A 57,671-nucleotide genomic window follows, 5' to 3' on the forward strand; every position below is an offset into this window, starting at 1 on the left:
CAAATGAATCATACATAAAAGGATGGATTCTTAAGTGGATTCATATAAAATAATTCCATACAAGCTATTGACTTTGTTTCGTTTTTTGATATTATGCTGATTATAGGTTATAAAAGATATTATTGCTTATTAACACCAATAACTTTCTTAAAAATGAAAGATACGAGAATAAAAAAGATTAAAAATGCAGTAGGTCTTTTGTTTATCGTTTCATTCAATTAAAATATGTTTATGCTTATCCTTGCTATAGATACTGCCTCGATTTATTGTGCTGTTGCGCTCATTCGCCATAAGTCTGTTATTGCTCGTATCAATGAGCGCATAAACAAAGGGCATGCTGAAAAACTTATTGGGCAGATTACACAAATAATGACACAAGCCAATATGGCACTTAATCAAATTGAGCGGATTGCCGTTAATGTGGGACCTGGATCATTTACTGGTGTACGTATTGGTGTTGCAACAGCGCGAGCTTTGGCATTAGCACTTGAAATACCAGCTGTTGGAGTGAGTGCGCTTGAAGCGTTAGCAGCACAAGCAACAACAAGTAAAAATAGTGCGACTGCATCAACCATTGCTGTTGTCATTGAAGCAGGTAAAGATATGTTCTACCATCAAAATTTCCATCAAGATCTCACACCTTTGGGAGCACCAGGATTAAAAACAATTGAAAATATCCTCGAAAATTTGCCAAAAAAAATCCGACTGACGGGCCCAGCGACTGATGGCATCGCACAGCATATTAAAAACCACAAAATAAACAAAAAAATTGTCCTAGAAAAAATCCCCTGCGAAGCAGCCGATATTGTAAACTATGCTTATCTTGCTGCAAACAAACAACCTCAAAATTCTCCTCGCCCACTCTATCTACGCAATGCTGATGCAAAACAACAAACTGATTTTGCTTTACCACGAAAAAAATAATGTCCGCATTCTCATTAACAAAAAAGAATTTTGGGATTGCTCCGCTACAAGTTAATGATAGTGCTCCTCTTCATCAAATTCATCAATATTGTTTTACCCCTGCTTGGGAAAAACGAGATTTTGACAATTTCTTAACAGATCATTCTATCTTTGGGTACAAAACTTTTCTCATTGATCGCTCTGACCAAATTTTAGGCTTTTGCCTATGCCGGCTCATCCTTGATGAAGCAGAAATCATAACAGTTGCTGTCCATCCTCATTATCGTCAACAAGGAATTGGTACTTTTCTTATTGATCAGACAGTTCGCTATCTTCACGACAAGCGCGCTATAAAATTATTCTTGGAAGTAGAAGCAACAAACCTTTCTGCTTTAAATCTTTATCGACGATTTGACTTTCAAAAAATTTCTGAACGTCTTTCCTACTATCCATCAAAAAATGGTCGCGGTGATGCAATTATTATGCAAAAAACTTTTAAGCAAATAGATTGAGATTTGTGTAAAAAACATCTAGATATGCGCTATGAATAAAGTAACCTCTAAAAATACGCCTACTATTGCGCCTAAAAAAGTTTTTATCAAAACCTACGGGTGTCAAATGAATGTTTATGATAGCCAACGGATGATTGATAGTCTCAGTTCACAAGGCTATGTAACAGCACAAACTCCCAATGATGCCGATCTTATTCTTGTTAATACCTGTCATATTCGTGAAAAAGCAGCAGAAAAACTTTATTCTGATCTCGGCCGTTTACGCGTTATGCGTCAAGAACGCACACCTGACAACCCCCTGATGGTTGGTGTAACGGGTTGCGTTGCACAAGCTGAAGGAAGTGAAATCTTGCGTCGTTCTCCAACAGTGGATCTTGTTATTGGTCCGCAAATGTATCATCGCTTACCAGAATTGTTAGAAAAAGCCAAACAAGGAAAAAAAATTATCGCAACAGACTATGCGGTTGAAGATAAATTTTCTTATTTGCCGCCTCATAATAAACGCGCAGTAAAAAAACGGGGCGTTAGCGCATTTTTAACAATACAGGAAGGATGTGATAAATTTTGCACTTTTTGTGTTGTACCTTATACACGGGGTGCTGAAATATCGCGGTCTGTCGAACAAATTACCGAGGAAGCCCGCCAACTCATTGAAGCTGGTGTTAAAGAAATTACGCTCCTTGGACAAAATGTTAATGGTTGGCATGGACAAAGCACTGATGGTAAATCTTGGCGTCTTGGCGATCTCCTTTATCATCTTGCAAAACTCGATGGTTTAAAGCGTTTGCGCTACACAACCAGCCACCCGCGTGATATGGATGATAGCCTTATTGCCGCACATCGAGATCTCGATATGTTGATGCCTTACCTTCATTTGCCTGTTCAATCAGGTTCAGATCGCATCTTAAAAGCCATGAATCGCCAACACAAAAGCTCTCATTATCTTCATCTTATCGAAAAAATTCGAGCTGCACGGCCAGATATTGCCTTTTCAGGCGATTTTATTGTAGGATTTCCAGGAGAAACAAATGAGGACTTTGAAGAAACCATTAAACTTATTCAACACGTACAGTATAGCTCTGCTTATTCTTTTAAATATTCCCCCCGTCCTGGAACAGTGGGAGCTACAATGAAAAATCATGTTGATGAATCTATAAAAGATGCCCGGCTTCAACATTTACAAGTCCTTCTCCTTGAACAACAAAAGGCTTTTTTGCGTTCTAAAATTGGTCAAAAAACTAACGTTCTTATCGAAAAACCTGGACGTCACTCAGGACAGATGGTAGGACGTTCTCCTTGGCTTTTACCTGTTGTCATAGATACAGAAGCTTCTGTGGGTACTGTAATAGAAATTCATATTAAAAATATAAGCTCAAATAGTTTTGTGGGTGAAGCAACAAATAGGCAAATATGACTCTAAAATCTTGTTTGCAATAAATATTTTTGAAAATTCTTTTATTTTAAAAGAAAATGATTACATCTAAAGCGTGCACTTTTATGAAAAAGTTTGCCTTTAATATAGAGTTTACTCAAAAAGATGCATGATATTTATGGAGAATAAGCTGAAAATTTTAACCGAAAAAAGAAAGCGCATTAAAGAAAAAGTAAATATTGCTTCTGAAAAGACTGATACCTTGAAACAAGCAAGCGTTTCAGATACGAGTCAGGTTGTTTTGATTTTTGAAAACAATAAATATGCAAAAGCAGTTTTTGGTAAATTTGACGAAAATCTTGCTTATATCGAGAAAAAACTTGAGCTTAGTATTCATCCGCGTGGTAATGAAGTCTTAATCCATGGAAATATTTCCGTTATAAAATGTGCCCAATATGTGTTGCAGCAACTTTATGAACGTGCAAAAACCCATCAAGAGCTCACTTTATCAGATATAAAAGGAGCGATTGCTATGGTAGGCATCCCCAAAAAGCAGAAAAAAGACACAATAACACACAAATCTGCAACGAAAAGTACGCCAGCACGGTTGAGTATTCATAAAAAAATAATTCATGCACGGACTCCAACACAAGATGCTTACATACGCGCTATGGAGCACACTGAACTTGTGTTTGGTGTAGGACCAGCAGGTACAGGCAAAACGTATCTTGCTGTTGCTCATGCTGCAATGCTTCTAGAACGTGGTATCATTGAACGAATTATTCTCTCGCGGCCTGCTGTGGAAGCTGGAGAACATCTTGGTTTTCTTCCCGGTGATCTCAAAGAAAAAGTCGACCCATATTTACGACCACTTTATGATGCACTGTATGATATGATGCCTGCTGAAAAAATAGAACGCATTTTAGCTTCTAATGTCATAGAAATTGCTCCTCTCGCTTTTATGCGCGGCCGAACACTTGCCCATGCCGCTATTATTCTTGATGAAGCACAAAATACTACACCCATGCAAATGAAGATGTTCCTTACACGTTTGGGTGAAGGAACTCGTATGATTGTTACCGGGGATGTGAGCCAAATTGATTTACCTACAGGGCAAAAATCAGGTCTCATTGAAGCAATCCGTATTCTTTCAAATGTAGAAAATATTGCAATCGTGCGTTTTGATGAAAAAGATGTTGTACGCCACCCGCTTGTTACTGCTATCGTTCAAGCTTATGATCGTGATTCTGAAATGCACAATAAAAAAATCATTCGTGTGCGACACATTAAAAAATGAATTTGATTCGTCATGATTATTATTGATATAATGATTAAAAGCGCAGGGTGGAATGATGAGGAAATGCTTTATAATATCGCCGAAAAAGCGTTAACGACAACAATGCATCACGTTTCATTGGAAAATGTTGTAAGCGAAATTAGCCTGCTTTTTACGGATGATGAGCATATGGCACAAATCAATGCACAATGGCGCAATAAAAACAAATCCACCAATGTGTTATCCTTTCCTGCTTTTCTCCTTAAAGCTGGAAATCCTCCTGGTCCCATAATGGGTGATATTATTATTGCACGAGAAACTGTTGTTCTCGAAGCAAAAAAAGAAGGAAAAACATTTCAAGAACATTTAACGCATATGATTGTTCATGGTATATTGCATCTACTTGGTTATAACCATGAAACCGATGATGAAGCATATCAAATGGAAAAACTCGAAAGGGAAATTCTTCAAAAGCTTTCCATAAGAGATCCGTACGCTGAATTGTCCATAAATGATAAAATTTAACTTTTAAAATTAATATTACAAACATACCATTTAAAAAACTCTCATTCCTCTATTATAATAAAGAAAGTTTAGAAGATTTCAAAATCATGGCAAACAAAACAAATGCACAAAATAGTAATCAAACATCTTCTAATCATGAAAAGAATTCTTCTCAACAGACAAATCATACAGACAAATATTCCCTGTTGAATTATTTGTTTTCATTCTTACGTGGCCGTAATTGTGTATCTACGTCACTGCGCGATGATCTTACCGTTGCACTCACAACTGACAATGAAAAAAACACCGCCATTTTCTCACCTGAAGAACGTACTATGCTGCATAATATTTTACACTTACGTGAAACACGCGTAGATGATGTTATGATACCCCGTTCTGAAATCAAAGCATTGGAAATAAACACCTCAATTGGAGAAGCACTTAAATATTTTGCAAAAATTGGTCATTCTCGCATACCAGTTTACGCCGAAACTTTAGATGACCCACGCGGTATGATCCATATCCGCGATATACTTAACTATGTGACTTATTTCATTATCAACCCAACAAAAACTGGACAGAAATCTGACTTGCTTCAATTAAACCATACAGACTTATATACTCCAATCGGTGAATTGGATCTGATCCGAACAGTTCTCTTTGTTCCCAATTCTATGCTTGCAAGCAAATTATTAACACGGATGCAAACTACACGAACACAAATGGCTTTAGTTATTGATGAACATGGAGGAACAGATGGTCTTGTTTCAATGGAGGATATTGTTGAATTAGTCGTTGGTGATATCGAAGATGAACATGATAATGTCGACAATGCTATCGTACGCGAACCCAATAATAAGTGGCTTGTTGATGCAAGAACTGAACTAGAAGATGTAGAAAAAGCTCTTGGGCCTGATTTTATTGTAGGAGAATATGGTGATGATATTGATACTATTGGTGGTTTGATTGTCTCCATTCTTGATCGCATTCCTGCAAAAGGTGAAATTGTCGAAGCTGTACCTGGTTATAGATTTCATATTTTAGAAGCTGACAAACGCCGAATTAAGCGCTTGCGCATTTTTCGCACTCCAGAAAATAAGAATTTTGAAAACAATGCCATTCTTGAAGAATAACCAACCGCTTTTAAACAATTTTATTATTTTTTTGTTCTCTGTTACTGGATGGCAGCGGCAAACATTGATATTTCTATGTGGTGCTCTTACTTCCTTGGCACTTCCACCCTTTTATTTGACACCTTTTTGCTTTTTAACTTTTCCCATCTTTATTGTTTTACTTGATTCAATACAAGCCACTCAAAACAATAAAAAAAAATTTTTTACCTACGCTTTAAGTTGCGGAACCTTCGGTTTTAGTTATTTTATTTGTGGTCTTTGGTGGTTATGCAATGCTTTGTTGATAGATCTAGATTCTTTTGGTTGGGCGATACCACTAGCTATTTTAGTTCCTCCCCTCTACCTTTCTCTTTATTGGTTTTTCTCTGGTTACATTGTCGGTTTATTATGGACAAAAGGAATCGCACGCTTTTTTGTTTTAGCCTTTGCATTAGGATTAGCAGAGTTGTTGCGTGCATTCTTATTCACAGGATTTCCATGGAATGCTCTTGGCTATACAGCTATGCCAACCCCAATGTTTATGCAATCTGATGCAATCGTAGGACTTTACGGAATGAATATTCTTGCTGTTTTAGTCTACAGTTTGCCAGCCGTTTTATTAACGGGTGAAAAAAAGAAAGGAGCACTTGCTCTTTGCTTATCGCTTATATTAATTCACGGTGGTTTTGGATTTTATCGCCTTCATACTATAAAAAAACCAGCTGAAGATCAGAAAAATACTTATTGGGTGCGAATTGTTCAACCTTCTATCCAACAAAATATAAAATTGCGCAATAATACGCGAGAAACCATGTTGAAAGTGCATATGGATCTGAGTGCAACACCAACAACTGGTAAAAATCCCGAGCCTGATTTTATCGTATGGCCTGAAGCATCTGTTCCTTATCTTCTCTATAATAACTCATCTATCACAATGCACATTTCCTCTCTTTTAAAACCTAAACAATGGGCTATTATCGGAGCAATCCGTGCTAATGATGATCTACCTCATTCCCAAACACAATATTTTAATACAATTGCAACTATTAACGCTCAAGGTAATATTTTAAATACTTCCGATAAACTTCATTTGGTCCCTTTTGGTGAATATCTTCCCTATCAGAATTTATTGAAAAAAATTGGATTGCATACCCTCGCTGATAATATTGGTGGATATAGTGCTGCGCATGTGCGCAAAACTGTCACAATGCCAAACGGATTTTCTTATCTTCCCTTGATTTGTTATGAAGCAATATTTCCCCATGAAATGATTTTTAAAGGTTCTCCACCTCAAGCAATCATTAATGTTACAAATGATGCATGGTTTGGTGCAACACCGGGACCCTATCAGCATCTTCAGCAAGCACAACTTCGTGCCGTTGAACTGGGAATCCCCCTCATACGGGCAGCCAATAATGGAATATCAGCTGTTATTGATTCTTATGGACGAATCGTTGTAGCTCTTCAACAAAACGTTGTGGGTATTATTGATTCACCAATTCCACCACCTGTTAACCCCATAGGAAACGATGAATACAGAACTTTCTCTACTTTTATCTTATTCATCCTTATGTTATTATGCCGTGTTGGTTTTGGTTCTACAAAATAGCTTAAATGATTCAAGTGCCCCTTGTATGGTATTATATTGCATATACCAGTAATATTGGGAAAAAATATTACATATTATTTTAATTATATGATAAACCAGCTTCGCATAAATCTGATGTTGGTTTAGAAGAAGAGTGCTGGAAATTAAAGAGTTGTATTATGATCGAAACTAGAAAAAAACCTGACCCTATAGATATCTATGTTGGAACTCGTATCCGTTTACGTCGTAACATTTTAGGACTTACCCAAGAAAAATTAGGTGAAAAATTAGGGATTACTTTTCAGCAAATCCAAAAATATGAAAAAGGAACAAACCGTATTGGAGCCAGTCGTCTTCAAGCGATTGCAGAAATTATGGATGTCCCGGTTTCTTACTTTTTTGATAAAGGTATTACCTCGCAACAGATAGAAGGTTTTGCTGAAAATGATCACAATTTTATGGATTTTTGTTCTAGTAGCGAAGGAATCCAGCTCATGCGCGCTTTTACAAATATATCTGATGCTAAAGTGCGGCGAAAAATCATTGACTTAGCAAAAGCACTTTCTGAGGAAGATTTGACAAATAAGCTATAAAATTAAAATTATATTTTTTCTTTCTTATTCATATAAATTCGCATTGATGGTTTGCCATAGTGTTGGCAAATTGGGGTAATTTTAGTAGGCAATTAATTAATCGTTGGTTTTCTTTTTTGAAGGAGTTCCCATGCCGCATCAAGATTATCTTTTTACGAGCGAATCGGTGTCGGAAGGGCATCCTGATAAAATTTGTGATCGTATTTCCGATGAAATCGTTGATATGATTTATAAAGAAGCTCAAAAAACTGGTACTGATCCGTGGTTAGTTCGTGTTGCTTGTGAAACTCTTGTCAGTGCAAACCATGTTGTTATCGCCGGTGAAGTACGTGTTCCTGATACACTATTAAAAAAAGATAAAAATAAAAAATTTATCTATGATGAGACTGGCGTTCCACTCATTAATCCTACGCGTTTTCGTACAACAGCACGTCGTGCTATTCGTGCCATTGGTTATGAACAAGCAGGCTTCCATTGGAAAACTGTTAAAATTGATGTTCTACTGCGCCCTCAATCAACTGACATTGCAAGAGGTGTTGATAATGCTACAGATCGGCATGGTGAAGAAGGAGCAGGCGATCAAGGTATCATGTTTGGATATGCCTGCCGTGAAACACCTGATCTCATGCCTGCGCCAATTTATTATGCGCATAAGATTCTCAAACTTCTTTCTGCAGCCCGTCATAAAGGAGAAGGAGAAACTGGGAAATTAGGACCAGATGCTAAAAGCCAAATAACCATACGTTATAAAAATGGAAAACCTATAGAAGTAACATCCATCGTTCTTTCAACCCAACACCTCGATGAAAGTTGGGATTCCAATAAGGTACGGACAGTGGTTGAGCCTTACATTCGTCAAGCTTTACATGATATTCCCATTTCTGCTCAATGCAGTTGGTATATCAACCCAACAGGAAAATTCGTTCTTGGTGGTCCTCAAAGCGATGCAGGATTAACGGGACGCAAAATTATCGTGGACACTTACGGAGGTGCAGCACCTCACGGAGGCGGTGCTTTTTCAGGAAAAGATACAACAAAAGTTGATCGTTCCGCTGCATATGCAGCACGCTATCTAGCTAAGAACATTGTGGCTGCTCATTTAGCAGAGCGATGCACTATTCAACTCTCTTATGCAATTGGTATTGCACAACCTTTATCTATTTATCTTAATCTTCATGGAACAGGAAAAGTTGATGAAAAGGTTATTGAAGTAGCCATTCGCAAAATAATGGATCTTTCACCTACTGGAATTCGAAAACATCTTGACCTTAATAAACCTATTTACACCAAAACATCTGCTTACGGTCATTTTGGGCGAAAACCAAGACACGATGGTTCATTTTCATGGGAAAAAACCGATCTCGTGAAAACACTTCAAACAATGATTTGACTGCATGATTAAACATAATACATGGAAAAATGAAGCTTTTTTTGGACGCAGACAAGGAAAACAGCTACGAAGCAGTCAGCTTGCGCGTATAAAAACGCTTCTTCCACATTTTAGTATTGATTTAAATGTCCCTCCCCCCTCAAACCTTATATCCTTATTTTCAAGTAATGTAAAAGAAATTCGACTTGAAATCGGCTTTGGTGGAGGTGAACATTTGCTCCATGAAATGGAACATTTTCCACAAACTGGTTTTATCGGTATTGAGCCTTTTATTAATGGCATGGCAAAAATATTATTATCCCTTGAACACCATAAACACCATCAAAATCATCTTCGCCTCTATAATGATGATGCTACACACCTCCTTGATTGGCTCCCTGATAACTCGCTTGATGGAATAGATCTCTTTTATCCTGATCCTTGGCCGAAAAAAAAACACTGGAAACGACGTTTCATCAACATAAAAAATCTTAACCGTTTTGCTCGCGTTCTTAAAATAGGGAAAAATTTTCGCTTTGCGAGCGATATAGACAGTTATATAAACTGGACCTTATACCATTGTGCACAGCATGATCACTTTGAGTGGGAAGCAGAAAAACCTCAAGACTGGAAAAACCCTTACCCCCTATGGAAAGGAACTCGTTATGAAGCAAAAGCTTTACGCGAAGGACGAACACCTGCCTATCTTACTTTTATTAAGAAATAAATGAGCAAGTGTTTTTCTCATAAACAACTTGAAAAATTTTGAATTTAAGAGTATCAATCACTAAATTCTTGATCTTATGATGAAGGGTGGGCCGTTTGACCCGCTCTTTTTTAATATCATAAAACTGATGAGTACAACTTGGATAAAAGGTATGAACGAAGCTGCAAAAATAAGCAATCTTGATGAACCTCGCTTGTTTGAAGAAGATGGTATCGAAGCGCGGATTGCTGCCCTCATCATACCACTGCTTCCCCCTTTAGGTTTTCGTTTAGTTCGTGTGAAACTTCTTGCGCAAAATGGTTTAACACTTCAAATTATGGTTGAACGCGCTGATGGTTCTATGACTGTAGAAGATTGTGAAACTGTTAGTTGGACCATTTCCCCTCTCCTTGATGTGCAAAATGTTATTGAACGCAAATATCATTTAGAAATCTCCTCCCCTGGAATTGATCGTCCATTGGTAAGAAAATCTGATTTTTTTCATTGGCAAGGGCATCTTGCAAAAATTGAAACCAACATAGCAATTGATGGGCGCCGAAGATTTCGTGGAACACTTACAAATATCACGCAAGATGGATTTATTTTAAGCACAGATAAGGCTGTTTATGGAAAAGCCATGTATACCTCTATTTCTTTTTGTGATATCGTAAATGCGCATTTAGTGCTTACTGATGAGCTTATTCGCGATACATTGAAAAAAAATAAAGATTTAAGTCAACAATTCATTCCCGAAGATAATTCTAACAACCTAAGACAAACAGTCAATTTCAAAAATAATAATCCCACTGAGAAATATCCATTGTGTGGCACAAAGAAGGAGAAATTTGATGGCTACAAGCGCTAACAGGCTTGAGATTCTGCAAATTGCAGATGCTGTTGCACGTGAAAAGTCAATCGACCGTGAAATTGTTATTTCTGCAATGGCTGATGCTATTCAGAAAGCGGCACGTTCTCGTTATGGTCAAGAAACCAATATCCGTGCTGAAATTAATTCCAAAACAGGTGAAATTAAATTACAACGCTTGCTTAAAATCGTTGATGTCGTTGAAGACTATACAACGGAAATTGCTTTGTCCGATGCACTCAAGCATCAAGCAGAAGCAAAAATTGGTGATTTTTTTCCTGATCTTTTACCTCCTATGGATTTTGGACGTATCGCAGCGCAATCTGCTAAACAGGTTATTGTACAAAAAGTACGTGATGCAGAGCGGGATCAACAATATGAAGAATTTAAAAATAAAGTTGGTGAAATTATCTCTGGTACAGTAAAGCGTGTAGAATATGGTAATGTTATCGTTGATCTAGGGCGTGGTGAAGCTATTGTGCGCCGTGATGAATTAATTCCCCGTGAATCTTTCCGCTATGGGGATCGTATTCGTGCTTTTGTCAATGATGTGCATCGTGAAACACGCGGACCACAAATTTTTCTTTCACGCACACATCCCCAATTTATGGTAAAACTTTTTACGATGGAGGTGCCAGAAATCTATGATGGTATTATAGAAATCAAATCTGTTGCCCGTGATCCAGGTTCACGGGCTAAAATCGCAGTTGTTTCACGTGATGGCTCCATTGATCCTGTTGGGGCATGTGTTGGAATGCGAGGAAGCCGTGTACAAGCTGTTGTTGCAGAATTACAAGGCGAGAAGATTGATATTATTCCCTGGTCTCCTGATGCTGCAACATTTGTCGTTAATGCACTGCAACCTGCTGAAGTTTCTAAAATTATTCTTGATGAAGATGCTGAACGTATTGAAGTTATTGTGCCAGATGATCAACTTAGCCTTGCTATTGGACGACGTGGACAAAATGTTCGTTTAGCTTCACAACTAACAGGATGGAATATCGATATTTTAACAGAAAAAGAGGAATCTGAAAATCGTCAAAAAGAATTTACTGAACGCAGTAAATTGTTTATGGAATCTTTAGAGGTTGACGAAATGATCGGACAGGTTATGGCATCAGAGGGTTTTTCTTCTATTGAAGAAATCGCTTATATTGATCTTGAAGAAATCGCTTCTATTGACGGTTTTGACCAGGAAACTGCTGCTGAAATTCAAAGTCGTGCCCGTGAATATCTTGATCATCAAGAAAAAGAACTCGATGAAAAACGCAAAAAGCTTGGAGTTTCTGACGAATTGCGAACACTTCCCGGAATGACAAATGCTATGTTGGTTGCTGTTGGTGAAGATGGTGTAAAAACAATAGAAGATTTTGCTGGCTATTCCGTCGATGATTTGGCTGGCTGGAAAGAACGTAAAGAAGGTCACACACAGAATTTTTCTGGTATTCTGACCCCTTTTGATATTACACGCGCTGATGCAGAAGCTATGGTTTTAGCCGCACGTGTTCAGGCAGGCTGGATAGACCAAGCTGATCTTGTTACAAAAAATCCTGTAAACGATGAAAAAGCAGATGATTTGAACGTGGATGCCCTTTAAATGAATGAACGGACTTGCATTGTAACCAGAAAAAATGCTTCAGTACAAACGCTGATCCGTTTTGTCATTGGTCCCAATAACCAAATCGTTCCTGATCTTAAAGCTAATTTACCAGGGCGGGGCGTTTGGATTTCTGCCCATCACGCTGTTATTGAGAAAGCAGTCAAACAGAAAGCTTTTCATAAAAATTTTAAAACAGATGTAAAGGTTTCACCCAATCTTGTGCGTATTATCGATACGCTTTTACTAAAAGCCGCTCTTTCAAGCCTTGCCATGGCACGAAAGGCGGGAGCGATTGTTACAGGAGCAACAAGGATTGATGCCGCTATCCGCTCTGGTCAAGTTATACTTGTACTTCATGCCAAAGAAACAACAGAAGGTGGAAAACGAAAAATTGCACAGGCCATCCATACAATACAACAACAAACAAACCGCACTATAAAAACCATATCTTTATTTACAAGTGATGAAATGCGAGTGGCTTTTGGCTCTAATCCTGTAATGCACGTAGCTTTATTAGATACAAAGGCTGCTGAAGGATTTCTCAAAACGATACATAAATTAATCACCTATCGTGATGACAAACATAGTAAGCCTGGTGAGATGACGGCACAAGCCGTGAAGGAAGTACAATGAGTGAAAATAACAACGACAAAACAACAGTCAAGAGGACACTAACCCTAAAGCGGTCTGTATTGGAGACGAGCACGGTCAAACAAAATTTTAGCCATGGCCGTACGAAGGCTGTCGTTGTCGAAACCAAACGGCGTAAAATTACGCGACCTGATGAAAAAACTGAAACCCTACAGCCTGTTACAAAGCCGCATGTGGCTTCCCAGCGCTCTAAACCACGTTTTGAGGAAAAAAGACCTCAAGAATCTGTGGCCAAAAGTAATCTTTCATCAGCTGAAATGGAAGCAAGACTTCGTGCATTAGAAGAAGCACATATCCAAGAAAGAATAATGCGAGAACAAGCTGAAAAAGAGGCAAGGCGTGCTAAAGAACGTGAAGGAATTTTACAGCAAGAAATTAAAGAAAAAGAAGTACATCACCAACAAGAAGAAAAAAAACCACCGATCCAAACTCTATCTATTTCTCCTCTCATCCAACAGACAGATATTCCTATTGCACCTAAAAACACAACTGTAATTGAAAAACGCAAAATAGATGAAAATCAAGAGGAGGAACGGCATAACCGGCGTACTAATCCTGCTAAATCAGAAATACGTGCACCCAAAATTGTCAAAGGAGCTGATGAACGACGCCGTGGAAAACTGACTCTTAATAGTGCACTGGACGAAGAAGGAAGCGCACGTGGACGATCAATGGCTGCAATGCGGCGCAGACAAGAAAAGTTTAAGCGTGCACAAAATCAAGAACCACGAGAAAAAATTTCTCGCGAAGTTGTTCTTCCTGAAACGATTACCATTCAAGAGCTCGCACAACGTATGACTGAGCGTTCAGTTGATGTAATTAAATTTTTGATGAAACAGGGACAAATGGTAAAACCTGGTGATATTATTGATGCGGATGTTGCCGAACTCATCGCTGTAGAATTTGGCCATACTGTTAAACGTGTTTTAGAATCTGACGTAGAAGAAGGTATCTTTAATATAATAGATAATCCTCAAAACATGCAGCAGCGTCCCCCTGTTGTAACCATTATGGGTCATGTTGACCACGGAAAAACTTCTTTGCTGGATGCTATTCGCAAAGCAAATGTTGTTTCTGGCGAAGCAGGAGGTATTACACAACATATTGGTGCCTATCAAGTAGAACAAAACGGTCAAAAAATTACCTTTATTGATACACCGGGGCATGCTGCATTTACAGCTATGCGTGCTCGTGGCGCTCGTGTTACCGATATTGCTGTTCTCGTTGTAGCCGCTGATGATAGTGTTATGCCTCAAACGATTGAATCAATCAATCATGCGAAAGCTGCTGGTGTACCTCTTATTGTTGCGATTAACAAAATTGATAAACCAACTGCGAATGCACAAAAAATTCGTACAGAACTCTTACAACATGAAGTATTTGTCGAAACTATGGGCGGAGAAACTTTGGACGTTGAAGTTTCTGCTAAAACTGGTCAAAATCTCGATAAACTTCTCGAAGCTATTCTTCTTCAAGCTGAAATGCTTGATCTGAAAGCAGATCCTCAACGGACTGCAGAAGGTGTTGTCATTGAAGCAAAATTAGATCGTGGACGTGGATCTGTTGCAACAGTTCTTGTCCAAAAAGGTACATTACATCCTTCTGATATTATAGTTGCTGGAAATGAATGGGGTCGTGTGCGTGCTTTGATTGACGACCATGGTCGCCATGTCAAAGAAGCTGTTCCCTCTACACCGATTGAAATTTTAGGCATGCAAAGAACACCACAAGCTGGAGACCGTTTTGCTGTTGTTACACACGAAGCAAAAGCACGCGAAATTTCTGAATATCGTCAACGATTAGCACGTGATAAAGCTGTTGCTCGACAAACTGGTTCGCGGGGTTCTCTTGAACAAATGATGACAAAATTGCAAACGACTGGTGTTAAGGAGTTTTCTCTTATTATAAAAGGGGATGTGCAGGGATCAATTGAAGCAATCGCTTCAGCATTGGAGAAGCTAGGAAATGATGAGGTTCGTGCACGTATTGTACATTCAGGTGCTGGAGGAATTACCGAAAGTGATATTTCTCTTGCGGAAGCTTCTAACTCAGCTGTAATTGGTTTTAATGTTCGAGCCAATAAGCAGGCGCGTGATTTTGCTAAAACACAAGGCATTGAAATTCGTTATTATAACATCATTTATGATCTTGTTGACGATATCAAAGCTGCCATGTCTGGATTACTCTCACCAGAACAGCGTGAAACTTTTCTTGGTAACGCTGAAATTTTAGAAGTCTTTAACATTACAAAAATCGGAAAAGTTGCAGGATGTCGTGTTACAGAAGGAAAAATAGAGCGAGGAGCGGGTGTTCGTCTTATCCGCGATAATATCGTTATTCACGAAGGAAAGCTGAAAACACTCAAACGCTTTAAGGATGAAATCAATGAAGTGCAAAATGGTCAAGAATGTGGAATAGCTTTTGAAAATTATGAAGATATGCGCGCAGGAGATATCATTGAGACTTTCCGTATCGAACATATTAACCGTACATTATAAAATAATCCAATAACTTTATTTTGTTGTGAAATGAAAAAAGTTTTTGGATTTTATAAACAATGGCCCTTTTTTCCTTATCTAAATGATCAAAAAAGAGAAATTGTAGCAAGGATAAAGCTTTTATGAAAAACGCAGGGTCGTCACAACGACAACTTAGAGTAGCAGAGCAAGTACGTCATGCAATAGCGTATATGCTACAGCGTGGTATTTTGCTGGACGATATCTTGAAGAATATTGTCATTTCTGTCTCTGAAGTACGCATGTCACCAGATTTAAAAATTGCTACTTGCTTTGTATCACCTCTCAACACCCTTAAAAATGCTTCCCGTACAGATGTCGTTGATATTCTCAATAAACATAGTCGTTTTCTCCGTGGAGAAATCAGTCATACGTTGCGACAAATGAAATATATACCAGAACTGCGTTTTCGGCTTGATAATAGTTTTGATAATTTTTCAAAAATTGATGCCCTACTTCGCTCGCCTGAAGTTGCGCGCGATTTGCACCATAGCGATAAAGATGAGGGTTAAAGATATGATACGGCAACGCAAAAAAAAGGGACGACCTGTTTCAGGCTGGGTCATATTTGATAAACCAAAAGGAATGAAATCAACAGAAGCTGTCTCACAAATCAAATGGCTCTTTCATGCACAAAAAGCAGGACATGCAGGTACGCTTGATCCTCTTGCTTCTGGTCTCTTACCCATTGCATTGGGCGAAGCAACCAAAACTGTCCCTTACGTGATGCAAGGCAAAAAAACTTACCGTTTTCATATTGCTTGGGGACAAGAGCGCTCAACAGATGATCTAGAAGGAGAAATAACCAAAACATCTCTCAAACGTCCGACACAAGAAAAAATACTTGCTCTTCTTCCTCAATATACAGGTACTATTTTGCAAACACCTCCACAATTTTCAGCAATCAAAATTGCCGGAAATCGTGCCTATGATCTAGCGCGTGAAGGGGAAATTGTTGAAATTCCGACCCGTGAAGTGGAAATAGAGACTTTCAAGTTAATAGAAACTCCTACCGAAGAGCGTTCTGTCTTTGAAATAACCTGCGGAAAAGGAACCTATGTGCGCTCTTTAGCACGCGATATGGGACGTGATCTAGGTTGCTATGGCCATATTGCTGACTTAAGACGTATTGCTGTAGCACCTTTTGATGAAGAAGACCTCATTACATTGGACAAACTCAAAGCGTCCAGCCCGATACATAAAAGCACTACAGATGAAAATAATAGTTCTTTTGAAAAAAACTTTACAACACTCGATGAGCTCTTAATTGAAACGAGCGTTGCATTGGATTGCCTCTCCCATTATACTCTTAATAAAACTCAAGCACTGAAAGTTATGAAGGGACATTCTATCTCCTTATATCAGCCCAAAGTACCTCTTGATGAAGATGAGATTTGTGTTCTCTATAAGGAACAACTTCTTGCTATCGGTACCATCGACAAAGGTCTATTTAAACCAAAGCGAATTTTCACAATCTAATTGATTCTTTCACATAGTCACCTTTTGCAGAAAAATATTTTTCTCTATCAACTAAGAAAAATGTATTGTTTTTTCATTGTCTGCATTAACCTTATTCATATCAACACTTATCAAAACTTACAACTACCACCATCATACATTTTTCCTGCTCCTAATGCCACAATAAACCTTGTATTTGAAAAAGTTCATAAGAAATATTTTAAAACTCTTTTTTAATCGTTTTTACTCACACGTTAGCCCCCGTTTGTAACGGGTAAGAGAGTGATTTGAACTGATTCAATCAAAACAGATTTGAAAGTAAAAAAGTTTAAGATTTTCAATCCTATTACTCAACATAAAAATGAAAAAATAATATAAATCGATGTATTAAATATTAATATGCCAGAAATTTTTGTACTTGTACTTATGCGAACAAATTGATCAAAAACAATATTAACATATTCAATATTTTATAAAAAACTGTTTTGCTTCTAAGGAAACCAGTCAGAGGAAACTTTTAAAAGCATCTCATTAGATTTGGGTATTGTTTGCCGTGCAATTACGCGGTGCACTCTTATACCGTTAGAAGCGCAATTTAAATAACGCAGACGCTGATTGACTTCTGCATCCGCTTTTGTACGACGATGATTATGACGTAAATAATCTATCCATGTTGACATATGATAAACCTCTTCCAATATTCAGATTTTTCAAGATCTCGTAAAAGAACCCATTGATGTGCACCATCACGTAACCCAATATGGCGTCAATGCACCATCACTTTGAGAAACTCTTCAAAATCATTGTCATGGATTTGGCAATCGATCATTATCATGATCGGTCCACTTCTTGCTTTTAGGTCGAATAATAATTCTGGCGCTCTAAAATGATCAAGAGGATCTAAATCTATCTGAGCAACTTCTTAAATTCTAAACTTTACCCCCGCAAGAGCACTAAAAATCAAGAATAAAGAACAAACGTTCAAAGCAATTGTTGGAGAATAACCATCAGCCAAAGCTCCCCAGATCGCACTTCCAATCGCCATCCCTCCATACGATGCCGTTTGATAAAGTGCTAAAGAACGTGCAACAACCCAACGCGGTGTAGAAAGCTGTACAGATATATTAAACAACGATAACGCTAAAACCCAACACAAACCTGCAGGAAATAAAGCAATATGGCTTACAATCAATGAACGGCTTATTCCCAATACAAAGCAAGAAAAGGCAAAACCAATAAATGCACTTACAATAACTGTTTCAAAATGAAAATGATGCCGTACAAATGCATTAATAATACCTGCTGTCATGGCTCCTAACCCAAAACAACCAAGCAATGTCCCATAAAGAAGGGCACTGCCTCCAAGAACTTTATGCGTAACAATTGGCAAAAGTGCTAAAATCGAAATCGCACCTATACCAAAAAGGAACGCTCGAACCATAATACTCAAGAGATTAGGTGTCATCGCAACATAACGCAAACCATCCGAGACAGCCCCTAACAGTCTTTCTCGTGGCAACGGATTACTTTCATCATTCGACTTCCAAAAAAATAATGCACCAATAAGAGGAATATAGCTTATAGCATTAAACAAAAAAGCAGCAGATACCCCCAAAGTTGCAATAATAGCACCACCAATAGCAGGGCCAACACTCCGCATCAAATTAAAGCCAACACTACTCAAACTAACAGCAGCAGGAATATTTTCCCTGCTCACAATATCGCCTATCGTTGCTTGCCAAGAAGGATTATAAAAAGCTATACCACATCCAATCAAAAATGTAAAATATAATAAAAGCAAAGGTGTTAGAAATTCCATATAAGCCAAAATAGTTAAACTCATAGATATAGCCATCATCATAATTTGCGCACATAACATAATTTGACGCCGATTAAAATTATCAGCTAATGCCCCTGCCATAAAAGAAAACATAACAAGTGGTAATGTTATCGCACTTTGAACAAGCCCAACCATGGAATGCGAAGAACTAATCAACGCCATTAACCAGCCTGCTCCAACAGCCTGTATCATCCCTCCTAAATTAAAAATAAGAGTAGATGACCATAAATTTCGAAATACCGAATTGCGAAAAAGTTCTAATATTGAAATGCTTTGCATCTTTTTTCTCCAGATCGGTATTTATCATTTTTTTACCATATATACTCAACAATTTTTGTATCAAAAGGATGCAATTCTTTAAAAACTTCTCATAAAACCCTATTTAAATCAATATCTCAAAACAAAGGCTCTTAATTTAAAGAAAGACTTCAAAATGCTGTACAAGGACTAGTATTTTAACCTTCTTTCTTATATAAGAACAAGAATGGGTAAGAGTCTTCGACTCTTCTTGCTTCTCACAGACCCTTGCTGAACGACATCTCGGCTATGGGTGGCTTTAGGTTTCTTTGTTTTTTGAAAGGATAATACGATGTCGATTACTGCTGAACGTAAACAAGCTCTTGTTGCAGAATACGCAAATAAAGTTGGTGATACAGGATCACCAGAAGTACAAATTGCTGTACTTTCTGAACGTATTTCTAATTTAACAAACCACTTTAAATCGCACAAAAAGGATAATCATTCTCGTCGTGGTCTTTTGAAGATGGTATCTCAACGCCGGCGTCTTCTTGATTATCTTAAAGGAGTTGACCAAAATCGTTATCAGACACTTATTAAAAAGCTAGGTTTGCGTCGCTAAAAAATGGGGGTGGTATAAAAAACACCCATTTTTTTAACGTATTACTTTTCGTTAAAAAATTTAAAAACTAGTAAGTTATTACGGAATAGAATTGCTCACCATTTCGCATTTAATGTGATTTATTTTTTCTTCTCGTAACAAAGATAGAAGTGACGGGTTGTTCGCCCCAGAGCTTGAGAATATGTTATATACAACCAGAATATGAGCAATCAAAAATTAAACACTGGTCATTAAGGATAAAAAATGTTCAAAACGCACAAGATAGAAATTGAATGGGCCGGACGTCCGCTCACTCTTGAAACAGGGAAAATAGCGCGTCAAGCTGATGGTGCAGTGGTTGCTACTTATGGAGAAACTGTTGTCTTAGCGACTGTTGTATCAGCCAAAAATCCAAAACCAGATCAGGACTTTTTTCCACTCACTGTTAATTATCAAGAAAAATCCTATGCTGTTGGTAGAATACCTGGGGGGTACTTAAAACGTGAAAGTAGGCCAAATGAAAATGAGATTTTAGTCTCACGTTTGATTGATCGTCCGATTCGTCCTCTTTTCGTTGAGGGTTATAAAAATGATACACAAATCATTGTTTCCGTTATACAGCATGATCTCGAGAATAATCCTGATATCCTTGCGATGATTGCATCCTCTGCCGCGTTGACTCTATCAGGTGTTCCTTTCATGGGGCCTATAGCTGGTGCCCGCGTTGGCTATTGTAACGGACAATATGTTCTCAATCCTCATATTGATGAAATGCCTGAATCAAAACTTGATCTTGTTGTTGCCGGAACAGAAAGTGCTGTATTGATGGTTGAATCAGAAGCACAAGAATTACCGGAAAATATTATGTTAGGTGCCGTGATATTTGGGCACAAAAGCCTTCAACCTGTCCTTGATGCCATTATCAAGCTTGCTGAAGTTGCTGCAAAAGATCCCCGTGATTTTGTCCCTGAAGATCTTTCCGACCTTGAAAAATCAATACAGGAAATGGCAGAACAGGATATACGAAAGGCTTATACAATTACTGATAAGCAAGAACGTTATACCGCAATCGATGCACTAAAAACAGAAATCATCAATAAATTTACGCTCGAAACAGAAGAAGACTGTAAATTCAGTGCAGATCAAATTGCAACTGTATTTAAACAGTTGCAAGCAAAAATTGTTCGCGGGAACATTCTTGATACAGAAAAACGTATTGATGGACGCAGTCTTTCTACTGTGCGTCCTATCCAATCAGAAGTAAGTATTTTACCCCGTACACATGGATCAGCACTCTTTACCCGCGGAGAAACACAAGCTATTGTCGTTACAACATTAGGAACTGGCGAAGATGAACAATATATTGATTCCTTAACGGGCATGTATAAGGAAACATTTCTCCTCCATTACAATTTTCCACCATTTTCAGTAGGCGAGACAGGGCGCCTTAGTTCTCCTGGTCGTCGTGAAATTGGGCATGGGAAATTGGCATGGAGAGCAATTCGCCCCATGTTGCCAACTAAAGAGTCTTTTCCTTATACCATTCGTACCGTCTCAGAAATTACTGAATCCAATGGATCTTCTTCTATGGCAACAGTTTGTGGAACATCACTAGCTCTCATGGATGCTGGTGTTCCTCTAGTACGCCCCGTTGCAGGGATTGCTATGGGCTTGATTAAAGAAGGAGAACGCTTTGCCGTTCTATCTGATATCTTAGGGGACGAAGATCATCTTGGAGATATGGATTTTAAAGTCGCAGGAACAGAAAATGGGATTACTGCTTTGCAAATGGATATCAAAATTGATGGTATTACCGAAGAGATTATGAGAATCGCTCTTGAACAAGCCAGAGGTGGTCGAATCCATATCCTTAACGAAATGGCGAAATCTTTAACCAGAGCACGTGCTAAACTTAGTGAATTTTCTCCTCGAATTGAAATTATGAATATTTCTGTTGATAAAATTCGTGAGGTTATCGGCTCTGGTGGTAAAATTATTCGGGAAATCGTAGAACAAACTGGTGCGAAAGTTAATATTGAAGATGATGGTACCATTAAAATTGCTTCTGCTGATGCTAAGGCTATTGAAGCAGCAAAACGTTGGATTCATTCTATTGTCGATGAGCCTGAAGTTGGTGCTATCTACCAGGGAACAGTTGTAAAAACTGCAGAATTTGGTGCATTTATAAATTTCTTTGGTTCTCGTGATGGGCTTGTTCATATCTCTCAACTTGCATCAGAACGTATCACCAAAACGACCGATATTGTTAAAGAAGGTGATAGAGTTTGGGTTAAATTAATAGGGTTTGATGAACGTGGAAAAGTTCGCTTATCCATGAAAGTTGTTGATCAAAAAACCGGTGAGGAAATCACCGATGATAAATCAATAAAAGAAGAAAAATGCGTAGATGAAAAAAAACAATCTGAAAATAAGCGCCGACGTAAGAAAAAAGAAGTGTAGTTTTTTCTTCTTATTGTAATCATGAAATGCCATCCCCAAATAGAGTGGCATTTTTTGAAAGAGCTGTATGTGTTATCGTTTTTACCTTTTGAAAATCATGAACTCCCGTATCCAGATCCAAACCAATGTTGGCTAAGTTTTGGGTTGACAAAAATCCCCACTCCAGAATGGATACAAAATTTAAAAATTATTACACCTTGGCGACCGGATTTTTTAAAATTTTCCGATACTCAATTTCACTGTTCTCCTCAAATAGATAAAAATTTTATTTATGATGGTGCATTTCTACATTTAAGTAAATATCGTGGTTTTAACCAAAATTGTTTTCTTGATTTATTAGAATGCGTTAAACCCTGTGGTTGGATTGTGATTAGTGGAAATAAAATGGTTGGTGCTGCCTCAATGATGAAATGGATCAAAACAATTGTTCCCATCACCAATAAACTGTCTAAAAATCATGGTCTCGTATTTTGGCTGAAAGTTCCTCCACAAATCGGAAAACAGGATATTGCACAATTGCGCTCACCACCGCTCACTTTTGATAAATTTCAAACTACTTCTGGTATGTTCTCACATGGCCGTATTGATCCAGGATCTGCTGCACTTGCTTCTTATATACCCAAAGTTATTTCTGGAAAAACAGCTGATTTTGGTGCTGGATGGGGCTTTCTTTCTCACGTTGCACTTGAAAATAATGTAAAACTTACATCTCTTGACCTCTATGAAGCAGACTACAATGCTTTGAGAGCAGCAAAACAGCACCTTCAGCATATAACTGCTCCTTTTCCAATCCATTTTTATTGGCATGACCTTGTCCATGAGCCTGTCACAAAGCTGTATGATACAATCATTTCAAATCCACCGTTTCACACACAACAGACGACAGATATTTCATTAGGAAAACATTTTATTATAAATGCTGCAAAATGCTTGAAACCAAGGGGCAGTCTGCTCTTTGTTGCGAACAGCCACCTTCCTTATGAAACATTATTAAAAAATATTTTCCACACAGTGTTGATACATGAACAAACTCATGGTTTTAAAATTATCGAAGCCCGCAGATAAATAAAACAAGCGATCTATCTAAAGAATAAACCGTGAAAGATCGATATCAGCAGCAAGCTCGCCAATAGATTTTCTCACATAAGCAGCATCAATTTTAAACGATGTTCCAGCTTTATCTGGTGCTGTAAAAGAAATTTCATCTAAAACGCGCTCCATCACCGTTTGCAAACGACGTGCCCCTATATTTTCAATCCTTGCATTTAAATCTACAGCAATATCTGCTAAAGCATCAATTGCATCGTCTGTAATTTCCAAATGAACCTCTTCCGTTGCCATAAGAGCAATATATTGTTTAATCAAACTAGCTTCTGGCTCTGTTAGAATGCGTCGAAGATCTTCCCTTGTTAAAGGGTTGAGCTCCACGCGGATGGGCAAACGGCCTTGAAGTTCTGGTAATAAATCAGATGGTTTGGAAACATGAAACGCTCCTGAGGCAATAAAAAGGATATGATCTGTTTTGATTTGCCCATATTTTGTAGAAATTGTTGTTCCTTCAACCAAAGGCAAAAGATCACGTTGGACGCCCTCACGCGAAACAGCAGCACTTACGCCACCATCCCGGGTAGCAATTTTATCAATCTCGTCGATAAAAACAATACCGTCATTTTCAGCAACACGAAGCGCTTCTTGAATGATTTGTTCCTGATCAAGGAGTTTTTCAGATTCATCATCGATAAGCGGTTTAAAAGCATCTCTTACTGTCGTTTTACGGACTTTCGTACGACTTCCCATTTTGCCTAAAATATCTGATAAATTCATAATACCCATTTGTGCCCCAGGCATACCAGGAATATCAAAGGTTGAAGCACTATTGCTAGTATTATCGGCTACTTCAATTTCAATCTCTTTCTCATCCAATTCACTTTCACGCAATTTTTTACGAAAACTATCGCGGGTAGCAGGACTTGCTGTTTTACCAACAAGGGCGTCTAAAACGCGCTCTTCAGCATTCAAGTGAGCTTTTTCTTTTATTTCATCGCGTTTTTTCTCACGCACAAGAGAAATAGCAATTTCAACAAGGTCTCGAATAATTTGCTCAACATCACGGCCCACATAACCAACTTCAGTAAATTTAGTCGCTTCTACTTTCACGAAAGGTGCTCCAGAAAGTTTTGCTAATCGACGTGCGATACCTGTTTTACCAACACCTGTAGGCCCTATCATTAAAATATTTTTTGGCATAACTTCTTCACGCATCGGCTCATCAAGTTGTTGTCTACGCCACCGATTGCGTAATGCAATAGCTACAGAACGTTTGGCATCATTTTGGCCAATAATAAAACGATCAAGTTCAGAAACAGTCTCACGAGGGGAAAATACAACACACATTTAAATAGCTTTCTCTAAAGAAAATAATTCTGCATCCAATGTTTCAATCGTAAAATGATCATTGGTGTAAACACAAATTTTAGCGGCAATAGCCATAGCTTTACGGGCAATAGTTTCTGCATCCAAATCCAGGTCCATGAGTGCTCGCGCTGCTGAAAGAGCAAAATTTCCTCCAGAGCCAATTGCCATAACCCCATCTTCTGGTTCCAAGACATCACCAAGCCCTGTTAAAGCCAAAGTTGCTTTTTTATCAGCTACAAGCATCATTGCATCAAGACGGCGCAAATAGCGATCTGTTCGCCAATCTTTTGCAAGTTCTACACATGCACGCATAAGCTGATCAGGATATTGCTCAAGCTTTGTTTCCAGCCTTTCTAGTAATGTGAAAGCATCTGCCGTAGCACCTGCAAAACCAGCAATAACTACTCCGCTTTTTCCAAGTCGACGGACTTTACGTGCATTGCCTTTCATAATCGTCTGTCCAAGAGAAACCTGACCATCCCCAGCCATCACGACTTTGCCACCTTTTCGTACCGTAATAATCGTTGTACCATACATTATGTCTGGCTTATGTTCTATCATAAGGAGACTCCTTAATATTAACTTTTCTTTTTAACATTTTCTTTTCATATAATGTAAAACTCAATTACTACTGTCCTATTTAAGAACATATACAGCAAAACACAATGATTCAGCATAACTCAATTTGTTAAAATTGAAAAAATGATATCATTGTTGTCAATATAAATTACTGCTAAATAGCTTTATATAAACAGTTTGACCCTTTTAGAGGAAAATTATGAAAAAAATCGCCATAGGAACCTTAGGTGGAACAATTGCAATGACCGCTGATAATTTTGGTCATATGCATCCAACTTTAACCTCGGATAACCTTATAAAAAGTGTTCCTGATTTAAATAATATTGCTGATATACAGGCACAAACATTATGGCAAATACCAAGTGGATCTTTATCTTTTAAAATTCTTTTTGAAGCAATCGTGTGGGCAAAAAAACAAATAAACGCTGGCGCAGAAGGCGTTGTTTTAACGCAAGGTACTGATACTCTGGAAGAAACAGCTTTTTTTCTTTCTCTTTACTGGAAGGAAACTGAACCACTCATTATAACCGGTGCTATGCGTCTACCTTGTGAAGCGGGTGCCGATGGACCAGCTAATCTTTTAGCAGCAATTCGTGTCGCAACATCCCCACAAAGTCGTAACAGAGGCGTTCTCGTTGTCATCAATGATACGATTCATTCACCTTATTGGCTTTATAAAAGCCATACCGTCAAAGTCGAAACATTCCAATCAGGTCTTGTAGGTATTTTAGGAACTATTTTAGAAGGAAAAATCATTTATTTTAATGATCAAAAATTTTTCGCGACAACGTTTGATCTTCCCCAAAACCACGACCATCAAATTGCTCTCCTCTCTTCCTCGTTATCATCTGATACACAACTAATGAAATTCTGCCTTGAAAGTGGGTATTATGCTGGGCTTGTTATAGCTGGTTTTGGTGCAGGACACTGTAATTTTCAAGAAGCAGATCTTGTAAAACAATATGCACAAAAAATACCAATCATTATTGCCAGTCGCTGTTGTAATGGCTCAACAACTCGTATAACTTATGGCTATAAAGGCTCAGAAACCGATATGATTGCTTCTGGTGCTATGATGTCTGGTTATTTATCAGCTGTAAAAGCGCGTCTGCTTTTATGGGCTTTTCTGGCACAAGGCTACTCACTGAAACAAATCCGTGCACACTGGAACAACTGGACGATAAGCTAATAAAAAATGATCTATTATCTTAAAGAAAAGAGCATGCAAAACAAAATTTACTTGAACACAAAGCAGTTTACCTGTCCGTTTTTAATCAATTGCTGCAGCAAAAAAATTCTCGTCTAATACACATGATTGATACGACTATACAAAAAATTAATCAGGAAAAAAATCTGGTCAAATCCATTTCTGACCGATGTTCACCCTATCGTATCTTTACCGCACAACAGTGGTCACAATTTCGTGCAGACACACCTCTCACTTTAACTTTTGATGAAATTAAACGTTTACGCTCCATTGATGATCCTATCGATCTTGAAGAAGTTCAACGCATTTATCTTTCTTTATCGCGCCTGTTATCATGCCATGTTGAAGCGGTACAAGAACTTTTTCAAAAACGTCAACAATTTCTCCATCAAGAAGAGACTACGAAAACACCCTTTATTATTGGAATTGCCGGCTCTGTAGCAGTAGGAAAATCAACTACCGCTCGCATTCTTCAAGAACTGTTGAAACGTTGGACCTCTAATCTTAAAGTTGATCTGATCACCACGGATGGTTTTCTCTATCCTAACGCGATCTTAAAGCAAAAAAATCGTATGAATCGTAAGGGATTCCCTGATTCCTATGACATTAAAAAATTGCTGTGCTTTCTTTCAGCTATAAAAGCAGGTAGCAGGAATGTCCGTGCCCCACTTTACTCACATATGACCTATGATGTTTTAGAAAACCAGACAATTTCCATTGACCGTCCTGATATTTTAATTGTTGAGGGTATTAATGTATTACAGGTCAGTGATCTTCCTAAAGATGGGAAAGCTATTCCTTTTGTATCAGATTTTTTTGATTTTTCAATCTATGTCGATGCTGAAGTAGAAGTCATTCGTCACTGGTATTTAGAACGCTTTAAACGTTTGCGTAAAACAGCTTTTCAAAATCCTGAATCCTATTTTCATCGCTATGCTCTGCTCAATGAGAAAGAAGCCTCAAAAATTGCTGAGAATCTTTGGCAAACGATTAATTTAAAAAATTTACAAGAAAATATTTTGCCAACACGACCACGATCCAATCTCATTCTACGAAAGGGAAAAAATCATTTGGTCGAGTATGTTGCACTTAGACGACTATAAGGATCTTATAACTATGCAGCGACACCACATTCATTTTACCTCAACGCATATCGATAAAAGTTGTCCTATCATCTTGGTAAATCAAAAAAGTCTTTCTAACTTAGCCCTTGATGCGTCAACAACAGCATGGATAAAAGTTAATGATTTTACTGGCAAAGCAGGGCAAATTCTCTTTGTTCCTCACAAAACCGGACATTTAAAAAAAGTTTTATTTGGAATTGGCAATGGTAACGATCCTTTTATCACAGGACTTCTTGCTCAAAAACTTCCTGCTGGTCAATGGCATTTAGAAGGTGAAGCCTCTGCTGAAATAAACACCTATCTTGGATTGGCATTCGGCAGCTATCAGTTTAATCGCTATCGTCAAAATTCTTCCTTCAAATCATTATCTATCCATGTCAATGAAGCCGTTGATCTTAATGAGCTCCAGAGAATTTACGAGGCTGTCTTTTTTGTCCGTGATCTCATTAATATTCCAGCCAATGATATGAACCCTGATACTTTTGAAGAAGAAGCACGACAACTAGGAGAAATTTATGGTGCTAATGTCCAAAGTATTTGTGGAGATAAGCTTTTAGTCCAAAACTTTCCGATGATTCATGCCGTAGGACGAGCAGGCAGTACTGCACCACGGCTGATTGAATTACGCTGGGGACAAGAACATCATCCTAAAATAACGTTGGTAGGTAAAGGTGTAACTTTTGATACTGGAGGACTTGATCTTAAATCAGCCAATAACATGTTACTTATGAAAAAAGATATGGGCGGTGGAGCAAACGTTTTGGGATTAGCTAAACTTATCATGGATGCAAAATTGCCCTTCCATCTACGTGTTTTGATTCCTGCCGTAGAAAATGCAATTTCTGCGAATTCTTACCGACCAGGTGATATTCTCAAAAGTCGTAAAGGTTTAAATGTTGAAGTCGGCAATACAGATGCTGAAGGGCGACTCGTCCTTGCTGATGCACTCGCCTATGGTGATGAAGAAAGTCCACAATTTATGCTTTGCATGGCCACTTTAACAGGGGCAGCACGTATAGCATTAGGACCAGATCTTCCTGCATTTTATTGTAATGATTCAATATGGGCACAACAAATTTCTGAATCTGCTCACGCTGTTTTCGATCCTCTTTGGCAAATGCCTCTTTGGAAACCTTACCAAGAAATGCTATCATCACCAATTGCTGATCTTAACAATGTAACTGGAAATAACTTTGCTGGCTCTATAATCGCTGCTTTATTTCTTAATTCTTTTGTGGAAAAAGCTGAACATTTTGCACATTTCGATCTTTATGGATGGGTTCCAAAAGCAAAACCAGGACACCCGATTGGTGGATCCGCACAAACCATTCGTGCTCTTTATAATATTTTTAAAAAATGAATTTTAACATAAAATATCCAAAAAGATGGACAATTTTGCAGTTTTAAGAATAATTTCTATCGGTTTAAACTGTATTATTGCTTTTATTTGAAGATAAAATCTTCAATGCAATTTTCATGAGTCAATTTTAGATGAGAAGCCGAAAAATGAAAAGTAAAAAGATGATCTCTAAAGACCCAAGACTTTATGCATTCAGAGATGATTTAGCAGATCAGCGCCTTGAAGCAGAAATTACAGCCCAGCGCTTTGTTCAAGGTGAAAAAAGACGTGTTAATACAGCGATCGCTGGACTATTTAAAGAAAATAGTAAAAAAAGTGAACGACAAACAGAATGTTTATTTGGTGAAGAATTTCTTATTTTTGAACAAGGAGAAACAATGTCCTGGGGGCAATCACTCAAGGATGGTTATGTCGGTTACATTGATACAAAAGTTCTTTGTACATCAACCATAAAACAAACGCATGTGGTTTCACTCCCACGCACATTTAAATATTCATACGCTGACTTACGTGGACCAATAGAGTTCCCTTTATCGATGGGAAGCAAAGTCAGTGTTGTTGATGAAATTGAAGTCCATGATACAATGTACTCTATTCTTGAAAATGGAAAAGCAATCATCACTAGCCATCTCAGCCCCATTGGACGCGTGTATAAAGATTATGTTACGGTTGCAGAAACTTTTATCCGTACGCCTTATCTTTGGGGTGGTGTTAGTGGTTTTGGAATTGATTGTTCAGGACTCATTCAACTCTCGATGATGATGACCGATCAAATAGTTTTACGTGACACAGATATGCAGCAAAAAACTATAGGCAGGCTTCTTACAGACACTGATAAACTTCAACGAGGTGATTTGATTTTTTGGAAAGGTCATGTTGCTATTATGGTTGATCATGAAAATATTATTCACGCAAATGGTTTTTCTATGGACGTTATGATCGAACCATTGGAAAAAGCAATTACGCGTATTGCTAGAAAAAATCAATATCCCATTGCAAAACGTCGCCCAATTCAGGTGACTTAATACATACCTCCTATAAAAAAATTAATTGAATGTTTTTATATAGAATGCCAAGAACTACCGCAATAACATTAGGAATCGACTTATGCCCTCTATAAGCGTCAAGATAGTAATGCTCAATGGCTTGTTATATCATTCAAATGCCAGCGCAAAATGAGCTTGGGAGCTTTAAGAAATGCTTCATAAAAATAAGCCCATGAATCTGCAGCGCAATGATGTTCTGTATTATGAACAGCGTAATCCTATTGATTTAAAAAACATCTTTCAATCTTTTCCAATATTCATTCAGAAGTCTTTATTAATACTGACTTATCTTAAAATAGTGTAAAAACCCATCAACAAGTTTACTGAATAACATTTATTTAAATATCATATAATTAATTGTAATTACAAACCCATATTACGCAGCTTGAACTGGAGTTTTCCATATTATCATACTGCCTTGTTTCAAAAACCTTTATGACAAACCAATAGAAAAATAAGCGTATTCTTTTCAAAAAAATGAAGATAGAAATTATTGCGTAGCTTCATCATTTCTTTTCTATTCAGCTTCATGGTTTTTAAAAATATACAAAAGAAAGATCTTAAAAAAATGGAGATTACACAATTCCTTATATTTTACCTCTTCCATTTTGGATGAAGTCTAAAAATTTCATAAAACACTTTCATTAAGTTGTATTTCTCATTTATATACTTAAACTTAGATAGTTTTTTCTCATTTTTCAGTACTATAACACAATCCCCTAATAACTCTTCTCTGCATGTTCTTCTCTTAATATTTAATAATTCATCATCCGTATATTTTTATTTATTTTAAAATTGTTTTCCACATTACATACCACTCTTTTTACTCGTACGTTCTTGATTTTTTTGATTGAGAAACCATAAAGAATCAAAAAAAATAATTAAACGACAATTTATAATTATAAATCATAGTTTATTATGAAAAATATATCACAACGATGAATAATCCATTAGTCATGTAAACAATCTCTATTAATAATGACAAAGTATTTTCTTCAAAAAGATATTTTGGAATCCTCCCTCTCGTTGCGATCTCATGAAATAAATACCTCTGGTATCGCTCTGTGCACCCAAAATCCCCGCTCAACGATAATCGCGAAAAGTATAAATCCATTGTTTACTACCATTTTTATACTTCTGAAGAACACAAAGGAACTACACTTCATCAATTCTTAATGTTGCATAATCCTTGACTATTGGAAAGCGTTCTTTCAGCACGCATTTTATTTTTTCTTAATAGCTTTTTACCCACATGGCCTCCCCCATTTGAAACATGCACGAAAATACTTCTTTGATTAATTTAACATAAATAGATTTGAAATAAGGAATTTTACGATACCCGACACTTCTATTCAATATTTTAAATTAATATATTGACTTATATTTAAGAAATATTTTCTTTTTATAACACATTAAAGAAAATGATTTTTCAATACATGAATCAATGGTTTATCAGCATCAGGCATGGAGTATTTATTAAGATCATTAATAAAAACCCATTCTAAAGCTTGGCCCTCTCGCCCTTGTGCAACGCCTTCATAATGGTTACAAAGATACAATGGCATTAAAAGATGAAATGTTTTATAGCTATGACTTGCAAATGTTAAAGGTAATAAATTATTTGGTTGAATATAAATACCAAGCTCTTCCTCTAGTTCACGAATCAACGATACTTCTGGAGTCTCGCCTAGCTCAACCTTTCCACCAGGAAACTCCCACAAACCAGCCAGTGATTTTCCTTCAGGGCGCTTGGTAAGTAAAACACGATTATTTTGATCTAATAACGCACATGCAACAACAAGAAGTATGGAATTTTTTACCATATCACTCTCCAATAGAGAATCATTAAGACAACTGTCTTTTCTATACATAGCCCCCTGCTCCTAAAAGAACTTATACACCTTATTTTCACTGAAAAATAATAAGCTGTTAAATATAGAAGGCGCATCCATTAACTTCTGTAATCACTATTGATCATAACGTATTCTTTTGTTAAATCGCAAGACCAAACTGTCGCCATGCCATTACCCAAACCAATATCAACACGAATTGTGATGTGTTTACCTCGCATATAAGCACCTATTGCCTCTTCACAATACTCAGGATCTCGTTCACCATTCACTGCCACACGATACTGCCCAAACCAAATCATCAACAAATCACGATCAACTTCAACACCAGCCTTTCCAATTGCCATAACGACTCTCCCCCAATTTGCATCTTCACCGGCAATAGCTGTTTTTACAAGTGGTGAATTCGCAATTGACAAAGCAATAGTTTTTGCTGCATCATTTGTCATAGCACCAATTACCTTAACCTCAATTAAATGGCGAGCACCTTCACCATCACAGACAATTTGTAATGCGAGCTCGTGCAAAAGTGCACTCAAGTGTTTTGAGAATATTTTATAACGCGGATCTGCTTTGCATGTAAGGCAAGGAAATCTTTCTTTTCCTGTTGCAAACATCATGAGTGTATCTGATGTTGAGGTATCGCTATCAACAGTAATTGAATTGAAAGAACTCTGAACTGCCTCTGATAACATGGATTGCAATATAGTCGAAGAAATTCCCGCATCACTTACAACAAAAGAGAGCATTGTTGCCATATCTGGTGCAATCATCCCAGAACCTTTTGCAATCCCATTAATGGTAATAATCTCTCCCCCACAATCAAAAGTGCACGTTGCAAGTTTTGGAAATGTATCAGTTGTCATGATAGCTTTTGCAGCTTCTAACCAATTTCCTTCTTTTGCTATCTCCGCCATACTTGGCAAAAGATTTACAATACTCGATGCATCCATTGGTTCACCAATAACACCTGTAGAAGCTATAAAAATTTCATTTTTTCTGACCTTTAAAGTATTCGCAGCTGCACATATGATTTCATTTGTTGTGTACTTTCCTTTATTTCCTGTAAAAGCATTTGCATTTCCAGAATTCACCACAACACCCCTCGCAACCCCATGAGGAAGCGATGCACGGCAATGCTCTACAGGAGAAGATGGACATTTTGAACGTGTAAAAACACCTGCCACACTCACAGGCTTATCGAATATAATAAAAAGAAGATCTGTACGATCTTTATATTTTATCCCTGCTTCGGCTGTTGCTATCCGTACACCAGGTAATGGAGAAAGCTCCTGGACCTTTTGGGGCGATAAAGGAGATATTTTCAAAACCACAATATGCTTTCTATAAAAATAAATAAAATGATTGCAGATCCATAACCTCTCCTAAAAAACTGCTAAGCTTTTTGAACAAAACTAACCTAGAGAATTATCTATTAAAGAGGCTATCTACTTATTTTTTTCTAGCTATTCTGTATCTTCTTCATCAGAAGTCTCATCAGGAAGAAGCATCCCATTTTGATGAAGAGATTCCATGATTTTTGTAACATTAGGATCAGGATATTTCACATCTAGCTTGCTACGCAAATCAACAATCAATTTTTGATAGCGCTTTTTTATCAGCTGCGTGCGCAACATCTCTTTAACATCATCAAATGCAGGAGGTTGTTTCAAACGACGATCTTCTAATTTGATAATATGCCAACCGAAAGGACTTTCAACAGGTTGTTTAGTGTATTCGCCCACTTTCAAACCAAATACAGCATCTTCAAAAGGCTTGACCATTTGACCATGGCTAAAATAACCAAGATCTCCCCCAACAGCAGCAGAACCATCTGTTGAACTTTTCTTTGCAATCTCTTCAAAATTTTCTCCTTTATTCAAATGCTTAATGATAGTTTCTGCTTCTTTTCTTGTTTTAACCAAAATATGGCGTGCTTTAACTTCATCCTCTTTAGGTAAAGCCGCAACTTCTTGCTTATAAAGGGTTTCCAAATCAGTATCCGATATTTGGTCAACAATTGTCTGTTTAAAATAAATCTGTTGAAGGACATTGTCACGCATGACTGCCATACGTTTATCGTAAGCTTCTGTTTTATCAATGCCCTTGCTTCTGGCTTCTTTTGCAAGTGCTTGCATATCTAAATAAGCTTTTAAGACCATAATACGGCGTTGTTCATCAGGAAAACGTGTTAAATTAGGATTTATTTCAAGTGCTAAATCATCTAATTGGCCTGCTGTAATATCTTTCCCATCAATAACTGCCATAACATGAGAAGGAGAAACTGCTTTTTCAGAAGCTTTCTCCAAGATCTTTAAATCATTCGACGATGAATTCAAACCCTCTTGAGCTTTCACCCCTAAACTTGTACTTGCCAATAAAGTTGATGCTAAAAACAGCGTGATAAATTTGAATTTCATAAATATACTCCTCTAAAAATGAAGGCAGGTTCAAGATTCCAATTTTCTTTACCATAACACTTTAAACATAGAGAAATAAATTAGTAATTTATTTTACATCCTTTTATCCCAATGTCTCTAACCCTATCTAATAGAAGAAAAACATGATAATAGAGAAAAATGGTATATTGTATCTTAAATTACTTTGTATTGTATCAATTAAACAGTATTACTAAAGTTGACATAGCACACGTAGCCTCTTATCTCTATTTTACAATTAAAGTGGGAAATTGCACACTAGCAGGTATAATGGTACTATCTGCATTTCATGATATCTATAATGATATCAAAAAACTTAATGAAAATGTGAAGCATGGGGAGAACATATGAATTACCCAACAAGAGTAACAACAATTAAAAGAAAGGACCAGAGATGGTCGGGTTAAGTGTTTTTGCACGTAGATTTTTTGGTTCAGCTCATGAGCGACGTCTCAAAGCACTCCGCCAAAAAGTTGCACAAATTAATGCTTTGGAAGAACAATTCGTAAAATTAAGTGATGAGCAGCTTTGCAAAAAAACGGATAGCTTTCGTAAACGTCTTAGTGAAGGTGAAAGTGTTGATTTACTCTTACCAGAAGCTTTTGCAACTGTTCGTGAAGCAGCAAAACGTGTTTATGGCATGCGCCCTTTTGACGTACAACTTATTGGTGGAATGGTCCTTCACGACTGCGGCATAGCTGAAATGCGTACTGGTGAAGGTAAAACATTAATGGCAACTCTCCCGATTTATCTCAACGCATTGGAAGGTAAAGGTGTTCATGTTGTGACAGTAAACGATTATCTCGCCAGTCGTGATGCTGAAACGATGGGAAAAATGTTTAGTTTTCTGGGTCTTACAACGGGTGTCATCCTTCATGATCTTGATAACGATGCCCGCCGAGAGGCCTATGCATGTGACATCACCTATGCCACAAATAATGAACTAGGTTTTGATTATTTGCGTGATAATATGGCCTTTGATCACAGTCAAATGGTCCAACGTGGACATCATTATGCAATTGTTGATGAAGTGGATTCGATTCTCATTGATGAAGCTCGCACACCCCTTATTATTTCTGGTCCTATAGAAGATCGTACGGACTTCTATAACCTTATTGACACATTTATTCCTGCCTTAACTCCAGAAGACTATGAAATAGACGAAAAGCAAAAAACAACGACCTTTACTGAAGTGGGTACTGAAAAAATTGAAAAAATGCTCGAACAAGCTGGACATCTTAAAGGTGAAAGTCTTTATGACATAGAAAATATCGCTATCGTTCATCATGTTAATAATGCTTTAAAAGCCCATAAGCTGTTTGTTCGCGACAAGGATTACATTATTCGCAATAATGAAATCGTTATTATTGACGAATTCACGGGACGAATGATGCCTGGGCGACGTTATTCTGAAGGACTCCATCAAGCATTAGAAGCCAAAGAGCATGTGACTATTCAGCCAGAAAATCAGACACTTTCTTCTATCACTTTCCAAAATTACTTCCGTATGTATAGAAAATTATCTGGAATGACTGGAACTGCAACAACAGAAGCAGAAGAATTCAGAAATATTTATGGTCTTGACGTTATCGAAGTCCCTACAAATTTACCAATACAACGTATTGACGAAGATGATGAAATTTATCGAACAGCAGAAGAGAAATATCGAGCAATTGTGCGTGATATCCGTCAAGCATACGAAAAAAAACAGCCTATTCTTGTTGGAACAACCTCTATTGAAAAGTCAGAACAATTGGCAGAGCGTTTGCGAAAAGAGGGCATTCGCGATTTTAGAATCTTAAATGCTCGCTATCACGAGCAAGAGGCTTACATCATTGCGCAAGCAGGAGTTCCTGGAGCTCTTACCATCGCAACCAACATGGCGGGACGCGGTACAGATATACAGCTTGGTGGTAATGTTGAAATGCGTATCCGACAAGAATTACAAGATATCCCCGAAAGTCCAGAGCGGACAACTCGAATTGAAGAAATCAAAAAAGATGTCAAGCAGCTTAAAGAAAAAGCTCTAGCGGCTGGGGGACTCTACGTTATCGCTACTGAACGTCATGAAAGCCGTCGTATTGATAACCAACTTCGTGGACGTTCTGGCCGCCAAGGTGATCCAGGTCGCTCAAAATTCTTTCTCTCTCTGCAAGATGATCTTATGCGTATCTTCGGCTCTAACCGTATGGACGGTGTGCTGCAAAAACTTGGATTGAAAGAAAATGAAGCTATTATCCATCCATGGATTAATAAGGCCCTTGAAAAAGCACAAAAAAAGGTCGAAGCACGAAATTTTGAAATCCGTAAAAATTTGTTAAAATATGATGATGTCATGAACGATCAGCGCAAGGTTATTTTTGAACAGCGAATGGAGATCATGAATACAGATAATTTAACAGAAATGGTCCTTGAAATACGCAATGAAGTCGTGGAAGATCTCGTAGAAACTTACATCCCAGCTGGGACATATTCTGAAAAGTGGGATGTAAAAGCTCTCGAAGAAGAACTTCAACAACTCTTTAATCTCGAGCTTCCAGTGGGAGAATGGGCAAAAGAAGATGGAATTGCCGAGGAGCAAATTTTAGAGCGTATATCAGAAGCTGTTACAAAACTTGAAAATGAGCGTACTGAGCGCTACTCACCAGAAGTAATGGCTTATTTTCATAAAGCAGTATTACTTGAAACTATTGACACGTTATGGCGTGAACATTTGGTAAGTTTAGACCATTTGCGCTCTGTTGTTGGTTTTCGTGGTTATGCACAGCGGGACCCACTTAATGAGTATAAGACAGAATCTTTTGAACTCTTTCAAAGTATGTTGAAAAATTTGCGCAGAATTGTCACTTCTAAGCTTATGCGCTTTGAAATTATTCAACAAACTACAGAACCAACCATGCCTGAAAAAACTGGTGCTGATTCTCCTGTCTTTAATGACCAAAATCAAAAAAATTCTCCCACCTTATGGTCACGACCTCAAGAAAATAGGTTTGTTAATCCTCAAAACCGTAACCCCAACGATGTAGCCACATGGGGAAAAGTTGGACGGAATGAGCGTTGTCCTTGTGGTTCAGAGAAAAAATACAAACACTGTCATGGAGCCTTTGTTTGAAAAGCAAACAATGAAGATGAAGAAAAAGCGAAACTATGAGCAAGAATTGCGCACAGCTGGTTTAAGGGTAACACGCCAACGACGTGTTATTCTTGATATCTTGACCGATACGAATGACCATCCCAATGCATTTGAAATTTTTCAGCGTGCAAACAAAATAGATTCGAGCATTTCACTCTCAACGGTTTATAGAACCATGAAAACATTAGAAGGAAGTGGAACAATTCATCGACATACCTTTAGTGGTGGTCCATCTCGTTTTGAACAAGCAGATGGACAACATCATGATCATCTCATTGATATAGAAACAGGACAAGTTATTGAGTTTCATTCCGATGTTATTGAAAGACTGCAAAAGGAAATTGCAAAATCTCTTGGCTATGAAATTATTCATCATCGCCTTGAACTTTATGGAAAAAAAAAATCTTAGAGAAACAATCATGTATCATTACATGAAATAGCTTATGCAAATCGGATTTTATAAAAATTTACCTTAAAAATACAATAGTTTTCATTGGCAAAAAAGTTTTTCTGTTTTATTACCCCTTTTTGTATGATGTTATACGATAATCCATTGTCCGTGTTATAATAAAAAATCGTTGTAACGAGATATTATAAAAAATTGTATTATGAAAAATTAGGCCGATATTATCATGGTTCCTTTGCCACAAGATCGTATGAGACAGCTTGAAAAGCGCTTTGAAATAATTGAAAGTCAAATGACAACCAATCCAAATGCTGAAACATACATCAAATTAGCTTCTGAATATGCAGAACTACAACCAGTTATCGCCTCTATACGAGCATTAAATGCTCTTTACAAAGAAATTACAGAATTAGAAACGATTATCAACGATAAACAAACCGATATAGAGATGCGTAACCTTGCTCAAGAAGAGCTGCCATCGTTATATAAAAAAGTAGAACAACTTGAAAATGAACTTCAAATTCTGCTTTTGCCTAAAGATGTTGCTGATGAAAAAAGCGCTATTGTTGAAATTCGAGCAGGAACAGGTGGGTCAGAAGCAGCGCTTTTTTCCGGTGATCTTTTTCGCATGTACGAACGTTATGCCCATGCTCATAATTGGAAAGTAGAAGTTATTTCACTCAGTGAAGGAGAAGTTGGTGGATATAAAGAGATTATTGCTACTATTTCAGGAAAAGGTGTCTTTTCTAAATTGAAATATGAATCAGGTGTCCATCGTGTGCAACGTATCCCTGAAACAGAGACCTGTGGACGTATCCATACATCTGCTGCTACTGTTGCAGTACTTCCAGAAGCCCAAGAAATTGATATAGATATTCGCCCTGAAGATATTCGTATTGATACAATGCGCGCATCTGGAGCAGGAGGGCAGCATGTTAATACAACGGATTCAGCAGTCCGTATTACGCATATTCCAACAGGAATTATGGTCGTCCAAGCAGAAAAATCACAGCATCAAAATCGAGCGCGAGCACTTCAAATTTTACGGGCACGTTTGTTCGATATCGAACGACAAAAAGCGGAAAGTGAACGTTCAGCTTCCCGTAAAAATCAAGTTGGTTCTGGTGATCGTTCAGAACGTATTCGTACTTATAATTTTCCACAAGGACGTGTTACGGATCACCGTATTAATCTCACCCTGTATAAGCTTGATCGCATTTTGGAAGGAGATCTTGAAGAGCTTATTCACGCACTTATATCAGATCGCCAAACAACACTCTTGATGGAAATGGATAATTGAACAAATATTCTTTAAAAAATGTTATCCAACAAACTCAAGAAACATTGCGCCAGAAAGGAATTTTTGAAGCCAATCTCGATGCAAAAATACTCATTGAATGGATAACAGGAATAAATGCCGCTGAAAGAATTTCTAAACCAGATATGCATTTATCTTTTGAGCAAATTATACAAATAGAACAAGCTGTGCAACGGCGTATTGCAGGCGAGCCCGTTTACCGTATTATAGGAGCACGAGAATTTTATGGCATATCCTTCGCGTTGTCTCAAGAAACATTAGAACCCCGTCCTGATACAGAAACGCTGATAGATCTTGTTCTTCCCTTCCTCAAAAAACAGGTCGAAAATTCGAGACAAACAATATTCCTTGATATGGGAACAGGAAGTGGCGCTATTGCCATTGCCATTCTTAAACAAATTCCCCAATCCTATACAGTGGCCGTCGATATTTCTGAAGATGCTCTTAAAACAGCTACAAAAAATGCAAAAAATGCTGAAGTAGCACATCGCTTCATACCTCTTCTTAGCGATTGGTTTAATTCTGTCACAGGTCACTTTGACTTCATTGTTTCCAATCCACCGTATATTCCTGAAAAAGAGATCAAAAAACTTGCAAAAGAAGTGCGCTTACATGACCCTTTGCGCGCTTTGAGAGGAGGAAAAGACGGACTTGACTTTTATCGAAAACTCGCCCACAAAGCAGCAAACTATTTAAAAGAAAACGGCTATGTCGCTGTTGAAATTGGTTACTCTCAAGAAAAAGAAGTCTGCAATTTGTTTGAAAAAAATGGCTTTCAATGTTTAGAAATGCGCAAAGATCTCAGTGGGATACCCCGCGCACTTCTATTTGCATGCAAACATTAAAATTTCCAATCATCATCCGTTGTAGCAACTGCTTTGCCAATAACATAAGAAGAACCAGCTCCTGAAAAAAAGTCATGATTTTCGTCAGAGTTTGGTGATAAAGCTGCCAAAATAGCGGGGTTAACATGACAAACCTCAGATGGGAAAAGGGCTTCAAAACCCAAATTCATTAAAGCCTTGTTTGCATTATAATGAAGAAAAATTTTAACATCTTCTGTTAATCCAAGAGCATCATAAAGATCTTCAGTATATTTGCATTCGATGTTATAAAGATCAAAGAGCAAGTTAAAAGCAAAATCTTTAATTTCCTTCTTTTTAGCTTCATCAAGCTTTGCAAAGCCCAATTGAAATTTATAACCTATATAATAACCATGAACCGCTTCATCACGAATGATCAGCCGAATGAGATCTGCTGTATTGGTCAACTTAGCGCGACTAGCCCAATACATTGGCAAATAAAAACCAGAATAAAATAAAAAACTTTCTAACAAAGTAGAAGCAATTTTTTTCTTCAGTGGATCATTTGCTTCATAACGCTCAAGTACTAATCTAGCCTTTTTTTGCAAATAAATATTTTCTTCTGACCATCTAAATGCATCATCAACTTCGATTGTCGAGCAAAGAGTTGAAAAAATAGAGGAATAAGAACGTGCATGAACCGCTTCCATGAACGCAATATTCGTCAAAACCGCCTCCTCATGCTCTGTTATTGCATCAGCCATTAATGAAATAGCCCCTACAGTATTTTGAATCGTATCCAGAAGAGTTAACCCTGTAAAAACACGAATTGTTAGCTTACGTTCTTCCTCCGTCAAACTTGACCATGAAGGAATATCATTAGAAAGCGGAACCTTTTCAGGCAACCAAAAATTCCCAGTTAAGCGATTCCATACTTCAAGATCTTTCTCATCATGTAATCTATTCCAATTAATAGCGCACACAACAGGATTTTGGGTTGTAATCTTTGTCATATGATAATCTCCTATAAACTACACGAAACACAGCCATCTACTTCTGTTCCACTCAATGCTACTTGCCGCAATCTTACATAGTAAATACTCTTTATACCCTTTTTCCAGGCATAAATTTGTGCGCGGTTAATATCACGTGTAGTAGCCGTATCAGGAAAAAATAATGTTAATGAAAGTCCTTGATCAACATGCTGTGTTGCAGCAGCATAGGTATCTATAATTTTTTCAGGGCCAATCTCATAAGCATCTTGGTAAAAATTCAAATTCGTATTATCCATATAAGGAGCGGGATAATAAACGCGCCCAATTTTTCCCTCTTTGCGAATTTCAATTTTTGAAGCAATTGGATGAATAGAAGAGGTGGCATGATTAATATAAGAAATAGATCCTGTAGGTGGAATAGCTTGTAGATTGCGATTATATAGCCCGTACTCAACAACTAAATCCTTGAGTTCCTGCCAATCGCTTGGACCTGGAATAACAATATTGTTCCGTGCAAAAATTTCTTGTACAAGCGCAAATTGCGGTTTCCATTCCTTTTCAATATATTTTTTAAAAAAACATCCATCTGCATAAGCTGATTTTTCAAACCCTGCAAACATTTTCTGACGTTCGCGCGCAATCAAATTCGAAGCACGTATGGCGTGATATGTCACAATATAAAAATAAATATTGGTAAAATCAATCGCTTCCGGAGAGCCATAATAAATCTGCTCACGTGCTAAAAAACCATGCAAATTCATTTGTCCCAAACCAATTGCATGACTTTCAGCATTACCTTTCGCAATAGAAGGCACGCAAGCAATATTGCTCATATCTGAAACCGCAGTAAGAGCACGAACAGCAGATTCCACGGTCTGCCCAAAATCAGGACTTTCCATTGCTTTGGCAATATTCATTGACCCAAGATTACAGGATATATCACTTCCAATCGTGCGATAAGTTAAATCTGTTTCCAGTTCACTCGGCTCACTCACCTGCAAAATTTCTGAACATAAATTGCTCATACTGATACGTCCAGCTATCGGATTCGATCGATTAGCAGTGTCCTCAAATAAAATATAAGGATAACCAGATTCAAATTGAATTTCCGCCAATGTTTGGAAAAAAACGCGCGCACTTATTTTCTTTTTACGAATCTTTGCATTATCAACAAAAGAGCGATAATACTCTGTTAAAGAAATATCGCTAAAGGGTTTGCCTGTAACACGCTCAATATCATAAGATGAGAATAAATACATATCCTCATTATTACGAGCAAGCTCAAAAGTAATATCAGGAATAACCACACCAAGCGAAAGCGTTTTGATTCTGACTTTTTCATCAGCATTTTCACGCTTTGTGTCCAAAAACTTCATAATATCTAAATGATGTGCATGCAAATAAACAGCTCCAGCCCCCTGTCGTGCCCCAAGCTGATTGGCATAAGAAAAAGAATCTTCTAAGAGTTTCATCACCGGTAAAACACCTGAGGATTGATTTTCTATTTGCTTAATTGGCGCCCCAGCTTCCCGTAAATTGGTTAAACAAAGCGCCACACCTCCACCGCGTTTTGAAAGCTGCAAAGCTGAATTAACCGAACGGCCTATCGATTCCATATTATCTTCAACACGTAGCAAAAAACAAGAAACCAATTCACCACGTTGTTTTTTTCCAGCATTTAGAAATGTTGGCGTTGCTGGTTGAAAACGCCCTGTAATAATTTCATCCACAAAACTTTCAGCAAGAGCTTTATTCCCTTGTGCCAAATATAATGCCACAAGACAGACACGATCTTCATAACGTTCAAGATAACGCTTCCCATCAAAAGTCTTTAGCGTGTAGCTGGTATAATACTTAAATGCACCTAAAAAGGTAGGAAACCGAAATTTAAATGCATAGGCACGTTTAAAAAGCTTTTTAACAAAAGAAAAATCATAAAGCTCAAACAAAGCTTCTTCATAATAACCTTCTTCTATTAAGTAATCTATTTTTTCCTTCAGATTATGAAAAAAAACTGTATTTTGATTAACATGCTGAAGAAAATATTGCCGTGCAGCAAGCCTATCCATATCAAACTGAATATGGCCATTTTCATCATAAAGGTTAAGCATTGCATTCAGCGCATGATAATCAGTAATCTGATTTGATTTCTGCAACTGTTCTATACCACTTGTTTCCAAAATCTTTCCAATCCCTTTTTTACACAAATAACATCTTCACTAGTTCCACGCAGCTCAAAACGATAAAGGCAAGGTATACAACATTTTTCAGCAATAATTCTACTTGCTAAACTATAATAGCGACCAAAATTACGATTCCCACTGCCAATGACACCACAAATTAATTTGCGGTTCTCAGTTTCATTAAGGAAATGGATAACGGCTTTCGGCACTGCCCCTCTTCCTTCACCATCTGCATATGTAGGAACGACCAATACATAAGGCTCACTAACCAATACAGAGGGATTTTTTTTATCAATTTTGAAGAGTCGTTGATCAAGCTGCGAAACAAAATATTCTGTATTACCCGTTGCACTTGAATAATAAACAAGAATCCCCATTAAGCACAAAGACCACTAATCATATCTGGTCTAAAACCAGACCAATGATTCTCACCACAAACAACGACAGGAACCTGACGATACCCAAGAGATTGAACAAAACTGTATGCTTGCTCATCACAGGAAATATCAACAACACGATAATGAATACCTTTTGCATCAAAAGCGCGGCGGGTAGCATCACACTGAACACAAAATGGTTTGCTATAAATAGTGATCGACATTTTCTTCAACTTTCACAATTCCAGACGATCAACCCTAAAAGGTCAATCTAATAATTTTATAAGTACTTAAGAATAACAAACAACAGAAATTGTACGCAGCTTCCTAAACATAACAGAATTCCTCACCAAATAACTTAGAGAGTATGATGAGAATAAGCGATTATTCTACAACTTAAATGGCAAAGCCCCCCAATATTATAAAACAACCTTTTGCTTGCATTACAATTCCCTCCTGCTGTCACGTTCTAAATCACTGTTTTTCAAGAGCTCTGTTTTACTCTTTTATGGAAAAAATCAATTACAAAAACGAAAGGAAATTCTTCCCAAAAAGAACCTTTAGCAAGGATAATGCTATACCCTTGGCTAACAAACTCTTTATGATAACATTGGAAATAACCTAGACCCAAACGAAACACACTAACACCCTCTCTTGTGCTTATTTAGAATCACCAATCATTTTAATACTATATATAGTATATACTCTCTCTCTTTCGTCAAGGAAAATTCAACCATTATTTTGAATTTTCCACGATCTTCCCACTAAAATATTTAGTATTCAAAATATATGTAATAATATAACATTTTATTGACAAATGTTATATTATTACATAGTTTTTAAGGTAATGAGCGGAAATAGTACAAATGATAGATCTGCACTTCAATAAGATAACATTGGGCTATAGGGATAAAATAGCAATCAGAAGTTTTTCAGCAAAGTTAAAAGCTGGTTCATTAGTCGCAATAACAGGTAATAATGGTGCTGGAAAATCAACGCTGTTAAAAGCCATCGCCGGCTTGGTTAAACCCCTTAAAGGAAAAATTATGAAACCAAAAAAAAGTCGCGTTGCTTACCTTGCTCAACAATGTGATCTAGATCAAACATTTCCAATTGATGTGAAAACGCTTGTAAAAACAGGACTGTGGTCTTTTTGTGGATTGTGGAAAAACCAGCGTCCTTATGATTCTAAGATTTGGAGTGCACTTGAAATGGTTGGGCTTACAGAACTCGCCACCTGTTCGCTTGAAACATTATCAGGTGGGCAATTGCAACGCGCTCTTTTTGCACGTATCATTGTCCAAGATGCCAATATTATTTTGCTTGACGAACCTTTCAATGGTGTCGATTGTAAAACCCAAAAAGACCTTCTTGTAATAATCACACACTGGCAACAACAAGGGCGCACAATTCTCACAGCACTCCACGATCTTCTCATCGTGCGAAATTTTTTTCCCCACATGATTCAAATTAATCAACAAAACGCTTTGTACGGACAAACAACTCTGTTTTTAGACAATACCACTCACCACATTATGCCACCTTTCACATCCAATCCTTTGTGTCCTAACGCACAAAAGAACCACCTTCCCATCAATGACTCTCTCTTTCCTAGGTTATAAGACGTGTACACATTTTTTCTTGCCCCCTTTGTTGATTTTCACTTTATGCAAAACGCCCTTATCGGTTCTATGCTTCTATCTATTAGCGCTTGTCCTGTTGGTGTATTTTTGATGCTACGTGGAATGAGTTTGACAGGAGATGCTATCTCTCATGCCATTCTTCCTGGTGTTGCAACTGCTTTTCTGATTTGCGGCTTCTCCCTTATATCTATGACACTTGGCGGCATTTTCGCTGGCATTATTGTTGCTTTAGCTACCATTTTAATTTCACGAAATAGTTTTCAGAAAGAAGATGCATCAATGACCGTCTTTTATCTTATTGCACTCGCAGCAGGTATCATGATTATTTCTCTGAAAAACTCAACAATTGAGCTGCTGCATCTCTTATTCGGATCGGTTCTTGCACTTGACACACAAGCTCTTTGGTTGATCACAACCATAACGCTGATCACATCATGCTGCCTTTTTATTTTCTGGCGGGCGCTCGTTTTAGAAAGCTTTGACCCCCTCTTTTTTAAATCACTTTCTCCATTAAGTAAATATATTCATATTTCATTACTTGGACTTGTCGTATTGAATCTGGTTGGAGGTTTTCAATCACTAGGAACATTACTTTCTGTTGGCATTATGATGATTCCAGCTATTTCAGCCCGTTTTTGGTTTTCACGGCTAGGACCTATTTGTGTGCTTGCCACTATTTTTGGAATCGTTTCTAGCGTATGTGGTCTCCTACTTTCTTTTCATCTCTCACTGCCCTCCGGCCCTGCTATCATTATTGCTGCAGGATTTATTTATTTTATTTCCTGCTTGATAAGCCCACGTGGCTTTATTGTAGCATGGTTCCCCCGCCTCTTTTTCACGCCTTCACTTTAAGGAAAAAATATGCCTAAGTTTACTCAAAAATCTTTTCTTTTTGGAGCTTTGTTGCTTGCCCTTTTTCCATTTTCTGCCTCTGCACATAATAAAATCAAAGTCGTTGTGAGTTTTTCCATTCTCGCAGATTTAGTAAAAAATGTAGGAGACGACCATATCTCTATGACAACCTTTGTAGGTCCTAATGCGAATACCCACACTTACGAACCTACCCCTCATGATGTCCAAGCTCTTAAAAATGCTCAGATTATTTTCATCAACGGTCTTCATTTAGAGGGATTTATTGACCGTCTCATCACAGCAAGCAGTACAAAAGCACTTCTTGTTGAAGTTAGCAATAACATTCCTCCTCTTGAAATAAAAAAACAAGAACATGATGCCCATCACCACCACAACATTGTCGATCCACACGCTTGGCAAACAATCCCCAATGTCGAAATCTACGTAAAGAATATCGCTGCTGCTTTTTGTAAAATTGATCCACAATCTTGTCCTGACTACAACAAAAACACAGAAATCTATATCCAAAAGCTCAAAGCAGCACAAGATACTCTGAAGATAAAAATTGCCACTATCCCGAAAGATAAACGTGTCATCATCACATCTCATGACGCCTTTGGCTACTTTGCTAAAGAATATGGTTTTACTATCCTTGCTCCTCAAAGTGCTTCAATAGAAGCTGAAGCAACCGCAGCTGATGTGGCTAAGCTTATCAAACAAATTAAAACCAATAAGGCTACTGCCTTGTTTGTTGAGAATATTTCTAATCCCTATCTCATAAAACAAATTTCAAACGAAACAGGTTTAAAAATTGGTGGAACACTTTATTCTGATGCATTGTCAAGTGAAAATGGTCCAGCAGCAACTTATCTTAATATGATGGAACATAACGTGAATACCATTATTGATGCTATCTCGATGCATTAAAAAAATCTGCTACGAAAGAGACGAGAAAGAGTTCATAAAATCATAGATCTAAATTATATTGTCAATGATATTCAAGCTTCATGATTGGTGATATTGATATAAAATAAAATTGATTTTATAGAGACAATTTTTCCCTATCGATGCCTAAATGGAGGAAATCATAAATGGATTTACCTCACGGTGTCCAAACCATTAGCATTTTATTTTCCAACACTTCTTTTACGATAATTTTTAATACTTCAAATCAATCAATAGCTGTCATAGCTACTAGGAAAAGGCAACAAAAAAGCATTGACTTTATGAATAAACAATGCCATAAAACCATTATAGCTTGGTAATATATTGAAAAATTACACTAACTTTTTATAAAGTGCTTTGCAAAACAATGGAGTCATGCCCCTTATGTAAAATAGAGCACATTAAGTTGCACATTCATGTACTTTTTTAAAGAGATGTATCTCAGTGCTTTCAGGTTTATTTTATGAGGAAATCTGTTGATCATCCTCATCTTTATGTTTATGAAAAAAGAAAAGGCACTATCATACTATTCACCATTCTCCAGTGTTACGATGCTTTTGCATCAAGATGATTCGTAAAAATCATTTTTACTTCTTCCTTATACAGTTTTTACCTACGTACTCACGTCGCTTGTGATGTACAAAAAAGTGATTTTGATTGATTCAAGATAAGCAGATTCGAAATGAGGGAATATTATGTTATTCGGCGCTCTAATTCAATATGAACAATGATAAACTATCCATATAAATCAATATTTGTTACATCAATTAATGTTTACTTATTACTTGTACGCTTTCCAGTGTTTTTGTTAAAAGTATGAAAATCCTGATAAGCAACAGTGAAACTTAATTTTTGGCCATAGTCTCTTGTAAGGCGTTCTTTTATTTCAATTGTAAAAATAAAACCATTCCAACGTACTAAAATATGGCAACCTGTTCCGATAGGTTTGATAAGCTCAATTTGTGTGTGAAAGACAGGTCCTTTAGCTGGGCATTCACCCAATAAGATTATTTCAGGTCTGAAGGCTAAAAGATCGGTTTCCTCACCATAAGAAAATGAATACCCTAAATGTCGTTCTAGAATATGTCGATCAAGAAAATTCATAGGAGAAGAACCAATAAAATCAGCAACAAATGTTGTTGCTGGGGTGTCATAAATTTCCATCGGTGTTCCAATTTGCTCGATAGCTCCTTTATTCAACACAACTATTCTATCAGCTAATGTCATAGCTTCTAATTGATCATGGGTAACATAGAGGCTGGTTGTTCCTAATGAACGCTGTAGTGTTTTTATTTCAATACACATTTGCGCCCGTAATTTCGCATCAAGATTTGAAAGAGGTTCATCAAAAAGAAAAACGCGTGGTTGACGTACAATCACACGCCCCATTGCAACACGCTGACGTTGTCCTCCTGATAATTGTCGTGGTTTACGATCAAGAAATGGTTCTATCTCCAAAAGTTTTGCAGCATGTGCAACGCGCTTTTTAATTTCCTCTTTAGGAGTTTTACGATTTTTAAGACCATACTCTAAGTTTCCACGAACTGTCATATGGGGATAAAGGGCATAATTTTGAAAAACCATAGCAATATCACGATCGGCTGGTTCCCGATCATTGATACATTCATTATCAATGCACAATTCACCTGAAGTGACTTGTTCAAGTCCTGCAATAATACGTAATAAAGTTGATTTTCCGCATCCTGAAGGACCAACAAGAACAAGAAGTTCCTTATCAGCAACAGTTAAGTTTAAATCATCAATGACAAAAATACCATTGTCATACTGTTTTTTTATATTCGATAACTGAATTGTGGCCACAATTACTTCTCCGTTTCAACAAAACCTTTGATAAAAAGCCGCTGCATAAAGATAACAACAAGAACAGGCGGTACCATGGCAACGACCGATACTGCCATGAGTATATTCCATTGAGGATCATGTTGGAGTGATTCGACAATCAGTTGTTTTAAAATAAGCAGGATCGTTTGATGATTTTGATCCGTGGTGATGATAAGAGGCCAAAGATATTGCATCCATCCATAAATGAACATAATGATAAATAAAGCAGCAATATTAGTTGTACTAAGAGGAAGGAGAATATCCTTAAAAAACTTAAATGGACCTGCACCATCAACACGTGCTGCCTCTAAGAGTTCATCTGGCACAGTCAAAAAAAACTGGCGAAATAAAAATGTAGCGGTTGCGGATGCAATAAGCGGAATAATCATTCCACTATAGGTGTCAATCATCCCCAATTTCGCTACGACCACATAGGTTGGGAAAATACGAACTTCGATAGGAAGCATCAATGTAACAAAAATAAGAACAAAAGCAGTTTTTCGGAAGGGAAAACGCATGTAGACAATTGCATAAGCAGATAAAAGTGAAATAATAATTTTTCCAGCACTAATTCCAAGGGCCATAATGAATGAATTCATTAAGAGTGGCCAAAGGTGGGGAAAACCCAGTTGTGCAAGGCCATCGCCAAAAATTGTTTTATAATTTTCCAGAGTATGTTCCCCAGGTAAAAGAGGAAATGTGCCTGAGTTAAATGCTGTTGAACTATGAGTTGATGCAATGATAGCAACATAAACTGGAAAGCAAATAATGATAATGCCAACAATTAGAATAAGATGGGTTAGAAATTTCAAAGCAGGGCGATTTTCAACCATAACTTGTTACCTAATATTGCACACGACGCTCAATCCAGCGGAACTGGATAAACGTTAAGACAATAACCACCAACATTAATATTGTTGATTGTGCTGCTGATACACCGATTATTTGATTTCTAAAGCTATCGTCATACACTTTATAGACAAGGGTGCTTGTTGCACGCGCAGGACCTCCAGAAGTTATATTATCAATAATACCAAAAGTGTCAAACATAACATAATTAACATTAACGATAAGAAGGAAAAAGGTCGTTGGTGAAATTTGCGGAAAAACCACAGTCCAAAATCGTTTAAAAGGACCAGCCCCATCAATGGCTGCCGCTTCTATTTGAGAACGCGGAACAGACTGAAGACCTGTAAGAAAAAAGAGAAAATTGTAAGAAATCTGTTTCCAGCTAGCCGCAATGACAATAAGAATCATCGCTTGAAAGCCATTAATACGATAATTCCATAGAATCCCTATTTTTGTGAGAAAAAAAGGAATAATTCCAATGGTGGGATGAAAGATAAAAAACCATAATATACCTGCCAATACTGGAGCAACAGCATAAGGCCAGAGCAAAAGTATTGTATAAGCCTTTTTTGCACGAATAACACGATCAACACAAACAGCTAAAAGAAGTGATATTGTCATTGAAACGACAGTAACTGAGATGGAAAATACTGCGGTTATAAGAAATGATTGTAGATAAGCAGGATCAGAAAGAACCGTTAAATAATTTTCAAAACCAACAAAGGTTGTTGTAAAACCAAAAAGGTCTTCACGCTCAAAGGAAGATTTTATTGCTTGAGCCGTAGGCCAAAAGAAAAACAAAAAAGTTACAAGGATCTGTGGAAAAAGCAACCCATAAGAAAGTATATTATTTTTAAAATATGCATGTTTTTCGTGCATTCGTAGGATTCTTTAAACGTAGAGACTTTAAAAAGATAAACAAAAAGGACCCAACTGTTTTTGTTGAGTCTTTAATATTTAACAATAAAATGGAATTAATGATTGGATTTTTGAAATTCACGCAAAAGTTTATTTCCACGTTCAACAGCCTCATCTAAACCCTCTTTCGGTGTCTTTGAACCACTAAGAACAGCTTCCAACCCTTGATCAAGAATGGTACGTATCTGTGGTAAATTACCAAATCTTATACCTTTTGAGTTAACTGTGGGCGGATTAAGATTAATCTGTTTGATAGCTATATCAGCACCTGGTGTTTTTTCATAGAAATGCTGTTTTTTGCTCAATTCATAAACCGCTTTTGTGGTTGGAAGATAACCTGTTTTCTGATGCCATTTTGCTTGATTTTCTGTTTTTGAAAGAAACTTGAGAAAAGCAGCTGCTCCAGCATATTCCTTTAGAGTGTGACCCCTAAATGCCCATATAGAAGCGCCTCCAATAACTGAATTTTGTGGTGCTCCTTCCGCATCATTATAGTGCGGCAGCATACCAACTCCCACATTAAACTGAGCTTCAGAAACAATTCCAGCCTGTGATCCTGAAGATTGCATAAAAATCGCACAATCTTGTGACATAAACATTGCTGTTGAATCTAATGCTCCCGCAGAACCACCATAGCGGAAAATACCTTGATCAAACCACTTTTTCAGGTCAGTCCACATACGCACTTGCAAAGGCCCATTAAATGTAAGTTCTGAATCAAGTCCCTTAAAGCCATTTTCCTTTGTTCCAAAAGGAACATTATGCAACGCTGAAAAATTTTCTATACCAATCCATTGAGCTGCATAAGCCATTGTGAAACCACAAGTTGCAGCTTTAGTTTCAAGAATTTTTTTAGAAAAATCTTCTATATCCTGCCATGTTCTAGGAGGTTGATCCGGATCAAGTCCCGCTTTTTTAAAGATGTCTTTGTTGTAATAAAGGATTGGTGTTGAAATATTGAATGGCATAGAAACTATGCGCCCCTGTTCATCGGAATAATAATCACTAATAGCAGGAAAATAATCTGTAGGATCGAATTCTTGCTTTGTGTCAGCCATCAGTTGATAAAACGGATAGATTGCCTCCTTCGCGGCCATTATAGTTCCAGTACCAACATCATAAATTTGGGCGAGTACTGGTTGTTTTTTTCCACGAAATGCTGCAATGAGCGAAATTAAACTCTCCTCATACTCACCGTGAAATGAAGGAACAACTTTATATTCAGATTGGCTTGCATTAAAATCGTTAATGAGTTTTTTAGTTTGCTTTCCTAATTCACCACTCATAGAATGCCAAAAACTGATTTTTGTCTGTGCAAAACCTGCTGTCATTCCCGCTATTGTCATTATGACAGCAACTGTAACCGTTATGGAAAGATAAAAACGCTTCATAGTTCACCCTTTCTGAAGTGATGGAATACAGACTACCCCTAAATTATAGTATTACATATGCACACGTTATGACAATTTTATTTCAGAAATATATCTTCATTTAAACAAGAACCACCAAAAGGTCAAATGAATTTGTTCAGATTTATTCATTTTCTTTACATAAACTTTCTTCTTGGATTAATGAGATACCCACTTACAAATATCTGCATTTACTTTTTAAAAAAGGATTATTTATTCTTTTTAATTTTCGGTTTATTATTTTAACATAATGTTAGTTTTGCATTTAATGAAGAGACAAATAGACTTTTCCTTAAAATTAAGAAAATTATTTTGAAAGGTTTATTATCCCCCTTCCCTTTAATGGGATGACATTCCTCATGCAAAATAAAATAACATTGTATTATCAATTTTCATGCTGTAAAAAATCTTTCAATGCATCCATATCTGTTGCATGACAGCTCCGATGAAATATAATATTCAAGCCTCTCTGATAAAGTGTAGAAGACTTTTTGTACTCCATCATTTTTACACTTTATCAAAGTGCAAAACAGCCCTGTTATATGCGCTCCTAATGCTTCAACAAGCCTTGCATTTGAATGAATATTTTTATTCTTTTCTCAACGGCTTTTTATTAACTACACACCAACCTTATTTGATAATATGTAAGAAAATGATTTTTATTGATTTATCGTAAAAAAATTGAAATAAAAGAAATTCATGTATTAAGTTCTCTCACCGAACATGGAAAACTATTAAGTTATCTTTATTAATTAATACATTATTGTCACATATAAGAAAATAATTCTTGCTTTCTCCTATTAAGCTGGCTTTATGAAAGTACAGAAATTTCTTTATATAAGATATATATTTTTTACCTGTGTGCACGCAATTGCAATGCAAGGTCAGGTTGATCTGTCGTAATATAATGTACAGGCATATCAAGCCAATGTGATAATCGAGCTTTTCCATTAATCGTCCAGACTCCTACAGTAAAATCAGCCGCAAGAGCTGATTCAATAAAGTTCTGTGAAACTATAGAGCCATCTAAACTTAGATCGGAATAACCCAATTGTTTCCATTCAGAAAAATGATGGTACATATCACCTTCAAAATTATCAACACATGGACCAGATGGTATTCCTTCTTCAATAAAAGGGCGAAGGACCAAAGGATCAAAACTAATTGCAGAAACCCGTTCTGATAAATTTCGGCTTTTTATTAGCGCAAGCGCTTTTTGGGATAATATTGTTTCACGCTCTACTTCACCACATGTTTTGATTTCAAGATGCAACGCAACATTAGTTGGTGCTAAAAGATCAAGCACTTCTTCTAATAAGGGAGGTGCTTCTCGGCTTCCCTTCACCTGGAGTTGTTTGCGTGTTTCATTATCAATGTCGTGAATATAGCCCCTTTTACCAACCAATTGGTTTAGACAGAAATCGTGAAAAACAACCACTTCACCGCTCTTCAGCAAATGAATGTCGCATTCAATTTCATCAACATTTAACGCTATAGCGTTATTAAATGCTGAAAGGGTATTTTCAGGATAAAGATAAGCTCCACCACGGTGTGCAACAATCTTTTTCTCAGACATGTAAAATTTCACACTTCTCAAATTTAAATAATATTGACGAACAAACTCCAGATAAAGACTTATATCATGTGAAAATGCACTATCATTTTTTAATTTTTTCTACACTTTTCTGAATATTAAGCTCTCAATTATATTTTATTCTTAAAAAGTTTATCCTTCATTTCAATTATTCCCACTCAATGGTACCAGGAGGCTTTGAGGTTATATCATAGACAACACGATTAATTCCTCTAACTTCATTAATAATGCGTGCTGCTGTCTTACCTAAAAACGCCATATCATGAGGATAAAAATCAGCGGTCATTCCATCTACAGATATAACAGCGCGTAGAGCACAAACAAATTCATAAGTCCGACCATCTCCCATCACACCAACAGTTTGAACGGGAAGAAGAACAGCAAAAGCTTGCCAAATTTCATCATAAAGACCAGACTTACAGATTTCCTCAAGATAAATAGCATCTGCTTCACGTAAAATTTCTAATTTTTCACGTGTTACAGCACCTGGACATCGAATTGCAAGACCAGGACCAGGAAAAGGATGACGGCTAATAAACTGCTCCGGCAACCCTAATTCCCGCCCCAGTGCGCGAACCTCATCCTTAAAGAGCTCACGCAACGGTTCTACAAGTTTCATATTCATCTGTTCTGGTAATCCTCCCACATTATGATGACTTTTAATGGTTACTGATTTACCAATAGCAGACACACTCTCAATAACATCCGGATAAAGTGTTCCTTGTGCTAAAAACTCTGCACCTCCTATTTTTTTAGTTTCTTCTTCAAAAACATCAATAAAAAGCCGCCCAATTGTTTTACGTTTTTTTTCTGGATCTGTCTCACCTACCAAAGCATTAAGAAACACACTAGCAGCATTCACGTGAATAAGTTCTATATTATAGTGATCGTGGAATAATGTAAGAACTTCCTGAACTTCATTCTTCCGCATAAATCCATGATCTACCAAAATACATGTCAGTTGATCTCCTATAGCTTCATGAAGGAGTACCGCTACAACAGATGAGTCTACTCCACCTGAAAGACCACAAATCACACGACTTTTCCCAACTTGCTGTCGTATTGTAGCAATCGCCTGCTCACGATAAGAAGCCATTGACCAATTTCCTTTAATAGCAGAGATCTTATGAATAAAATTTTGCAAAAGTTTTGTACCATCTGGTGTATGGATCACTTCAGGATGGAATTGGACCGCATAAAAATGTCTTTTCTCATCAGCAATAGCTGCATAGGGAGCACCTTTTGAAGCTCCTATAACACGAAAACCTTCTGGTAAAGCTGCCACACGATCACCATGGCTCATCCATACTTGATAACAAGAACCCTTTTTCCACACTCCCTCAAAAAGTGCACTCTCTTCTTGTACTTCCAAAAAAGCGCGCCCAAATTCACGCTCATGTCCAGCTTCAACCTTTCCGCCAAGCTGAACACACATGACTTGCTCACCATAGCAAATACCAAGAATCGGAATACCTGCCTCAAAAATTTCCATTGGAACACGCGGTGAATCTTTATCCATAACAGAATAAGGACTCCCTGACAAAACGACTGCTTTAGGGGTTACATCCTTAATAGCTTTTAAAGCCAATTGAAAAGGAACAATTTCACAGTATATCCCCATTGCTCGCACCCGTCGTGCAATAAGTTGTGTAACTTGTGAACCAAAGTCAATAATAAGAACAGTTTCTGAATGTGATATGCTCATAAAAAAACCAATCAACAATTATAAAAGAGGACTAATAAGATTTATGATTCAATCTTTCTCTTTTCACAAGCCTGTTTTCGTAAGAAAAAGATTATTCTTGTAAAATTTATGACAAAAAATGCAAAAATTATGTCTCAATGTTTTTTTGCAATACAGATAAAAAGAAACCATCCGTTTGTGTTGTTGCGGGTGATAAAGTAAGTCCATAATCTGAAAAGACTGGTTGCACAGGAGAAAAACTAAAATGCTTCTGCCAAAGGGCCTGCATATCTATTGGATAAAAATGAGAATGTTGTTGAAGGAAATGGAAAATTTGTTCCTCATTTTCATCTGCAAAAAGAGAACAAGTAATATAGATTAAACGCCCTTTTGGCTTAAGATAAGCTATAGCTTCATTCAAAATAGCCCACTGTTCTGTTTGGCGTTGTTTTACCTGTTCTAATGTTAAACGCCATTTCGCATCTGGACGACGACGCCATGTTCCTGTGCCACTACATGGTACGTCCAGTAAAACTCTATCCATCTGACCTGTTAATGGCTTTAATTCTTCTCTTTGCGCCCGTATTTGTACATTACGAACACCCGCGCGTCGGAGACGATCAAAAATAGAAGCTAAGCGCGCTTTATCAGAATCATAAGCATAAATTTGCCCACGATTGTTCATATCGGAAGCTAAAGCTAATGTCTTTCCACCAGCACCTGCACAATAATCCAATACCTGCATGCTTTCTTGCGCTTCTACAAGATGAGCAACAATTTGAGATCCTAAATCCTGTATTTCAAAATATCCTTTTCGAAAAGCTGGTTCAACGTGAACATTAGGATGACGGTTAAACCTTTCAATCGGTGCAATTCTTAAAGCTTGTTGAAACCATGATAGAGCTTGAGATTTAGTTTTTGCTAATTCTCTCAGCACTTTCTTTGGTGTTGCCTTTAGAGTATTGACTCGCAAATCTAAAGAAGGACGAGTTGCTAACGCAGCAGCTTCAGTGATCCAATTATCGCCAAATAAAGGCTGTAGATGTGCCTGACACCATCGGGGAATATCACCACGAATATAATCTGGTGCATCCACTAATTGCCTCCTTTGCCACGATTGGCGTTGTTTATCCTCTAATAATTGCGGAGCAAACCGATCTCCTTCTAACGCACTATCTATTTGCTCTAATGTCATTTTTCCAGTATCTAATAAGGTAGCAAAAACAATATTTTGAATATCATCACTCTGCATACGCCATTGCAAAGAATATCGTCTTCTTAAAACATCATAAACAATTGTACTAATAGCTGCGCGATCATCTGCTCCTGCAAAGCGATGTGAAAGCCCCCAGTCCTTTAAAGTTTCTCTTACTGGACGATGTCTAACTTCTATCTCTTTGAGAACATCGATTGCTGCTTGTAAACGCCCACCTAATCGCATTCATTTCTCCCATTAAATGATATCAGCTTCTTATTACAAAATGAAATTTTCTCAAAACCATCAAAAATTTAAATTCAATATTTAAATGATCTGGCTATACTTTATTTATTAAGATCGAATTTAGAGTTATTAGATTTTTCCTTTCATCTTCTATCCATCTGCTTTTTATCCTGCTAAAATACATAAAATGCCCTCACACTAAAAGATACACTGCTGGCCATAAAGAACTTCTTTTCACTATAAATTACGAAAAAAATAAAAAACTTCTAAATAAGATTAGATAAGTTCAATTTTATGCTCAGCAAAAAATTAACTTTTTAGAAAATACTTGGAACCACTATTTGGTATGACCGTTTTTACTATACTGGCAACTGCCAGATAATTTAAAAGGAGAAAATAATGACTTATAACAATGCAAAAACAACTTCATCTAAAAGCCGTAACAATACAATGCCCTCAGACAATGGAAAGAAATCCATTCAAAGTGATCAGACAAATACTCGCCAACGTGCGTCCAAGACAGGACGGAAGACAACAAAAAGTTAATTCTAATTTTATATAGTCTTCCAGAAAGAATTAGAGGTTAAAACTCTAATTCTTTCTTTTCTAGATTATTACTCCAAATCACACAAAAAAAGCTTAGAATCTCTCCTTTGTTTGCAGGAGATTTTACTATCTATGCGATATGACGCTAGGCTCTTATTCCTTTAAACAGGCTCACGATAATTTGGACTCTCCCGTGTGATAGAAACATCATGCGTATGGCTTTCATGGAGTCCCGCATTAGTAATACGGACAAACGTTGCTTTATCACGAAACTCTACGAGATCTTTTGCCCCAACATACCCCATCGAAGCACGGAGTCCACCAGCAAGCTGGTGTAGAACTGATGCTATAGGACCCTTATAAGCCACTTGGCCCTCCACTCCTTCAGGAACCAACTTAAGTTCATCACGAACATCATCTTGAAAATAACGATCAGCCGATCCTCGTGCCATAGCACCAACAGATCCCATACCGCGATAGGCTTTAAAAGATCGACCTTGATAAAGATAAACTTCACCAGGACTTTCTTCTGTACCCGCTAAAAGAGAACC

Annotated in this window: 46 protein-coding genes and 3 pseudogenes (1 of these 49 running past the window's edge); 31 read left to right on the forward strand and 18 right to left on the reverse strand. The window is 37.3% G+C overall.

The genetic code is table 11. The features are described from left to right. Positions 1-231: 231 nt before the first annotated feature. From tsaB to truB, 16 genes and pseudogenes are all read left to right on the forward strand, one after another. A complete protein-coding gene (gene tsaB, locus GGR08_RS03295; RefSeq protein ID WP_183194035.1) occupies positions 232-924 on the forward strand; it encodes a tRNA (adenosine(37)-N6)-threonylcarbamoyltransferase complex dimerization subunit type 1 TsaB in 693 nt (230 codons plus the stop codon). Next, entirely contained in the window at positions 924-1,415 is a 492-nt protein-coding gene (rimI, locus tag GGR08_RS03300; protein ID WP_183193970.1) for a ribosomal protein S18-alanine N-acetyltransferase, read from the forward strand. Before tsaB ends, rimI begins: the two co-directional genes overlap by 1 nt. A 31-nt stretch (positions 1,416-1,446) precedes the next feature. Then, positions 1,447-2,829, forward strand: a complete 1,383-nt coding sequence (miaB, locus tag GGR08_RS03305; protein ID WP_183193971.1) for a tRNA (N6-isopentenyl adenosine(37)-C2)-methylthiotransferase MiaB — start codon at positions 1,447-1,449, stop codon at positions 2,827-2,829. A gap of 148 nt (positions 2,830-2,977) precedes the next feature. Next, positions 2,978-4,084: a PhoH family protein gene (locus tag GGR08_RS03310; RefSeq protein WP_183194036.1), complete on the forward strand. Its 1,107-nt coding sequence runs from the start codon at positions 2,978-2,980 to the stop codon at positions 4,082-4,084. A gap of 12 nt (positions 4,085-4,096) precedes the next feature. Next, complete coding sequence (gene ybeY, locus GGR08_RS03315; RefSeq protein ID WP_183193972.1) at positions 4,097-4,588, forward strand: rRNA maturation RNase YbeY; 492 nt, start codon at positions 4,097-4,099, stop codon at positions 4,586-4,588. Between the two features lie 86 nt (positions 4,589-4,674). Next, a complete protein-coding gene (locus GGR08_RS03320) occupies positions 4,675-5,700 on the forward strand; it encodes a hemolysin family protein (protein WP_183193973.1) in 1,026 nt (341 codons plus the stop codon). Further along, positions 5,681-7,288 (forward strand): apolipoprotein N-acyltransferase, encoded by a 1,608-nt coding sequence (lnt, locus tag GGR08_RS03325; protein ID WP_183193974.1) that lies wholly within the window; start codon positions 5,681-5,683, stop codon positions 7,286-7,288. Before GGR08_RS03320 ends, lnt begins: the two co-directional genes overlap by 20 nt. Positions 7,289-7,446: 158 nt before the next feature. Then, positions 7,447-7,860, forward strand: a complete 414-nt coding sequence (locus GGR08_RS03330; RefSeq protein ID WP_183193975.1) for a helix-turn-helix domain-containing protein — start codon at positions 7,447-7,449, stop codon at positions 7,858-7,860. A gap of 130 nt (positions 7,861-7,990) precedes the next feature. Next, positions 7,991-9,250, forward strand: a complete 1,260-nt coding sequence (gene metK, locus GGR08_RS03335) for a methionine adenosyltransferase (RefSeq protein ID WP_183193976.1) — start codon at positions 7,991-7,993, stop codon at positions 9,248-9,250. A gap of 4 nt (positions 9,251-9,254) precedes the next feature. Continuing rightward, positions 9,255-9,956: a tRNA (guanine(46)-N(7))-methyltransferase TrmB gene (locus tag GGR08_RS03340; protein WP_183193977.1), complete on the forward strand. Its 702-nt coding sequence runs from the start codon at positions 9,255-9,257 to the stop codon at positions 9,954-9,956. A 151-nt stretch (positions 9,957-10,107) separates the two neighbouring features. After that, positions 10,108-10,728 (forward strand): annotated as a pseudogene (gene rimP, locus GGR08_RS03345) (ribosome maturation factor RimP); the annotation flags it as partial. 55 nt (positions 10,729-10,783) lie between these two features. Then, positions 10,784-12,397, forward strand: coding sequence for a transcription termination factor NusA (gene nusA / locus GGR08_RS03350; protein ID WP_183193979.1), 1,614 nt, complete (start codon positions 10,784-10,786; stop codon positions 12,395-12,397). After that, a complete protein-coding gene (locus GGR08_RS03355) occupies positions 12,398-13,033 on the forward strand; it encodes an RNA-binding protein (protein WP_183193980.1) in 636 nt (211 codons plus the stop codon). Then, complete coding sequence (infB, locus tag GGR08_RS03360; protein ID WP_183193981.1) at positions 13,030-15,549, forward strand: translation initiation factor IF-2; 2,520 nt, start codon at positions 13,030-13,032, stop codon at positions 15,547-15,549. Before GGR08_RS03355 ends, infB begins: the two co-directional genes overlap by 4 nt. Before the next feature lie 119 nt (positions 15,550-15,668). Further along, positions 15,669-16,079: pseudogene (gene rbfA, locus GGR08_RS03365) on the forward strand (30S ribosome-binding factor RbfA); the annotation flags it as partial. A 4-nt stretch (positions 16,080-16,083) separates the two neighbouring features. After that, the gene (gene truB, locus GGR08_RS03370) at positions 16,084-17,046 is read left to right on the forward strand and encodes a tRNA pseudouridine(55) synthase TruB (protein ID WP_183193983.1); all 963 of its coding nucleotides are present in this window, start codon (positions 16,084-16,086) and stop codon (positions 17,044-17,046) included. 470 nt (positions 17,047-17,516) lie between these two features. Here truB and GGR08_RS03375 read toward each other — a convergent pair. Further along, positions 17,517-19,144, reverse strand: a pseudogene (locus GGR08_RS03375) (MFS transporter). A 310-nt stretch (positions 19,145-19,454) separates the two neighbouring features. On the opposite strand from GGR08_RS03375, the gene rpsO reads away from it, so the two are divergent. The 3 genes from rpsO (at position 19,455) to GGR08_RS03390 (ending at position 23,228) form a co-directional block, all read left to right on the forward strand. Further along, entirely contained in the window at positions 19,455-19,724 is a 270-nt protein-coding gene (gene rpsO, locus GGR08_RS03380) for a 30S ribosomal protein S15 (protein WP_005774142.1), read from the forward strand. Positions 19,725-19,967: 243 nt separating this feature from the next. Further along, positions 19,968-22,163, forward strand: coding sequence for a polyribonucleotide nucleotidyltransferase (gene pnp / locus GGR08_RS03385; protein WP_183193984.1), 2,196 nt, complete (start codon positions 19,968-19,970; stop codon positions 22,161-22,163). Positions 22,164-22,232: 69 nt separating this feature from the next. Next, the gene (locus GGR08_RS03390) at positions 22,233-23,228 is read left to right on the forward strand and encodes a methyltransferase (protein WP_183193985.1); all 996 of its coding nucleotides are present in this window, start codon (positions 22,233-22,235) and stop codon (positions 23,226-23,228) included. Between the two features lie 18 nt (positions 23,229-23,246). On the opposite strand, the gene hslU is transcribed toward GGR08_RS03390, so the two are convergent. Both hslU and hslV read right to left on the reverse strand, forming a co-directional pair. Beyond that, entirely contained in the window at positions 23,247-24,557 is a 1,311-nt protein-coding gene (hslU, locus tag GGR08_RS03395) for an ATP-dependent protease ATPase subunit HslU (RefSeq protein WP_183193986.1), read from the reverse strand. Then, positions 24,558-25,139: an ATP-dependent protease subunit HslV gene (gene hslV, locus GGR08_RS03400; protein ID WP_183193987.1), complete on the reverse strand. Its 582-nt coding sequence runs from the start codon at positions 25,137-25,139 to the stop codon at positions 24,558-24,560. It abuts the gene before it with no gap. Positions 25,140-25,356: 217 nt separating this feature from the next. Between hslV and GGR08_RS03405 the strand changes: the two genes are divergently transcribed. The 4 genes from GGR08_RS03405 to GGR08_RS03420 all read left to right on the forward strand — a co-directional run bounded on the left by GGR08_RS03405 (position 25,357) and on the right by GGR08_RS03420 (position 29,873). Next, positions 25,357-26,346: an asparaginase gene (locus GGR08_RS03405; RefSeq protein ID WP_183193988.1), complete on the forward strand. Its 990-nt coding sequence runs from the start codon at positions 25,357-25,359 to the stop codon at positions 26,344-26,346. Between the two features lie 122 nt (positions 26,347-26,468). Then, positions 26,469-27,467, forward strand: a complete 999-nt coding sequence (coaA, locus tag GGR08_RS03410) for a type I pantothenate kinase (RefSeq protein WP_183193989.1) — start codon at positions 26,469-26,471, stop codon at positions 27,465-27,467. Between the two features lie 13 nt (positions 27,468-27,480). Next, complete coding sequence (locus GGR08_RS03415) at positions 27,481-28,848, forward strand: leucyl aminopeptidase family protein (protein ID WP_183193990.1); 1,368 nt, start codon at positions 27,481-27,483, stop codon at positions 28,846-28,848. A 161-nt stretch (positions 28,849-29,009) separates the two neighbouring features. Further along, the gene (locus GGR08_RS03420) at positions 29,010-29,873 is read left to right on the forward strand and encodes a C40 family peptidase (RefSeq protein ID WP_183194037.1); all 864 of its coding nucleotides are present in this window, start codon (positions 29,010-29,012) and stop codon (positions 29,871-29,873) included. A gap of 1,433 nt (positions 29,874-31,306) precedes the next feature. Here GGR08_RS03420 and mutT read toward each other — a convergent pair. The 3 genes from mutT to GGR08_RS03435 form a co-directional block, all read right to left on the reverse strand. Beyond that, positions 31,307-31,717: an 8-oxo-dGTP diphosphatase MutT gene (gene mutT / locus GGR08_RS03425; protein WP_183193991.1), complete on the reverse strand. Its 411-nt coding sequence runs from the start codon at positions 31,715-31,717 to the stop codon at positions 31,307-31,309. Positions 31,718-31,845: 128 nt separating this feature from the next. Next, positions 31,846-33,078 carry a bifunctional glutamate N-acetyltransferase/amino-acid acetyltransferase ArgJ gene (argJ, locus tag GGR08_RS03430; RefSeq protein ID WP_183193992.1) on the reverse strand — a complete coding sequence of 411 codons (1,233 nt, stop codon included), beginning with the start codon at positions 33,076-33,078 and terminating at the stop codon, positions 31,846-31,848. Positions 33,079-33,210: 132 nt separating this feature from the next. Further along, positions 33,211-34,164, reverse strand: coding sequence for a peptidylprolyl isomerase (locus GGR08_RS03435; RefSeq protein WP_183193993.1), 954 nt, complete (start codon positions 34,162-34,164; stop codon positions 33,211-33,213). 412 nt (positions 34,165-34,576) lie between these two features. Here GGR08_RS03435 and secA point away from each other — a divergent pair, with 412 nt between their 5' ends. The 4 genes from secA (at position 34,577) to prmC (ending at position 39,884) form a co-directional block, all read left to right on the forward strand. Further along, entirely contained in the window at positions 34,577-37,294 is a 2,718-nt protein-coding gene (gene secA / locus GGR08_RS03440) for a preprotein translocase subunit SecA (protein ID WP_183193994.1), read from the forward strand. Then, positions 37,233-37,724 carry a Fur family transcriptional regulator gene (locus tag GGR08_RS03445; protein ID WP_183193995.1) on the forward strand — a complete coding sequence of 164 codons (492 nt, stop codon included), beginning with the start codon at positions 37,233-37,235 and terminating at the stop codon, positions 37,722-37,724. The genes secA and GGR08_RS03445 overlap by 62 nt, the downstream gene beginning before the upstream one ends. Positions 37,725-37,947: 223 nt before the next feature. Then, positions 37,948-39,021: a peptide chain release factor 1 gene (gene prfA, locus GGR08_RS03450; RefSeq protein ID WP_183193996.1), complete on the forward strand. Its 1,074-nt coding sequence runs from the start codon at positions 37,948-37,950 to the stop codon at positions 39,019-39,021. After that, positions 39,018-39,884: a peptide chain release factor N(5)-glutamine methyltransferase gene (gene prmC, locus GGR08_RS03455; RefSeq protein WP_183193997.1), complete on the forward strand. Its 867-nt coding sequence runs from the start codon at positions 39,018-39,020 to the stop codon at positions 39,882-39,884. The genes prfA and prmC overlap by 4 nt, the downstream gene beginning before the upstream one ends. Here prmC and nrdF read toward each other — a convergent pair. From nrdF to nrdH, 4 genes are read right to left on the reverse strand one after another with little or no spacing between them, the layout of a single operon-like run. Next, the gene (gene nrdF / locus GGR08_RS03460) at positions 39,881-40,855 is read right to left on the reverse strand and encodes a class 1b ribonucleoside-diphosphate reductase subunit beta (RefSeq protein ID WP_183193998.1); all 975 of its coding nucleotides are present in this window, start codon (positions 40,853-40,855) and stop codon (positions 39,881-39,883) included. The two genes, prmC and nrdF, sit on opposite strands and share 4 nt — an antisense overlap. Before the next feature lie 11 nt (positions 40,856-40,866). Beyond that, positions 40,867-43,017 carry a class 1b ribonucleoside-diphosphate reductase subunit alpha gene (nrdE, locus tag GGR08_RS03465; protein ID WP_183193999.1) on the reverse strand — a complete coding sequence of 717 codons (2,151 nt, stop codon included), beginning with the start codon at positions 43,015-43,017 and terminating at the stop codon, positions 40,867-40,869. Beyond that, positions 42,999-43,397 (reverse strand): class Ib ribonucleoside-diphosphate reductase assembly flavoprotein NrdI, encoded by a 399-nt coding sequence (gene nrdI, locus GGR08_RS03470; protein ID WP_183194000.1) that lies wholly within the window; start codon positions 43,395-43,397, stop codon positions 42,999-43,001. The genes nrdE and nrdI overlap by 19 nt, the downstream gene beginning before the upstream one ends. Next, complete coding sequence (nrdH, locus tag GGR08_RS03475) at positions 43,397-43,621, reverse strand: glutaredoxin-like protein NrdH (RefSeq protein WP_175868492.1); 225 nt, start codon at positions 43,619-43,621, stop codon at positions 43,397-43,399. The genes nrdI and nrdH overlap by 1 nt, the downstream gene beginning before the upstream one ends. 645 nt (positions 43,622-44,266) lie before the next feature. Between nrdH and GGR08_RS03480 the strand changes: the two genes are divergently transcribed. The 3 genes from GGR08_RS03480 to GGR08_RS03490 are packed head-to-tail and all read left to right on the forward strand — an operon-like array spanning position 44,267 to position 46,819. Beyond that, positions 44,267-45,019: an ATP-binding cassette domain-containing protein gene (locus tag GGR08_RS03480; RefSeq protein WP_183194038.1), complete on the forward strand. Its 753-nt coding sequence runs from the start codon at positions 44,267-44,269 to the stop codon at positions 45,017-45,019. A 3-nt stretch (positions 45,020-45,022) separates the two neighbouring features. Then, a complete protein-coding gene (locus GGR08_RS03485) occupies positions 45,023-45,892 on the forward strand; it encodes a metal ABC transporter permease (RefSeq protein WP_183194001.1) in 870 nt (289 codons plus the stop codon). A 9-nt stretch (positions 45,893-45,901) separates the two neighbouring features. After that, on the forward strand, positions 45,902-46,819 hold the full coding sequence (locus GGR08_RS03490; RefSeq protein ID WP_183194002.1) for a metal ABC transporter solute-binding protein, Zn/Mn family: 918 nt from the start codon (positions 45,902-45,904) through the stop codon (positions 46,817-46,819). Positions 46,820-47,611: 792 nt separating this feature from the next. Here the strand turns inward: GGR08_RS03490 and GGR08_RS03495 are convergent. The 7 genes from GGR08_RS03495 to GGR08_RS03525 all read right to left on the reverse strand — a co-directional run bounded on the left by GGR08_RS03495 (position 47,612) and on the right by GGR08_RS03525 (position 56,574). Continuing rightward, positions 47,612-48,658, reverse strand: a complete 1,047-nt coding sequence (locus GGR08_RS03495) for a sn-glycerol-3-phosphate ABC transporter ATP-binding protein UgpC (RefSeq protein ID WP_183194003.1) — start codon at positions 48,656-48,658, stop codon at positions 47,612-47,614. A 2-nt stretch (positions 48,659-48,660) separates the two neighbouring features. Next, positions 48,661-49,512: a sn-glycerol-3-phosphate ABC transporter permease UgpE gene (gene ugpE / locus GGR08_RS03500; protein ID WP_183194004.1), complete on the reverse strand. Its 852-nt coding sequence runs from the start codon at positions 49,510-49,512 to the stop codon at positions 48,661-48,663. A gap of 10 nt (positions 49,513-49,522) precedes the next feature. Next, positions 49,523-50,407: a sn-glycerol-3-phosphate ABC transporter permease UgpA gene (gene ugpA, locus GGR08_RS03505; protein ID WP_183194005.1), complete on the reverse strand. Its 885-nt coding sequence runs from the start codon at positions 50,405-50,407 to the stop codon at positions 49,523-49,525. A 95-nt stretch (positions 50,408-50,502) separates the two neighbouring features. After that, positions 50,503-51,837, reverse strand: a complete 1,335-nt coding sequence (gene ugpB, locus GGR08_RS03510; protein ID WP_183194006.1) for a sn-glycerol-3-phosphate ABC transporter substrate-binding protein UgpB — start codon at positions 51,835-51,837, stop codon at positions 50,503-50,505. An 871-nt stretch (positions 51,838-52,708) separates the two neighbouring features. After that, positions 52,709-53,431 (reverse strand): glycerophosphodiester phosphodiesterase, encoded by a 723-nt coding sequence (locus GGR08_RS03515; RefSeq protein ID WP_183194007.1) that lies wholly within the window; start codon positions 53,429-53,431, stop codon positions 52,709-52,711. A 166-nt stretch (positions 53,432-53,597) separates the two neighbouring features. Further along, the gene (gene guaA, locus GGR08_RS03520) at positions 53,598-55,154 is read right to left on the reverse strand and encodes a glutamine-hydrolyzing GMP synthase (protein WP_183194008.1); all 1,557 of its coding nucleotides are present in this window, start codon (positions 55,152-55,154) and stop codon (positions 53,598-53,600) included. A 127-nt stretch (positions 55,155-55,281) separates the two neighbouring features. Then, positions 55,282-56,574, reverse strand: coding sequence for an RsmB/NOP family class I SAM-dependent RNA methyltransferase (locus tag GGR08_RS03525; protein ID WP_183194009.1), 1,293 nt, complete (start codon positions 56,572-56,574; stop codon positions 55,282-55,284). Positions 56,575-56,973: 399 nt separating this feature from the next. On the opposite strand from GGR08_RS03525, the gene GGR08_RS03530 reads away from it, so the two are divergent. Then, entirely contained in the window at positions 56,974-57,120 is a 147-nt protein-coding gene (locus GGR08_RS03530) for a hypothetical protein (protein WP_183194010.1), read from the forward strand. 161 nt (positions 57,121-57,281) lie between these two features. On the opposite strand, the gene guaB is transcribed toward GGR08_RS03530, so the two are convergent. After that, positions 57,282-57,671 carry the 3' end of an IMP dehydrogenase gene (gene guaB, locus GGR08_RS03535; RefSeq protein WP_183194011.1) on the reverse strand. The gene runs 1,110 nt beyond the window's last position, so only the last 390 of its 1,500 coding nucleotides appear in the window; its start codon lies off the right edge, out of view; the stop codon is at positions 57,282-57,284.

It is taken from the genome of Bartonella fuyuanensis (genome assembly GCF_014197255.1).
Lineage (GTDB): Bacteria > Pseudomonadota > Alphaproteobacteria > Rhizobiales > Rhizobiaceae > Bartonella > Bartonella fuyuanensis.

Bases quoted from the DNA above. Each gene is read 5' to 3' on its own strand.
- tsaB (WP_183194035.1), top strand. From the start codon at position 232: ATGCTTATCCTTGCTATAGATACTGCCTCGATTTATTGTGCTGTTGCG.
- rimI (WP_183193970.1), top strand. From the start codon at position 924: ATGTCCGCATTCTCATTAACAAAAAAGAATTTTGGGATTGCTCCGCTA.
- miaB (WP_183193971.1), top strand. From the start codon at position 1,447: ATGAATAAAGTAACCTCTAAAAATACGCCTACTATTGCGCCTAAAAAA.
- ybeY (WP_183193972.1), top strand. From the start codon at position 4,097: ATGATTATTATTGATATAATGATTAAAAGCGCAGGGTGGAATGATGAG.
- GGR08_RS03320 (WP_183193973.1), top strand. From the start codon at position 4,675: ATGGCAAACAAAACAAATGCACAAAATAGTAATCAAACATCTTCTAAT.
- lnt (WP_183193974.1), top strand. From the start codon at position 5,681: ATGCCATTCTTGAAGAATAACCAACCGCTTTTAAACAATTTTATTATT.
- GGR08_RS03330 (WP_183193975.1), top strand. From the start codon at position 7,447: ATGATCGAAACTAGAAAAAAACCTGACCCTATAGATATCTATGTTGGA.
- metK (WP_183193976.1), top strand. From the start codon at position 7,991: ATGCCGCATCAAGATTATCTTTTTACGAGCGAATCGGTGTCGGAAGGG.
- GGR08_RS03340 (WP_183193977.1), top strand. From the start codon at position 9,255: ATGATTAAACATAATACATGGAAAAATGAAGCTTTTTTTGGACGCAGA.
- nusA (WP_183193979.1), top strand. From the start codon at position 10,784: ATGGCTACAAGCGCTAACAGGCTTGAGATTCTGCAAATTGCAGATGCT.
- GGR08_RS03355 (WP_183193980.1), top strand. From the start codon at position 12,398: ATGAATGAACGGACTTGCATTGTAACCAGAAAAAATGCTTCAGTACAA.
- infB (WP_183193981.1), top strand. From the start codon at position 13,030: ATGAGTGAAAATAACAACGACAAAACAACAGTCAAGAGGACACTAACC.
- truB (WP_183193983.1), top strand. From the start codon at position 16,084: ATGATACGGCAACGCAAAAAAAAGGGACGACCTGTTTCAGGCTGGGTC.
- rpsO (WP_005774142.1), top strand. From the start codon at position 19,455: ATGTCGATTACTGCTGAACGTAAACAAGCTCTTGTTGCAGAATACGCA.
- pnp (WP_183193984.1), top strand. From the start codon at position 19,968: ATGTTCAAAACGCACAAGATAGAAATTGAATGGGCCGGACGTCCGCTC.
- hslU (WP_183193986.1), bottom strand. From the start codon at position 24,557: ATGTGTGTTGTATTTTCCCCTCGTGAGACTGTTTCTGAACTTGATCGT.
- hslV (WP_183193987.1), bottom strand. From the start codon at position 25,139: ATGATAGAACATAAGCCAGACATAATGTATGGTACAACGATTATTACG.
- GGR08_RS03405 (WP_183193988.1), top strand. From the start codon at position 25,357: ATGAAAAAAATCGCCATAGGAACCTTAGGTGGAACAATTGCAATGACC.
- coaA (WP_183193989.1), top strand. From the start codon at position 26,469: ATGATTGATACGACTATACAAAAAATTAATCAGGAAAAAAATCTGGTC.
- GGR08_RS03415 (WP_183193990.1), top strand. From the start codon at position 27,481: ATGCAGCGACACCACATTCATTTTACCTCAACGCATATCGATAAAAGT.
- GGR08_RS03420 (WP_183194037.1), top strand. From the start codon at position 29,010: ATGATCTCTAAAGACCCAAGACTTTATGCATTCAGAGATGATTTAGCA.
- mutT (WP_183193991.1), bottom strand. From the start codon at position 31,717: ATGGTAAAAAATTCCATACTTCTTGTTGTTGCATGTGCGTTATTAGAT.
- GGR08_RS03435 (WP_183193993.1), bottom strand. From the start codon at position 34,164: ATGAAATTCAAATTTATCACGCTGTTTTTAGCATCAACTTTATTGGCA.
- secA (WP_183193994.1), top strand. From the start codon at position 34,577: ATGGTCGGGTTAAGTGTTTTTGCACGTAGATTTTTTGGTTCAGCTCAT.
- GGR08_RS03445 (WP_183193995.1), top strand. From the start codon at position 37,233: ATGAGCGTTGTCCTTGTGGTTCAGAGAAAAAATACAAACACTGTCATG.
- prfA (WP_183193996.1), top strand. From the start codon at position 37,948: ATGGTTCCTTTGCCACAAGATCGTATGAGACAGCTTGAAAAGCGCTTT.
- nrdF (WP_183193998.1), bottom strand. From the start codon at position 40,855: ATGACAAAGATTACAACCCAAAATCCTGTTGTGTGCGCTATTAATTGG.
- nrdI (WP_183194000.1), bottom strand. From the start codon at position 43,397: ATGGGGATTCTTGTTTATTATTCAAGTGCAACGGGTAATACAGAATAT.
- nrdH (WP_175868492.1), bottom strand. From the start codon at position 43,621: ATGTCGATCACTATTTATAGCAAACCATTTTGTGTTCAGTGTGATGCT.
- GGR08_RS03490 (WP_183194002.1), top strand. From the start codon at position 45,902: ATGCCTAAGTTTACTCAAAAATCTTTTCTTTTTGGAGCTTTGTTGCTT.
- ugpE (WP_183194004.1), bottom strand. From the start codon at position 49,512: ATGGTTGAAAATCGCCCTGCTTTGAAATTTCTAACCCATCTTATTCTA.
- ugpA (WP_183194005.1), bottom strand. From the start codon at position 50,407: ATGCACGAAAAACATGCATATTTTAAAAATAATATACTTTCTTATGGG.
- ugpB (WP_183194006.1), bottom strand. From the start codon at position 51,837: ATGAAGCGTTTTTATCTTTCCATAACGGTTACAGTTGCTGTCATAATG.
- GGR08_RS03515 (WP_183194007.1), bottom strand. From the start codon at position 53,431: ATGTCTGAGAAAAAGATTGTTGCACACCGTGGTGGAGCTTATCTTTAT.
- guaA (WP_183194008.1), bottom strand. From the start codon at position 55,154: ATGAGCATATCACATTCAGAAACTGTTCTTATTATTGACTTTGGTTCA.
- GGR08_RS03525 (WP_183194009.1), bottom strand. From the start codon at position 56,574: ATGCGATTAGGTGGGCGTTTACAAGCAGCAATCGATGTTCTCAAAGAG.
- GGR08_RS03530 (WP_183194010.1), top strand. From the start codon at position 56,974: ATGACTTATAACAATGCAAAAACAACTTCATCTAAAAGCCGTAACAAT.